At 57.5% G+C, this 56,709-nt stretch carries 53 protein-coding genes (2 of these 53 cut by a window edge); 17 read left to right on the plus strand and 36 right to left on the minus strand.

Features of this window, described 5'->3' with window-relative positions:
- From RUESEDTHA_RS05135 to RUESEDTHA_RS05175, 9 genes are all read right to left on the minus strand, one after another.
- Positions 1-342, minus strand: the 5' portion of a protein-coding gene (locus RUESEDTHA_RS05135) for a YtoQ family protein (protein WP_180884992.1). The gene continues 108 nt to the left of window position 1, outside the view; the window shows 342 of its 450 coding nt (coding positions 1-342); it begins with the start codon at positions 340-342; its stop codon lies beyond the left edge, outside the window.
- Positions 343-470: 128 nt separating this feature from the next.
- Entirely contained in the window at positions 471-2,867 is a 2,397-nt protein-coding gene (gene pheT, locus RUESEDTHA_RS05140) for a phenylalanine--tRNA ligase subunit beta (RefSeq protein ID WP_180884994.1), read from the minus strand.
- A 78-nt stretch (positions 2,868-2,945) separates the two neighbouring features.
- Positions 2,946-3,749, minus strand: coding sequence for a PHB depolymerase family esterase (locus RUESEDTHA_RS05145; RefSeq protein ID WP_180884996.1), 804 nt, complete (start codon positions 3,747-3,749; stop codon positions 2,946-2,948).
- Between the two features lie 252 nt (positions 3,750-4,001).
- Complete coding sequence (gene pheS, locus RUESEDTHA_RS05150; protein WP_180884998.1) at positions 4,002-5,075, minus strand: phenylalanine--tRNA ligase subunit alpha; 1,074 nt, start codon at positions 5,073-5,075, stop codon at positions 4,002-4,004.
- An 85-nt stretch (positions 5,076-5,160) separates the two neighbouring features.
- A complete protein-coding gene (locus RUESEDTHA_RS05155) occupies positions 5,161-6,228 on the minus strand; it encodes a Hint domain-containing protein (protein WP_180885000.1) in 1,068 nt (355 codons plus the stop codon).
- A gap of 127 nt (positions 6,229-6,355) precedes the next feature.
- Positions 6,356-7,726 carry a glutamate--cysteine ligase gene (locus RUESEDTHA_RS05160; protein WP_180885002.1) on the minus strand — a complete coding sequence of 457 codons (1,371 nt, stop codon included), beginning with the start codon at positions 7,724-7,726 and terminating at the stop codon, positions 6,356-6,358.
- A gap of 64 nt (positions 7,727-7,790) precedes the next feature.
- Entirely contained in the window at positions 7,791-8,318 is a 528-nt protein-coding gene (locus RUESEDTHA_RS05165; protein WP_171211715.1) for a hypothetical protein, read from the minus strand.
- Positions 8,315-9,163 (minus strand): GNAT family N-acetyltransferase, encoded by an 849-nt coding sequence (locus RUESEDTHA_RS05170; protein ID WP_180885004.1) that lies wholly within the window; start codon positions 9,161-9,163, stop codon positions 8,315-8,317. Before RUESEDTHA_RS05170 ends, RUESEDTHA_RS05165 begins: the two co-directional genes overlap by 4 nt.
- Positions 9,160-9,885, minus strand: a complete 726-nt coding sequence (locus RUESEDTHA_RS05175; RefSeq protein ID WP_180885006.1) for a 16S rRNA (uracil(1498)-N(3))-methyltransferase — start codon at positions 9,883-9,885, stop codon at positions 9,160-9,162. The genes RUESEDTHA_RS05170 and RUESEDTHA_RS05175 overlap by 4 nt, the downstream gene beginning before the upstream one ends.
- Before the next feature lie 12 nt (positions 9,886-9,897).
- Between RUESEDTHA_RS05175 and ubiA the strand changes: the two genes are divergently transcribed.
- The 3 genes from ubiA to RUESEDTHA_RS05190 all read left to right on the plus strand — a co-directional run bounded on the left by ubiA (position 9,898) and on the right by RUESEDTHA_RS05190 (position 13,158).
- Positions 9,898-10,860: a 4-hydroxybenzoate octaprenyltransferase gene (gene ubiA, locus RUESEDTHA_RS05180; protein ID WP_180885008.1), complete on the plus strand. Its 963-nt coding sequence runs from the start codon at positions 9,898-9,900 to the stop codon at positions 10,858-10,860.
- A gap of 65 nt (positions 10,861-10,925) precedes the next feature.
- Positions 10,926-12,836, plus strand: coding sequence for an OmpA family protein (locus RUESEDTHA_RS05185; protein ID WP_180885010.1), 1,911 nt, complete (start codon positions 10,926-10,928; stop codon positions 12,834-12,836).
- A gap of 1 nt (position 12,837) precedes the next feature.
- Complete coding sequence (locus RUESEDTHA_RS05190) at positions 12,838-13,158, plus strand: hypothetical protein (protein ID WP_170387322.1); 321 nt, start codon at positions 12,838-12,840, stop codon at positions 13,156-13,158.
- A 1-nt stretch (position 13,159) separates the two neighbouring features.
- Here RUESEDTHA_RS05190 and RUESEDTHA_RS05195 read toward each other — a convergent pair whose 3' ends face one another.
- Genes RUESEDTHA_RS05195 through pgsA form a run of 3 tightly spaced genes read right to left on the minus strand, consistent with a single transcriptional unit; the run spans position 13,160 to position 14,524 of the window.
- Positions 13,160-13,603 (minus strand): molybdenum cofactor biosynthesis protein MoaE, encoded by a 444-nt coding sequence (locus RUESEDTHA_RS05195; RefSeq protein ID WP_180885012.1) that lies wholly within the window; start codon positions 13,601-13,603, stop codon positions 13,160-13,162.
- A gap of 3 nt (positions 13,604-13,606) precedes the next feature.
- Positions 13,607-13,852: a molybdopterin converting factor subunit 1 gene (gene moaD, locus RUESEDTHA_RS05200; RefSeq protein ID WP_142635267.1), complete on the minus strand. Its 246-nt coding sequence runs from the start codon at positions 13,850-13,852 to the stop codon at positions 13,607-13,609.
- A gap of 3 nt (positions 13,853-13,855) precedes the next feature.
- The gene (gene pgsA / locus RUESEDTHA_RS05205) at positions 13,856-14,524 is read right to left on the minus strand and encodes a CDP-diacylglycerol--glycerol-3-phosphate 3-phosphatidyltransferase (RefSeq protein ID WP_171122753.1); all 669 of its coding nucleotides are present in this window, start codon (positions 14,522-14,524) and stop codon (positions 13,856-13,858) included.
- 170 nt (positions 14,525-14,694) lie between these two features.
- Here pgsA and RUESEDTHA_RS05210 point away from each other — a divergent pair, with 170 nt between their 5' ends.
- Positions 14,695-15,579, plus strand: coding sequence for a DMT family transporter (locus RUESEDTHA_RS05210; protein ID WP_180885014.1), 885 nt, complete (start codon positions 14,695-14,697; stop codon positions 15,577-15,579).
- Here the strand turns inward: RUESEDTHA_RS05210 and uvrC are convergent.
- From uvrC to RUESEDTHA_RS05245, 7 genes are all read right to left on the minus strand, one after another.
- Positions 15,576-17,450, minus strand: a complete 1,875-nt coding sequence (gene uvrC / locus RUESEDTHA_RS05215) for an excinuclease ABC subunit UvrC (RefSeq protein ID WP_180885016.1) — start codon at positions 17,448-17,450, stop codon at positions 15,576-15,578. The two genes, RUESEDTHA_RS05210 and uvrC, sit on opposite strands and share 4 nt — an antisense overlap.
- Before the next feature lie 290 nt (positions 17,451-17,740).
- Positions 17,741-18,520 carry an SDR family oxidoreductase gene (locus tag RUESEDTHA_RS05220; protein WP_180885018.1) on the minus strand — a complete coding sequence of 260 codons (780 nt, stop codon included), beginning with the start codon at positions 18,518-18,520 and terminating at the stop codon, positions 17,741-17,743.
- A 21-nt stretch (positions 18,521-18,541) separates the two neighbouring features.
- On the minus strand, positions 18,542-19,504 hold the full coding sequence (locus tag RUESEDTHA_RS05225; protein WP_171122759.1) for a calcium/sodium antiporter: 963 nt from the start codon (positions 19,502-19,504) through the stop codon (positions 18,542-18,544).
- A gap of 168 nt (positions 19,505-19,672) precedes the next feature.
- Positions 19,673-20,470, minus strand: coding sequence for a S49 family peptidase (locus RUESEDTHA_RS05230; RefSeq protein ID WP_171124291.1), 798 nt, complete (start codon positions 20,468-20,470; stop codon positions 19,673-19,675).
- 113 nt (positions 20,471-20,583) lie between these two features.
- Positions 20,584-21,345 (minus strand): ABC transporter permease, encoded by a 762-nt coding sequence (locus tag RUESEDTHA_RS05235; protein ID WP_171124289.1) that lies wholly within the window; start codon positions 21,343-21,345, stop codon positions 20,584-20,586.
- The gene (locus RUESEDTHA_RS05240) at positions 21,342-22,271 is read right to left on the minus strand and encodes an ABC transporter ATP-binding protein (RefSeq protein WP_180885020.1); all 930 of its coding nucleotides are present in this window, start codon (positions 22,269-22,271) and stop codon (positions 21,342-21,344) included. The genes RUESEDTHA_RS05235 and RUESEDTHA_RS05240 overlap by 4 nt, the downstream gene beginning before the upstream one ends.
- 100 nt (positions 22,272-22,371) lie before the next feature.
- Entirely contained in the window at positions 22,372-23,637 is a 1,266-nt protein-coding gene (locus tag RUESEDTHA_RS05245; protein ID WP_180885022.1) for a TAXI family TRAP transporter solute-binding subunit, read from the minus strand.
- Between the two features lie 123 nt (positions 23,638-23,760).
- Here RUESEDTHA_RS05245 and RUESEDTHA_RS05250 point away from each other — a divergent pair, with 123 nt between their 5' ends.
- Positions 23,761-24,849, plus strand: coding sequence for a CaiB/BaiF CoA-transferase family protein (locus RUESEDTHA_RS05250; protein WP_180885024.1), 1,089 nt, complete (start codon positions 23,761-23,763; stop codon positions 24,847-24,849).
- A gap of 82 nt (positions 24,850-24,931) precedes the next feature.
- On the opposite strand, the gene hemE is transcribed toward RUESEDTHA_RS05250, so the two are convergent.
- Complete coding sequence (hemE, locus tag RUESEDTHA_RS05255; protein ID WP_180885026.1) at positions 24,932-25,966, minus strand: uroporphyrinogen decarboxylase; 1,035 nt, start codon at positions 25,964-25,966, stop codon at positions 24,932-24,934.
- A gap of 106 nt (positions 25,967-26,072) precedes the next feature.
- On the opposite strand from hemE, the gene hemC reads away from it, so the two are divergent.
- Entirely contained in the window at positions 26,073-27,032 is a 960-nt protein-coding gene (gene hemC / locus RUESEDTHA_RS05260; RefSeq protein WP_180885028.1) for a hydroxymethylbilane synthase, read from the plus strand.
- A 231-nt stretch (positions 27,033-27,263) separates the two neighbouring features.
- Here the strand turns inward: hemC and RUESEDTHA_RS05265 are convergent, their stop codons facing one another.
- From RUESEDTHA_RS05265 to RUESEDTHA_RS05285, 5 genes are read right to left on the minus strand one after another with little or no spacing between them, the layout of a single operon-like run.
- A complete protein-coding gene (locus RUESEDTHA_RS05265; RefSeq protein ID WP_180885030.1) occupies positions 27,264-28,541 on the minus strand; it encodes an aspartate aminotransferase family protein in 1,278 nt (425 codons plus the stop codon).
- 1 nt (position 28,542) lies between these two features.
- A complete protein-coding gene (locus tag RUESEDTHA_RS05270) occupies positions 28,543-29,646 on the minus strand; it encodes a mandelate racemase/muconate lactonizing enzyme family protein (RefSeq protein ID WP_180885032.1) in 1,104 nt (367 codons plus the stop codon).
- Positions 29,643-30,218 (minus strand): dimethylsulfonioproprionate lyase family protein, encoded by a 576-nt coding sequence (locus RUESEDTHA_RS05275; RefSeq protein WP_180885034.1) that lies wholly within the window; start codon positions 30,216-30,218, stop codon positions 29,643-29,645. The genes RUESEDTHA_RS05270 and RUESEDTHA_RS05275 overlap by 4 nt, the downstream gene beginning before the upstream one ends.
- A complete protein-coding gene (locus tag RUESEDTHA_RS05280; RefSeq protein WP_255431625.1) occupies positions 30,215-31,297 on the minus strand; it encodes an alcohol dehydrogenase family protein in 1,083 nt (360 codons plus the stop codon). Before RUESEDTHA_RS05280 ends, RUESEDTHA_RS05275 begins: the two co-directional genes overlap by 4 nt.
- On the minus strand, positions 31,294-33,750 hold the full coding sequence (locus tag RUESEDTHA_RS05285; RefSeq protein WP_180885036.1) for an FAD-dependent oxidoreductase: 2,457 nt from the start codon (positions 33,748-33,750) through the stop codon (positions 31,294-31,296). Before RUESEDTHA_RS05285 ends, RUESEDTHA_RS05280 begins: the two co-directional genes overlap by 4 nt.
- A 68-nt stretch (positions 33,751-33,818) precedes the next feature.
- Here RUESEDTHA_RS05285 and RUESEDTHA_RS05290 point away from each other — a divergent pair, with 68 nt between their 5' ends.
- The 3 genes from RUESEDTHA_RS05290 to RUESEDTHA_RS05300 are packed head-to-tail and all read left to right on the plus strand — an operon-like array spanning position 33,819 to position 36,218.
- Complete coding sequence (locus tag RUESEDTHA_RS05290) at positions 33,819-34,706, plus strand: MurR/RpiR family transcriptional regulator (protein ID WP_180885038.1); 888 nt, start codon at positions 33,819-33,821, stop codon at positions 34,704-34,706.
- On the plus strand, positions 34,703-35,791 hold the full coding sequence (locus RUESEDTHA_RS05295; RefSeq protein WP_180885040.1) for an aromatic ring-hydroxylating dioxygenase subunit alpha: 1,089 nt from the start codon (positions 34,703-34,705) through the stop codon (positions 35,789-35,791). Before RUESEDTHA_RS05290 ends, RUESEDTHA_RS05295 begins: the two co-directional genes overlap by 4 nt.
- Positions 35,792-35,834: 43 nt before the next feature.
- The gene (locus RUESEDTHA_RS05300; RefSeq protein ID WP_171239953.1) at positions 35,835-36,218 is read left to right on the plus strand and encodes a carboxymuconolactone decarboxylase family protein; all 384 of its coding nucleotides are present in this window, start codon (positions 35,835-35,837) and stop codon (positions 36,216-36,218) included.
- Between the two features lie 39 nt (positions 36,219-36,257).
- Here RUESEDTHA_RS05300 and RUESEDTHA_RS05305 read toward each other — a convergent pair whose 3' ends face one another.
- Positions 36,258-36,854 (minus strand): TetR/AcrR family transcriptional regulator, encoded by a 597-nt coding sequence (locus RUESEDTHA_RS05305; RefSeq protein WP_255431626.1) that lies wholly within the window; start codon positions 36,852-36,854, stop codon positions 36,258-36,260.
- Between the two features lie 140 nt (positions 36,855-36,994).
- On the opposite strand from RUESEDTHA_RS05305, the gene RUESEDTHA_RS05310 reads away from it, so the two are divergent.
- Genes RUESEDTHA_RS05310 through RUESEDTHA_RS05325 form a run of 4 tightly spaced genes read left to right on the plus strand, consistent with a single transcriptional unit; the run spans position 36,995 to position 40,960 of the window.
- The gene (locus RUESEDTHA_RS05310; protein ID WP_180885044.1) at positions 36,995-38,350 is read left to right on the plus strand and encodes an NAD(P)/FAD-dependent oxidoreductase; all 1,356 of its coding nucleotides are present in this window, start codon (positions 36,995-36,997) and stop codon (positions 38,348-38,350) included.
- On the plus strand, positions 38,347-39,249 hold the full coding sequence (locus RUESEDTHA_RS05315; protein ID WP_180885046.1) for a bile acid:sodium symporter family protein: 903 nt from the start codon (positions 38,347-38,349) through the stop codon (positions 39,247-39,249). Before RUESEDTHA_RS05310 ends, RUESEDTHA_RS05315 begins: the two co-directional genes overlap by 4 nt.
- Complete coding sequence (locus RUESEDTHA_RS05320) at positions 39,246-40,184, plus strand: SDR family oxidoreductase (RefSeq protein ID WP_180885048.1); 939 nt, start codon at positions 39,246-39,248, stop codon at positions 40,182-40,184. The genes RUESEDTHA_RS05315 and RUESEDTHA_RS05320 overlap by 4 nt, the downstream gene beginning before the upstream one ends.
- A complete protein-coding gene (locus tag RUESEDTHA_RS05325) occupies positions 40,181-40,960 on the plus strand; it encodes an SDR family oxidoreductase (RefSeq protein ID WP_180885050.1) in 780 nt (259 codons plus the stop codon). The genes RUESEDTHA_RS05320 and RUESEDTHA_RS05325 overlap by 4 nt, the downstream gene beginning before the upstream one ends.
- Positions 40,961-40,976: 16 nt before the next feature.
- On the opposite strand, the gene RUESEDTHA_RS05330 is transcribed toward RUESEDTHA_RS05325, so the two are convergent.
- The 4 genes from RUESEDTHA_RS05330 to RUESEDTHA_RS05345 form a co-directional block, all read right to left on the minus strand.
- On the minus strand, positions 40,977-42,053 hold the full coding sequence (locus tag RUESEDTHA_RS05330) for an AI-2E family transporter (RefSeq protein WP_180885052.1): 1,077 nt from the start codon (positions 42,051-42,053) through the stop codon (positions 40,977-40,979).
- Between the two features lie 224 nt (positions 42,054-42,277).
- Positions 42,278-43,036: a bifunctional 2-polyprenyl-6-hydroxyphenol methylase/3-demethylubiquinol 3-O-methyltransferase UbiG gene (locus RUESEDTHA_RS05335; protein WP_180885054.1), complete on the minus strand. Its 759-nt coding sequence runs from the start codon at positions 43,034-43,036 to the stop codon at positions 42,278-42,280.
- 630 nt (positions 43,037-43,666) lie between these two features.
- Entirely contained in the window at positions 43,667-46,810 is a 3,144-nt protein-coding gene (locus tag RUESEDTHA_RS05340; protein ID WP_180885056.1) for an efflux RND transporter permease subunit, read from the minus strand.
- Positions 46,811-46,822: 12 nt separating this feature from the next.
- Positions 46,823-47,797, minus strand: coding sequence for an efflux RND transporter periplasmic adaptor subunit (locus RUESEDTHA_RS05345; protein WP_180885058.1), 975 nt, complete (start codon positions 47,795-47,797; stop codon positions 46,823-46,825).
- Positions 47,798-48,070: 273 nt separating this feature from the next.
- Here RUESEDTHA_RS05345 and RUESEDTHA_RS05350 point away from each other — a divergent pair, with 273 nt between their 5' ends.
- Both RUESEDTHA_RS05350 and RUESEDTHA_RS05355 read left to right on the plus strand, forming a co-directional pair.
- Entirely contained in the window at positions 48,071-48,700 is a 630-nt protein-coding gene (locus RUESEDTHA_RS05350; protein WP_180885060.1) for a TetR/AcrR family transcriptional regulator, read from the plus strand.
- A gap of 521 nt (positions 48,701-49,221) precedes the next feature.
- Complete coding sequence (locus tag RUESEDTHA_RS05355) at positions 49,222-49,710, plus strand: CHAP domain-containing protein (protein ID WP_180885922.1); 489 nt, start codon at positions 49,222-49,224, stop codon at positions 49,708-49,710.
- 973 nt (positions 49,711-50,683) lie between these two features.
- Here RUESEDTHA_RS05355 and RUESEDTHA_RS05360 read toward each other — a convergent pair.
- The 6 genes from RUESEDTHA_RS05360 to RUESEDTHA_RS05385 are packed head-to-tail and all read right to left on the minus strand — an operon-like array spanning position 50,684 to position 55,883.
- A complete protein-coding gene (locus RUESEDTHA_RS05360; RefSeq protein WP_170462145.1) occupies positions 50,684-51,622 on the minus strand; it encodes an HAD-IIA family hydrolase in 939 nt (312 codons plus the stop codon).
- The gene (phnE, locus tag RUESEDTHA_RS05365; protein WP_180885062.1) at positions 51,586-52,401 is read right to left on the minus strand and encodes a phosphonate ABC transporter, permease protein PhnE; all 816 of its coding nucleotides are present in this window, start codon (positions 52,399-52,401) and stop codon (positions 51,586-51,588) included. The genes RUESEDTHA_RS05360 and phnE (RUESEDTHA_RS05365) overlap by 37 nt, the downstream gene beginning before the upstream one ends.
- Positions 52,401-53,216: a phosphonate ABC transporter, permease protein PhnE gene (phnE, locus tag RUESEDTHA_RS05370; protein WP_170789601.1), complete on the minus strand. Its 816-nt coding sequence runs from the start codon at positions 53,214-53,216 to the stop codon at positions 52,401-52,403. Before phnE (RUESEDTHA_RS05370) ends, phnE (RUESEDTHA_RS05365) begins: the two co-directional genes overlap by 1 nt.
- Positions 53,213-54,007, minus strand: a complete 795-nt coding sequence (gene phnC / locus RUESEDTHA_RS05375; RefSeq protein WP_180885064.1) for a phosphonate ABC transporter ATP-binding protein — start codon at positions 54,005-54,007, stop codon at positions 53,213-53,215. Before phnC ends, phnE (RUESEDTHA_RS05370) begins: the two co-directional genes overlap by 4 nt.
- Positions 54,008-54,067: 60 nt before the next feature.
- Positions 54,068-55,042 (minus strand): phosphate/phosphite/phosphonate ABC transporter substrate-binding protein, encoded by a 975-nt coding sequence (gene phnD / locus RUESEDTHA_RS05380; protein ID WP_180885066.1) that lies wholly within the window; start codon positions 55,040-55,042, stop codon positions 54,068-54,070.
- A gap of 58 nt (positions 55,043-55,100) precedes the next feature.
- Complete coding sequence (locus tag RUESEDTHA_RS05385) at positions 55,101-55,883, minus strand: DeoR/GlpR family DNA-binding transcription regulator (protein ID WP_255431627.1); 783 nt, start codon at positions 55,881-55,883, stop codon at positions 55,101-55,103.
- A gap of 271 nt (positions 55,884-56,154) precedes the next feature.
- On the opposite strand from RUESEDTHA_RS05385, the gene RUESEDTHA_RS05390 reads away from it, so the two are divergent.
- Positions 56,155-56,619, plus strand: coding sequence for an NUDIX hydrolase (locus RUESEDTHA_RS05390; RefSeq protein ID WP_180885070.1), 465 nt, complete (start codon positions 56,155-56,157; stop codon positions 56,617-56,619).
- Between the two features lie 57 nt (positions 56,620-56,676).
- Positions 56,677-56,709, plus strand: partial view of an ABC transporter substrate-binding protein gene (locus tag RUESEDTHA_RS05395; RefSeq protein ID WP_180885072.1) — the 5' portion only. 993 nt of this gene lie beyond the right edge of the window; the window shows 33 of its 1,026 coding nt (coding positions 1-33); its start codon is at positions 56,677-56,679; its stop codon lies beyond the right edge, outside the window.

Here is a 56,709-nt window from a genome sequence, read left to right on the forward strand (position 1 = left end):
GTGATCGGGACCGTGCAATACGATCAGGGACTTGCCCAGAGCCGCAGCATACCCTGCATCGAATGCGGCGTTCCACTGTTTGTACTTCTCGCCAAACCGCACCACGACAACGTCAGCATCGGCGATACCCTTGCGCGTGCGAATGGCGTTAACCATCGCGCCCTTATGGTCATGCCAGTATTTGTTCGGCTCGGCACCCAGAATGGCCACCCCGCAATCGTCGCTGGCATCGTGGTCCGTTACGGGGCTGTTGAACGTAATATCCAACCCTTGTGCGCCTTCGATGATCTGCTCACGCCAGTCGGTGTGAATCTCTCCGGACAGGTAAACGCTCAGGCTCATGGAACTCTCCTTACTGGTTGGCGCGACCCTAGTGCGAATTCTCTGGCAACCCAAGGGGTCGCAACGTCATAGGTTCGGCAAAAAAAGCGCGCCAAAAGGCGCGCCCTGAACTTCGATTGCCAACAGACTTAACCGCGCAGCGTTCCACCGGTCGCCTTGGTGACCTTGGCGATGATCTTCTGGGCGGCCGCCTCAATATCTTCTTCCTTGAGCGTCTTGTCTGTCGGTTGAAGGCGCACGGTGATGGCGAGGGACTTCTTACCCTCGCCGACGCTGCCACCGATGAATTCGTCAAAGACGCGGACATCCTCGATCAGCGCCTTGTCCGCACCTGCGGCTGCATTGACCAAGGTCAGCGCCTCGACGCTTTCGTCCACGACAAAGGCAAAATCCCGCTCGACCGCTTGCAGATCACGCAGTTCCAATGCGGCTCGGGTCGCGCCGGATTTGCGGGGCAGAGGCACCTCATCCGGCCATATGGTAAAGGCCATCGCCGGGCCCTTGATATCCATCGCCTGCAGGATACGCGGGTGCAGTTCACCAAACACGCCCAACACCTTTTTCGGACCCAAACAGATTCTACCGTGACGGCCCGGATGCCACCATGCATCGCCATCGCGCAGAATCTGAACCTTGGCGGGCGCACCAATGGCTGCAAGCACAGCCTCGGCATCTGCTTTCACGTCGAACAAGTCGACGGGGCGTGACGCACCATGCACGTCCTTTGGCCCATCGCGACCGACCAGCAAACCGGAAATCTGCGTTTTCTGATCCCCCGGCTCGCCATCATGGAAGACGGGGCCAACCTCGAACAGGGCCACATCTGCATATCCGCGCGCCTGATTGCGCGCCGCAGCCTGCAACAGTCCTGGCAGAAGATCGGGGCGCATATGGCTCATCTCAGACGAGATCGGGTTTTCCAACTGCGTCGTCTCATCACCGCCACCGAACAACGCAGCCGACGCCTGATCAATGAACGTGTATGACACGCACTCATTATACCCCAAGGCCGCGCAAGTACGACGCGCCATGGATTGACGGCGCTGTGTGGGCGTCATCACCGGTTTGGGGATACCATCCTTGATACGCGGCAGCGGCTTGCCTTTCAGCTTGGTCAGGGACGCAATCCGCGCGACCTCTTCCACCAGATCGGCTTCACCCATGATATCCGGGCGCCAACTAGGAACATGGGCCATCTCGCCCTCAAGGCGGAACCCCAGACGGGTCAGGGTCTGGCGCTGCTCGCTTTCGGGAATATCCATCCCGACCAGCGACTGCACCCGTGCCGCATCCAGCTTGTAGGCACGCGCATGGTTCGGTGCTTTGCCGGCTTCGACAACGGACGAAACCTCGCCCCCGCAGATATCCAGAATCATCTGCGTTGCCTGCTCCAGCCCTTCGCGGGTGTAGTCGGGATCAACGCCACGCTCGAACCGATACCGCGCGTCCGAGTTGATCTTGAGCGCACGGCCAGTCAGCGCAATCTGCACATGATCCCAGAACGCGCTTTCGAGGAAGACATTCACGGTCTCTTCGGTACAACCGGTTTCCTCGCCACCCATGATGCCAGCGATAGATTCCGCGCCCTTGTCGTCCGAAATCACCATCATGCCGGGTTGCAGCGTGTATTCTTTTTCGTCCAGCGCCACCAGCTTCTCGCCGCCCTTGGCGCGGTGAACGCGCAGGTTGCCCTGCACCTTGTCCGCATCAAACACATGCAGCGGGCGGTTCTGGTCAAAGGTCATGTAGTTGGTGATATCCACCAGAGCCGAAATCGGACGCAACCCAATCGCCTTCAACTGATCCTGCAACCATTGCGGGCTGGGTCCGTTCCTGACCCCGCGGATCACCCGTCCGGTGAAGTGCGGCGCGCCGTCCAGCGTGTCTTCGTCAATCGTCACCTTGATCGGGCTTTCAAAATCGCCGGGTACAGGCGCATAGTCACGCTGCTTCAGCGTCCCCACGCCCCGTGCGGCCAGATCGCGCGCAATCCCCGCCACGCCCAGCGCATCGGGGCGGTTCGGCGTGATCGCGATCTCGATCATCGGATCGACCTTCGAAGGTTCATTCTCGGCCAGCCAATCAACGAACTTGTCACCCACCTCGCCCGAGGGCAGCTCGATAATGCCGTCATGTTCGTCCGACAGCTCCAGCTCACGTTCCGAGGCCATCATGCCATAGCTTTCGACACCCCGGATTTTGCCGACGCTGATGGTGATATCCAGACCGGGGATGTACATGCCCGGCTTGCAGACAACGACCGTGATCCCTTCGCGGGCATTGGGCGCGCCGCAGATGATCTGCAAATCGCCCTCATCGGTTTCCACGGTGCATACACGCAGCTTATCCGCGTCGGGGTGCTTCTCGGCATGTTTCACATGGCCCAGCGTAAAACCAGCCAGCCGGTCCGCCGGGTTCACGATCTCTTCGACCTCAAGGCCAAGGTCGGTCAGCGCCTCGGCGATCTCATCAACCGACGCATCCGTATCGAGGTGGTCTTTCAGCCAGGACAGAGTGAATTTCATTGCAGCGGGCTTTCTTGGGCAATCATCCGTTTGGCACAGGCAATGGCAAAGATTGCGCCAAGGTGCAAGCGCTGCGCGCTACGGATAGGTGGGGGTGCGGCCCAAAAGCTCGTCCAATTGCCAGCCGATCCAGCCATGCGGTATGAAATGCCCGCCCGGATGCGTGTCCAACACCACCTGCCCTTGCGCACAATCGGCCCATTCCGTGCGGCTGAGCGTCAGGAACGGCTTTACGCTCCAATCCCCGCGCGGGGTCGCGCCGTTGCAATTGTACTTCTCGCGCCACAGCGCCACCGGATAGGTCGTGTCGCCATCGGGGCCAAGGGGGAAATCCATCACCGTATCATCCAAGCCATGCACATGCCGCACCTCACGCGGAGCCTCAGGGCAGGTTTCCGTCTGACGGATCGAGCCGGCAACAGCCAGCAGCGCCGCCATGTCATTGCCCGACTGACACACAAAGCGCCACGCCATCGCACCGCCATAAGAATACCCCGAGACATAGATGCGGTCCGGATCAACTGGATAGCGATTGGCCACATCCTCTAGGACCCTATCGGCAAAGGGGACATCCCCGGTATCCGCCGACCAGAAATTCCAGCTTTTGCCCAAGCCGTTCGGGGCCACCAGCAACACGCCCCGCAGTTTCGTGGCCCCCGCGATCCGTTCATGGTTCACCACTACGGTGCCCTGCCGCGACCACCCGTGAAAATGCAGCAGAACTGGCAGGGGGCTTTCCCCATCCCATCCATCCGGCTCCAGCACGTGATACGAACGGTCCCCGACCTCACAGGCGGTATCGCCATGGCAATCGGATTTCCAAGGCCCCATGGCGAGTGCCGGGGTTGCGGTCATCAAGAGGAAAAGCAGTCGATAGATCATAGGCCAGAACCTAGTCACCTGACACGCAGTGTCACATAAAATATTGGTGTAGGCCGGGCTTCAGCCCGGCACCCGACGCAAGGCGGGCTAAAGCCCGGCCTAGAATCAACGCAGCGCCAAGCCGCACAATTCCACTTTCTCTTCTTTGTCCCGCGCTGCACTTGCACAATTCGCGATTTTTCTTCCTGTCGCAGCCTCACTTACATGCTGAAACGAACGTAAGCGGGCCAAATACAGTCCCAGAGGGTACATCTACCTACTCAAACCACCATGCAGGTTCGGCATATCCAGCGCAGCAAACCCGTAGTGTCTCAGCCAGCGCAGGTCGGAATCAAAGAACGCCCGCAGGTCAGGAATGCCGTATTTCAGCATCGCCAGACGGTCGATGCCGATCCCAAACGCAAAGCCCTGATAGACCTCGGGGTCGATGCCACCGGCGGCGATCACCTTGGGGTGAACCATGCCGGAACCCAAAATCTCCATCCAGTCGTCGCCCTCACCGATCTTAAGCTGGCCGTTGTCCCACGAGCAGCGGATATCAACCTCAGCCGAGGGCTCGGTGAAGGGGAAGTGCGAGGCGCGGAAGCGCAGTTCGACATCGTCGACTTCGAAGAACGCCTTCACGAACTCCTCCAGAACCCATTTCAGGTTCGCCATCGAGATGTCTTTGTCGATGGCCAGCCCCTCGACCTGATGGAACATCGGCGTGTGGGTCTGGTCATAGTCGGCGCGATACACACCGCCCGGACAGATGACGCGGATCGGCGCGCCTTGCAGCTCCATCGACCTGATCTGCACCGGAGACGTATGGGTGCGCAGAACATGCGGCGGGCGGTCGTCGCCTTCGGCGCGGCGCATATAGAACGTGTCCATCTCGGCCCGCGCGGGGTGGTGGCCGGGGATGTTCAGGGCGTCGAAGTTGTGCCAATCGGTCTCGATCCGCGGCCCTTCGGCCACCGAGAAACCCAATTCGGCAAAGATCGCAGTCAGTTCCTCGGTCGCCTGACTGACCGGGTGGATCGACCCCTGACGGCGCGCGCGGGTCGGCAGGGTCACGTCCAGCCATTCAGTGCGCAGGCGTTCGTCCAGTGCGGCATCGGCCAAAGCCGCCTTTTTCGCGGACAGGGCCGAGTTGATCTCGTCCTTCAGGGCGTTCAGCGCGGGGCCTGCAACTTGGCGTTCCTCGGGCGTCATTTTGCCCAGCTCGCGCATCTTCAGCGCGACCTCCCCTTTTTTGCCCACGGCCGCAACGCGGATCGCCTCAAGCGCGTTTTCGTCGCCCGCACCGGCGATCTGCCCCAGATATTTTGCCTTAAGATCGTCCATGACGCTTCCTGAACCTGGCCCCTGACTGATGTTCAGGACCTGCTATCACAGCGACGCGCGAAAGCAAGAGGGGGCCGGTGCGCTTTCAAATCGACCGCAGCGTGATTGCCTCGGCCTTGCGCTTTACCGTGCGCGAGGTCGGACCATAACTGTCAGGATGGTTGCGCAATTCGGGAAACAGAGCGAACAACTCGTCCGCCGTGTCAGCGCCAAGCCCCTTAAGCCCTTCACCCCCTGGAAAAAAACTCTCAGAAATCAGGCCGGAGGTTGAGACAAGCTGATGGCGATCAAACATCAGATGCACATAGCGCACGATATCGCAGGGCGCAGAAGCGATCGTTTTGCCATTGGCCAAAGCGCTGGCGGCGATCAGAACGTCGTCCTCGCCAAACAGCAATTGCGCCTGCCAGCCAGAGATCAGCAAACGGTGTTGGGGTGAGACAAGGATGTCACGCTGCGCGCCCAAGGTGCCGGCCTGAATCCGAACAGGGGCAAACCGGTCGGTGCCCCTAACCGTCCGTCCCCCGACCCACCGCACCGGGCACGCGCCGTCGTCAACGGTCAAAACCAGATCGCCCGGCTTCAGCGTTTCAACCCTTCGCGGGCCGCCCGGTGTATCCACAAGAGATCCTGCCACAAAACAGGCCGCACCGCTGTCACCCGGCGAAAGAGGCGCGTTAACCTGCGTATCGGGGTCAGGTTGATTAAACTGAATAGACGTCGTCGTCTGATTCGGACTTGTCACAACCGGCAGATTTTCCGAGGTCGCACCAGCAGCGACCCCATCCAAAGCCAGAATATTCTGCGTCCCGCCACCGATATCATAAAAGTCAATCACTTCGTTCGTCGCGGTGTTGGTAAGCGCATATGCCTCAAAATTGTTCGGACCACCGCCATTGGGATCGGTAAGCAGGATCGGGAAATCGTCCGCCGAGATCACAAAAACCTGCTCGCCATTTTCGAGATCGGTAAAGACCTGAACAGACGGGTCATCAAGCGGGATTTCTATGCCGACCGTACCGTTGGCCTGATAAAAGGACACCGTGAAATCCGACGGGTCCTCGGACGGGCTGAGCGAGACTTCCAAAAACTCGGCCACGCCTGTTTGCGCGGCATAAGCGTTCGAATAATGTAGTTCACTGATACGAGCCATATGTCCACCGACACACAAAGGTTTGTCGGGACTATACCCTCAAAACCGAAAACCGAACCTTAATACACATGAGATTTGGACCGGGGATCACCCATTTGCAACAATCCGGCGATGGGCCTGACGGCAATCAATAGCTGTATTCGGGATAAATCCGTGTCAGATCGCCATTCCAGTCGCCATTGTAGCGATCCAGCAACTCATCCGCGGGAACTTTGCCTGTCTCGATGCTGTCCTTCAGAGCATTCAGAAAATGGGTCTCATCCGGAACCAACCCGCCAGCGCCGGGCAAGGCGCGGGATTTCAGGCCAGACTCGGCAATCGAAACAACTTCGCGCGCAAGATCGTACATATTGATGTTTCCGACCCGTGCCTGCAGGCCATCTTTGGCGGCCTCGACGCGTAAGGATTCGCGCGTTTCAGCGTCCCATCCTTTGACCAGATCCCATGCAGCATCCAGAGCGCCCTGATCATAGGTCAGACCGACCCAGAAGGCAGGCAGTGCACACAGGCGACGCCAAGGGCCGCCATCTGCGCCGCGCATCTCCATGAACTTCTTGATCCGCGCTTCGGGGAAGGCGGTCGTCAGGTGATCGGCCCAATCCGACAGGGTTGGCGTTTCACCCGGCAACGCGGGTAGTTTACCCTGCAGGAAGTCGCGGAAGGACATGCCCAGCGCGTTTATGTATTCGCCGTCGCGATAGACAAAATACATCGGCACATCGAGCGCGTATTGCACGTAACGCTCGAACCCGAAGCCTTCTTCGAATACGAAAGGCAGCATACCCGTCCGCGCATCGTCCAAATGCCGCCAGATATAGCTGCGCCAGCTTTTCTGGCCGTTCACCTTGCCCTCGAAGAACGGCGAGTTCGCAAACAGTGCGGTCGCCACCGGTTGCAGCGCAAGCGCCACGCGCAGTTTCTGCACCATGTCGGCCTCGGACCCAAAGTCGATATTGACCTGAACGGTACAAGTCCGGCGCATCATGGCGCGCCCCATGGTGCCAACCTTTTCCATATAGTCGTTCATCAACCGATAGCGGCCCTTGGGCATCAACGGCATCTCGTCATGGGTCCAGATGGGGGCCGCGCCCAGACCGATGAACCCCACGCCGATCTCATCGGCGATATCTTTCACCTCGCGCAGGTGGGTGTTCACCTCATCGCAGGTTTCGTGGATGGTCTCGAGCGGAGCACCCGACAACTCCAGCGCACCACCAGGTTCAAGGCTGACATTCGCGCCATCTTTCTCAAGCCCGATCAAGTGACCCGCTTCGCGCACCTCGGCCCAGCCATGGCGGTCGCGCAGACCTTCCAGTACAGCCACGATCGAGCGTTTGCCTTCAAACGGCAGCGGTTTCAGAGTGTCCTTGCAATAGCCGAACTTCTCATGCTCGGTCCCGATACGCCAATCGGACTTGGGCTTGCAGCCCGATTCCAGATATTCGGCAAGTTGTTCGTGGCGTTCGATCGGCCCGCCGCCGGACTGGGGGATGGACATGAACCGCTCTCCGATCCTGATGTGTCTGTCTTTGGGTCAGTCGTGCGGTGAAATGCCGCCAGTGTCAATGCAGCCGAAGATGTGGCGGGCGCATCGGGTTCCGCTCCCATATAACTACCGGATGCACGCCTCCGCTGTTCAGTTCCGCCAGCATTGCTTCGGTTTTAAGCCCCGGCAAGGCCGAGAAAACGTCGAACAACGCCTCGGCCCCTTCTGCATTCACAGGAATGTGAAGCGCAGGCTGACCCGGCTGATCCAGAACCCAATGCGCGGGGTTCGAGGTCGGGTCCAACGCCAGCCGCTCGATTTCACGCGCAGCGACGATGCCACCATCCAACGGGCCAAGATACGTGATCTGCCCTTCGTCAATAGTAACAACACCGGGTCCGCCTGCCCCGGTTCTGAATCGCGCGCGTTGAATACCGACCACGGTCAACGCTGCGGCGACAATTACCAGCACCCACCCCAACCAGCCAAGCAGGCCCCCGGGACCGCTGATCCAACTGAGACCGACCAATAGAACCACACCGGCCGCCAGCACCTCGCGCCAGCGCCACAGGGTTAGTTTGGCTTCGGGTCGGATGAAACTCATGCCGGGTCCTTTGGGGTCTTGAACAGTATCAGGGAATACTGACCTGCGGGTTTAAATCCGATTGCGATATAAGCACGCGCAGCGGAATCGGAAGCCGCAAATAGAACAGCGCGGGTTACACCCGCTGCCCGAGCCTCAAGCAGGTGCAGCGCGACGGCCAGTTTCGCATAGCCGCATCCGCGCAAGTCAGGCGGGGTGTAAACGCCGCCGATTTGCACTACCTCGGGCAATCGCGCATTGAACCCCGTCATTCCCACAGGCTGACCGGTAATCAGCAAAGCCCGATGAGAATCGCGTTCAACATAGGCGGCAATGTCTTTCTTTGACTGGCTTTGCGCACGATCCAAGTCGAACCCCATCGCTTCGGTCAGATAGCTCTGACGCCAGCCCTCGGTAACTTCGCGATCCACATCACCCAGCGGCACTAGCGTGGTGCCGGACGTGTCGGGCAAGATGATGTCGTTCAGATCCAGTGTGAAGCCCGGCTCATCACTGTTCATGGTCGCAGGCCGATCGTCCCACCCTGCCAGATGCATGAATCGGCGGGCCTGCGTTGCCTCAGCCGCCAGACCGAACAACGCGCGACCCCGGATTAACTGTATCGCATCCGCCAGCTCAGCATCGCTGCAATCAGGGCATTGCGGCAGCACCATACCCTCGTTCGTGATGGCAAGAATGGCCCGCGGTCCATCGCCCAATGCCCAGACATTCACCGCACGCGGGTCACTTCCCCGCAATCCAAAATCACGTAAATTGGCCAGAGGAAACATCGACGTCTGAATGTGTTCCGACAGAAACCGGTCGATCTTTGGCACGTCCTCTTGCCGCGCCTGCTGCCACGTCACGCCCAATCCCCCAACGCCTGCTGCCACATGGTCAGCGCCGCCACCGCAGCCGTATCCGCGCGCAGGATGCGTGGGCCAAGGCTGACCACATGCGCATAGGGCAACCCGGTCAGGCGCTTGCGCTCGCGGTCGGAAAAGCCACCCTCCGGGCCGATCAGAATCGCCCAGGGTTGGCCTTTTTCCTGCGATGCCAGACGCAATGCTGACCCAACCTCGGCCTCGTCGCAGAACATCAGTTGACGACCTTCAGGCCATGTATCCAGCATCCGGTCCAGCCGTTGCAGATCGGCGACTTCGGGCACATAAGTCCCGCCGCATTGCTCGGCGGCCTCGACCGCGTGGGCCTGCAGGCGGTCCTGTCGGATGCGTTCGGAATTGGTAAACTCGGTCTGCACGGGCAGGATGCGCGCGGCACCCATCTCGGTCGCCTTTTCGACAATGAAATCCGTCCGTGCTTTTTTGATCGGCGCAAAAATCAGCCACAGATCAGGCGGCAGCTGCAAAGGTTTCGACTGTTCCAGACAGGTCAGAACCCCGCCGCGCTTACCGGCCTGCGCGACCTGGGCCAGCCACTCTCCGTCTTGGCCGTTGAACAGCGCCACGTGCCCGCCCACGGCCAGACGCATGACGCCAAACAGGTAATGCGCCTGCTCGCGCGTCAAATCAACGGATTGCCCCCGACCCAGAGGGTGCTCTACATACAGTCTGATCTTTGCACTCATGAGACGTTACATATGCAAGGCAACGCCCCAACACCAGACGGCCAGGTCTCCGATGCGGTATCCGGCAACTGGGTCGATACACACGCGCCCGCTTTCGCCCGGCCATACTTGCGCCTGAGCCGTGCAGACCGGCCCATCGGCACATGGCTATTGCTGATCCCCTGCTGGTGGGGTCTGGCGCTGGCGATCCTGAGCGACGGCAATCCGCGCTGGGAAGATCTTTGGATCGCTGTCGCCTGTGCCATCGGTGCGTTCCTGATGCGGGGCGCGGGCTGCACATGGAATGATATCACCGACCGAGAATTCGATGCTCAGGTCGAACGCACCCGGTCGCGGCCCATCCCTTCGGGCCAGGTCAGTGTGCGGCAAGCTGCGTTCTGGATGGTGCTGCAATGCCTTCTGGCATTGATGATTCTGCTGACCTTCAACCGGGCCGCCATTGCCATAGGCGTGCTGTCGCTTCTTCCTGTAACGATCTACCCTTTCGCCAAACGCTTCACATGGTGGCCGCAGGTGTTTCTGGGCCTCGCGTTCAATTGGGGTATCCTTCTGACTTGGGCCGCGCATACGGGAACGGTCAGCGTTCCCGCAATCACGCTGTATCTGGCGGGTATCGCGTGGACGTTGTTCTATGACACGATCTATGCCCATCAGGACGCCGAAGATGACGAGCTGATCGGCATCAAATCCACCGCCCGTCTATTTGGTGAGAACACGGCGAAATGGCTGAAATACTTCCTTGTCGCAACCGTTGCGTTAATGGGCCTTGCGATCATCGATGCAGCAACGACACAGGCGTCGACCCTTGCACTGTTCGTGGCTCTTTTTGGCCCTTGGGCCATGGGATGGCACATGGCGTGGCAGTTGCGCGGATTGGACACGGATGACAACGCCAAGCTGCTGCAATTGTTTCGCGCCAATCGGGACACCGGCCTTATTCCGCTGATCTTCCTTGGCGTCGCATTGCTGGTCTGATTGCACCTCGGCGCAGGCCTCTGTAAGAGTGCTGCTCAATCACCCGAGGAGTCGATTGCCCGCACATGCGCCTGCCCTATTTCATCGCCGTTGCCCTGATTTTCCTCGTGTCAGCCGGAGTATCCCTGCTGGCAGCCAGTTACGCGGTGACAAAGGTCGAAGAGGCATCCGAGTTCGCAGTGCGGCGCGCGCTGGACCTTAAAGGCCATGACTGGGCCGAGGTTGAATCCGACGGCCTGCGGGTCATCCTGACCGGAACCGCACAGGATGAGGCCGCCCGCTTCAACGCGTTAACAGCCGCAGGGACCGAAGTTGATACGTCGCGCGTCATTGACGAGATGCAGGTTGAAGCGACGCGTCAGTTGGCTCCACCACGCTTTTCCGCAGAAATCCTGCGCAACGACAGCGGCATTTCGGTTATTGGCCTCATACCTGCCAGCCAGGACCGGGACGCGTTTGTAGACCGGCTTCGCAATCTGGATGGCGGCAAGGTCTCGGACCTAATGGAAACCGCAGACTATCCAAAGCCGAAAGGCTGGGAAGAAGCGTTAAACTATTCGGTTGAGGCGCTGGCACGTCTGCCGCGCGCCAAAATCTCGGCCAGCCCCGGACTGGTCAAGATCACGGCCATCGCAGACAGCCAGCAGGAAAAAGAGCAACTGGAACAGGACCTGACCCGGGCAGCCCCCCCCAGCCTGCGCATCGGGCTGTCCATTTCGGCCCCAAGACCGGTGATCACGCCTTTCACCCTGCGTTATTTGATTGATGAGTCCGGCGGGACCTTTGATGCGTGCTCGGCGCAAGACGAAGAAGCGCGCGACACGATAATCCAAGCGGCGAAAGGCGCTGGTCTGACGGGGCCGTATTCCTGCACGATCGGGCTGGGTGTGCCATCGCCCCGCTGGCCCGAGGCTGCATCTCTGGGCATACGCGCACTGGCGGAAATTGGTCAGGGTTCAATCACAATTTCGGATGCTGATGTAACGCTGGTCGCCGCCGAAGGCACCAATCCCGCGCTTTTTGACCGGATCGTAGGCGAGCTTGAGGCCGCTCTGCCCGGTGTTTTCGCCTTGCACGCCGTATTGCCGGAACCGACCGAAGACGCACCTGCAGGTCCGACAGAGTTCTCCGCAACGCGCAGCCCCGAAGGTCTGGTGCAGATGCGGGGCCGTTTGGGTGACGAAGCGGCGCGCGACATGGTCGACAGTTTCGCACGGGCGGCTTTTGGGTCTGAACAAGTTTATACCGCCACGCGGATTGCCCCCGATTTACCGTCAGACTGGCCCGTGCGCGTGCTGGCTGGGCTCGAGGCCCTGTCTCACCTTCACAACGGCGCGCTAACGGTAACGCCGGATGATGTCGTCCTGAGCGGCATCAGTCACGATCCCGAGTCCAAGGCCCGCATCGCCGGTTTGCTCTCTGAAAAACTGGGGGACGCGCAGGATTATACCCTGTCCATTACCTACCAAGCCCCTCCCGAGCCCGAAGACACGCTGCCGGACCCCGAAATGTGTGAAGAGCGGATCGCGGAAATTCAGGCAGCAACCAAAATTGCCTTCGAGCCGGGCTCGGCCACGATTGCGTCGGACTCGCGCGATACGGTGAACCAAATTGCGGATATTCTGCGAGAGTGCGGTCCAATCCGGATGGAAATTCAGGGCCATACCGACAGTCAGGGCCGCGAAGAGATGAACCAGCAACTCAGCCAGGCGCGGGCACAGTCCATCCTGAACGAATTGCGCGGCCGCCGGATTCCAACCGGCAGCTATTCGGCCGTCGGCTATGGTGAAACCCAGCCCATCGCAGATAACGATACCGAAGAAGGCCGTGAGGAAAACCGCCGGATCGAGTTCCGGCTGATCCGACCCGAACCTGTCGCCAATTCCGAAACCGGGCTTGAGGCGATGGAAGCCACGACAGGCGACTCGGAAGACGCGCAGCCAGAGGCCGAAGATACCGGCGCAGAGGAACAGTAAGTTGAACAGAATCGAATTCATCATCGCCACCGCCGTTATCCTGTTTGCGGCTTTCTGCATGGGCTGGTTCGCCAACTGGCTTGCGCACCGCTTGTCGCGTGTGCGTCAAAGTGATGTCGCCGATCTGGACCGCATGAGCCAGGAATTGCACGAAGCCGAAGAAACCCGCGATCAGGCGATCACTTACCTGCAACAGCGTGAGGCGGAACTGACCAACCAACTGACGCAGGCAGAGGCAGAATTGTCCGCAGCCATGGATGGCCTGCGCGCTGCACGTCAGGAAGCCGAGGAACTGCGGGGCCGTATCAACAACGCGGACTGACCTACCACCGGGTCAGCGCATCTTCATCCTCGTCCTTGGCGGCCACCCAATCGGCCCCGTCCGACGTGATTTCCTTTTTCCAGAACGGAGCGCGGGATTTCAGATAGTCCATCAGAAATTCTGCGGCGTCGAACGCATCCTTGCGGTGCGGTGCGGCGGTTGCCACCATCATGATCCGATCCCCCGGAGCCAGCCGCCCGTGGCGGTGGATTACAAGGACATCACCCAGTGACCAGCGGCTTTGCGCCTCTTCCGCGATCTTGGTCAGGGCACGTTCGGTCATGCCGGGATAATGTTCGATCTCCATGACATCCAAATCGCCCGCAGCCAGATCACGGACAACGCCGGTAAATGTCACAATCGCCCCGTTTGCGGCATCCTTGGCGGCAAAAGCGTTGGCTTCGGCACCCAGATCAAACGCCTCTTCCTGAACCACGATACGCATGGATCAGCCGCCGGTCATGGGAGGAAAAAACGCGACTTCACGAACCCCGGCAAGCGGCGCGTCAAAGTCCGAAAGCTCCTGATCGAGCGCCACGCGCAGCGCCGAAAGATCAGCAAAGGCCGCGGCATAGCGATCCTCTCGCGCGCTGAGTTCCGCGACCAGATCGGAAACGGTCGCGGCTTCAGTTTCCACCCGCTCTTTCGGCAGGCCGATGCGTTCGCGCACCCAGGCGAAATACAGCACGTCCATCGCTTAGCTCTCCTTCAGATGGGGCATGGCTTTACGTAGGTAGTCGTAGCCCGTGATCAATGTCAGGGTCGCAGCGATCCACAGCAGCCACAATCCGATCCGGCCCGACCAGAACATCCCTTCCAGGTGCCAGCGGATGTTGTTTACATCACCTACCTGTCCCGTAAGAACCTGATCAATGGTCGTAGGATCCATTCCGAACGTGGACATCACAAAGTTATGCTCGAATATCCCCTGCGAAAACAGGATAGCGATCGCAACCATCTGCGCGGTGGTCTTCCACTTGGCCAGCTTGGTCACTTTCAGCGTCCCCGCCACATCCCCCAGGTATTCGCGCAGGCCCGAGACAAACACCTCGCGGAACAGGATCACGGTTGCAGGCAGTACCAGCCACGGCGTCCAGTGCTCGGTGGAATATCCAACAAGGATCATCAGCGCGATCACCACCATTGCCTTGTCAGCAATCGGGTCCAGCATTGCACCAATCTTGGTTTCCTGTTTCCACGCCCGCGCCAGATATCCATCAAACCAGTCGGTGATTGCGGCAGACAGAAACAGGATCAGGGCAAACCAATCCGCATAGGGCCGGGTGAAATACAGAAACATCACGGCCAGACCGGGGGCCGCAAGCAAGCGAAGAACGGTCAGAATATTGGGCAAGTTCCACTTCATGACCCGACCCTACATCGCCGGTTCGGGACATAAAAGGTGGCCCATCGAGAATCTGCCCCGATCACAGGCAGTTGTGGCGCCCGGGGTCAAAGGGTCGCAACCCGGGATGCACGGCTTGGCGCGCGGGGGCTTTGCGGTCAGATTGGCGCGCGGTCCAGACAGAGCAAAACATGACACAGCATATTCAAACCGACCCCCGATCCAACCTGATCGGCAGCGCGTGGATGATCGCCGCGATGGCGCTGTTCGCGCTAGAAGATGCGCTGATCAAGGCGGCCTCGGCTGCGATCCCGATCTGGCAGGTGCTGGTGCTGTTTGGCGCAGGCGGTGCGGTGATCTATGCGGCGGTGGCCCTGCTGCGTGGCACGCGGCTGTTTCAGGCCGATGTGCTGTCGCGCCCCATGAAAGTACGAGTGGTGTTCGAAATTCTGGGGCGCCTGTTCTATGTGCTGGCCATCGCACTAACGCCACTATCATCGGCCACGGTGATCTTACAGGCTACGCCTCTGGTCGTTGTCGCAGGAGCCGCGCTGGTCTTTGGCGAAACCGTCGGCTGGCGGCGGTGGAGCGCCATTCTGGTGGGCCTTATCGGCGTCGTCATCATCATCCAACCGACCGGGGACAGCTTTTCGGCCCTGTCCATCCTTGCGGTGCTTGGGATGCTGGGGTTCGCGGGCCGCGATCTGGCCAGCCGCGCCGCGCCGGCGTCACTGGGGACCGAGGTGCTGGGGTTCTACGGTTTCCTCTGCATCATCGTCGCCGGGCTGGCCTATCGGTTTTGGGAGGGGACACCGATGCAGCCCCTGACCGCCCATGTCGGCCTGCATATGACCGGCGCAATCGTGATGGGCGTCATGGCCTATGCCTCGCTGATGAAGGCGATGCGCACAGGCGAAGTCTCATCCGTCACGCCCTTCCGCTATTCGCGGCTGCTGTTCGGGATCGGGCTGGGCGTGGTGATGTTTGGCGAGGAACTGGATCAGACCATGTGGATCGGGTCAGCGCTGATCGTGGCCTCGGGGCTCTATATCCTGTGGCGCGGGCGGCGGACCTAGCCCTTGTCATGGAAGAAATCATAGACCTTCTGCGCCAGCCCGGCTGAGATCCCCTCAACTGCTTTCAAGTCCGCTAGATTGGCCCGGCTGACCGCCTTGGCGCTGCCGAAGTGGGTGAGCAAAGCGCGTTTGCGCGCCGCCCCCACGCCGGGAATTTCGTCCAGAGGCGTCGCCCCAACCGCCTTGGCCCGTTTGGCGCGATGGGTGCCGATGGCGAACCTGTGCGCCTCGTCCCGCAGACGCTGGATGAAATACAGCACGGGATCATTGCGTTTCAAAGCAAAGGCGCGCTGGCCGGTACGGTGGAATTCCTCTTTGCCGTGGTCGCGGTCCACGCCCTTGGCGACTCCAACCATGGGGATGTCTTCGACGCCATGTTCGACCATAATTTCATGCACCGCGCTGACCTGCCCCGCCCCGCCGTCGATCAACAGCAGGTCCGGCCAATGGCCCTTGTCGCGGTCGGGGTCTTCTTTCAACAGGCGGGTAAAGCGGCGGGTTAGGACCTCTTTCATCATGCCGAAGTCGTCGCCGGGGGTCAGGTCATCCCCGCGAATGTTGAACTTGCGATAAGCGTTTTTCATGAACCCTTCGGGACCCGCCACGATCATGCCGCCCACCGCGTTGGTGCCCTGAATATGGCTGTTGTCGTAGACCTCGATCCGGCCCGGAGGCCCTTCCAGATCAAACGCCTCGGCCACGCCACGCAACAGCTTGGCCTGCGTGGCGCTTTCCGACATGCGCCGCGCAAGCGACTCTCGTGCGTTGCGCAGGGCCCCAGCGATCAGCTCCTGTTTCTCACCGCGCTGGGGCACGAGGATTTCCACCTTGCGCCCGGCTTTCTCGGCCAGCGCTTGTTTCATCAGGTCAGCGTTCTCGATCCCGTCCGACAGGATCAGTTGACGCGGTGGCTCCTTGTTGTCGTAGAACTGGCCGAGGAACGCCTCCATCACCTCAGCCGGGGACACATCCGCGCCGACCCGAGGGTAGAAATCCTTGTTCCCCCAGTTCTGGTTCGCGCGGATAAAAAACACCTGCACACAGGCCTGCCCGCTCTCCATATAGAGGCCAATCACATCCGCCTCGGCCACGCCGCGCGGGTTGATGCCCTGGCTGGTCTGCACCTGCGTCAGCGCCCGGATACGATCTCGCAGGCCGGCGGCACGCTCGAACTCCATCGCCTCAGAGGCGGTCATCATCTGTTCGGCCAACTCCTCCTGCACTTTAGTCGATCGGCCCGAGAGGAAGCGTTCGGCATCCTTGACGCTTTCGCGGTAATCCGCTTCCGAGATCAGCCCGACGCATGGCCCCGAACACCGCTTGATCTGATACAGTAGACAGGGCCGCGTGCGGCTGTCGAACATGGAATCCGAGCAGTTCCGCAGAAGGAACGCTTTTTGCAGCTGGTTCAGCGTCCTATTCACTGCGCCCGCACTGGCAAACGGGCCGAAATACGCGCCCTTTTCCTTCTTCGCCCCACGATGCTTTTTGATCTGCGGAAAGCCATGATCCTTGGCGACCAGAATATTCGGAAAACTCTTATCGTCGCGCAGCAGTACGTTGTATTTGGGCTTGAGCTGCTTGATCAGGTTCTGCTCCAGCAGCAGCGCCTCGGTCTCGGTTCGCGTGGTCAGGAACATCATCGAGGCGGTTGCGGCGATCATCTTCTCGATCCGCCCCGAATGGCCGGGCCGCGTATAGTTCGACACCCGCGCCTTCAGGTTCCGCGCCTTGCCCACGTACAGAACCCGGCTGTCCGCATCCAACATCCTGTAAACGCCCGGAGAACTGTCCAGCGTTTTCACATAACGCTGTATACATTTGTATCCAGTGGCTTGGCCGTCGGGGTTCGATTCGTTCTGGGTGGTCATGAGTCCGAAATATGATTCCCTGACCATGGCTGCAATCTTAAGCGTCTCAATTCAAGAGAAAACAAATCCACGGTTTCTGTGGATAACTATGAAGATAAGTTTCCGAGGGTCTCGATTTTCCCTTGATTCATTAAGGATTCCTTGATTTGCACAAAAAATAGGCGCTATATTAACTTCTTGTTTTTAAATGTAATTTTTTCATACACATGGCAAGTGTATGAAAAAAAAGACAATTTTGTAACGTGCAAGTAACGGAAATGCGAGCGGTGCAAAACTTGAGGCAAAGATGCCTATTCAACCCCCAAAACATCCGGAGTTTGCCACCCAAGATGCTGCCCGCCATCGACGCATATTAACTGCCCGGTCACGGCGTGTGCGTCCAGAAAATATCCCAGCGCAGCGGTGATATCAGACGGGTTCGCGCCGCGTTCAAGCACGGTATTAGCGCGCTGCGCCTTGAAGTGATCTTCGCTTTGCCTGTGGCCCTGCATCGTCGGGCCGGGGCCAATCGCGTTGACGCGGATCGCGGGGGTTAGGGCCTGCGCTGCCGTGCGGGTCAGCGCCCAAAGACCCATCTTGGCAATAGTGTAGGACATGAACTCGGGCGTCAGTTTGCGGACACGCATATCAACCATGTTGACGATCAGGCCAACTGCCACGGGCTCTCCCGCATCGTCGGTATCCGGTTCCAGATCCTGCTCTGCCATTGCCTGTGTCAGAACGAAGGGCGCGCGCAGATTGCTGTCCAGATGCCGATCCCAGCTATCACGGGTCGCCGTATGGATGTTGTCATATTCAAAGATCGAGGCGTTGTTAACCAAACAGGTAATTGGCCCACCCAAAGCCTCAGCCGCGCGCGGCAAAAGCGTCTGGACCTGCGCCTCGTCCAGCAGGTCGGCCTGCAACGCGACGGCCTTGCGACCCATGGCCTGAACCTCGGATACAACTTCGGCGGCAGAATCAGCAGAAGTCGCGTAATGCACAGCAACATCATACCCGCGTTGGGCCAGATATAAGGCCATGGCTCGGCCAAGGCGGATTCCTGCACCGGTTACCAACGCTCGGGTCATACGTGTTCCCTCTTACTCAAGTCACGCCAACAAAGAGATGACGTAGACCGCATAGAGCAGAGTCAACAACAGACCCCACCCACGCGTGATGTCTTTTTTGAAGAACACGAACGGGATCAGCAACAGCGACGCGCCCAGCATGACCCATAGATCGAACCGCAGGAATTCCTGATCAACCGGAATAGGCCCGACCAGTGTGGCGATGCCCACGATGGCAAGCAGGTTGAACATGTTCGAGCCAATCACATTGCCCAACGCAACGTCCGCCTGACGGCGCAGAGCGGCCATGACAGTTGTTGCCAATTCCGGCAGCGAGGTCCCGACAGCCACCAGTGTCAGGCCGATCACGGTTTCGCTGACGCCATAGGTGCGTGCAATGACGGTTGCATTATCCACCAGCAGGTGCGCGCCCATCGGCAATCCGATCAGACCCAGAACCAGGTAGATCGAGATCTTCCAATAAGGCATATCCGGGTCGGCTTCTTCCAGCCCGTCAAGCTCTTCATCGTCGGCGCAGGCTTCACCGCAAGCCTTGCGGTGCGCGTGAGCCTCGCGGAACGCATTCCACAGAACAAGACCAAGCGCGGCCAGCAGGATTGCCCCGCTGTACAGATTGAATATGCCACAGAAGGCCAGTCCGATAAAAAGAACCGAGGCCAGCAGCATGAAGACATAGTTCTTGCGGCTGTCGCATTCACTGGTGTGCAGCGTCGCCAAAAGCGCAGGCAGACCCAGCACCAAAAGGATGTTGGCCGTGTTCGACCCCACCACGTTCCCCAGCGCGATCCCCGGCGCATTTTCCTTGATGGCGCTGATCGCAATCAGCAGTTCGGGGGCCGAAGTGCCAAAGGCCACGATTGTCAGACTGACAATCAGCGCGGGCACGCCCAGACGCAGGCTCAGGTTTACTGCACCACGCACCAGCGCATCACCCGCCAACAGCAGGATCAGCAGCCCGAGGCCGGAAAGCAGCCATGCCGTCATGTACGGCCTCCTTTTTCGCAGGCGCAGGGGCCTTTGCCGATCCTGAACCGCCCGCAGCGCGGGCATCTTGAAGACTGCAACCTCTGCTGTCCCGGAAAGCGCAGTTTCCCGAACATGGCCAGGACACCCATAGCAATCAGAAAAAGGGTTACGATCTTGATAATCACGTTACAAACCGAAACGCGCGTAAGCCGCGCGCTCCTCAAGGCCAGCAATCGCATCCTGGGCCAGTGACGCCCCGAACCGAGACCACAGCGGCTTACGAAGGCCATATCGGCGGAACTTTACCTTGTCGCCGAAACGCTCCTGCATCTTTGGCTTAAGATGGGCGATACCGTCGATCAGCCCCAATTCCCGCGCGCGCCGGGCCAACCAGACCTCGCCGGTGAACAGGTCCTCGTTCTCATCCAGCTTTGCGCCCCGGCGGTTTTTTACATGGGTGATGAAATTGTCGTGAATATCGGCCAGCAATCTTTCGAGCCGCGCGACATCCTCTTTCTTTTCCGGAGAGAACGGGTCCAGCATGGACTTTGACTGCCCGGCCGTGTGGACACGACGTTCAATTCCCTGACGTTTCAGCAACACATGCGCCCCGAACCCGGACGAGATCACCCCGATCGAGCCAAGAACCGAACTGTCGTCTGCATAGATTTCATCGGCCGCCGCCGCCAGCCAGTACCCGCCCGAGGCTGCAACATCCTCGACAAACGCAATGACCGGCACATTCAGTTCCTCGGACAAGCGCCGTATGCGGGCGCCAATCAACGAGCTTTGAACAGGTGATCCTCCGGGCGAATTGATCTCAAGCGCCACCGCCGAGGGTTTTCCCTTGCGAAAGGCTTTCTCAAGTACCGGGGCAAGCGAAGTATCGGACATCGACGCGCGGCCGGCCATTCCGATGGCACCGGACAATCGCACGACAGCGACGCTGGGTTGTTTTTTGAGAAACGGCAGGCTGAGTTTCATGGATGCCGATGTAGAGTGCAGCCAACCGGTAAACAAGGGACCGCTACGGCCTAAAACGCGACGTGAACCAAATTCCCACACATGACGGGCAAAAATGCAACGCCACGGATCGCCTAGCTGCGAATGCGCCAGCCTGTTTTGAAAATCCACCCGATGATGCCCAAACAGATGCCGGTGAACACCAAAATTGCCAAAAGGCTGAAGCCAATGGGAACATCGGCAAGCCCGTAGAACGACCAGCGGAACCCGGAAATCAGATAAACCACCGGATTGAACAGAGTGATTGTCTGCCACACCGGCGGCAGCATCGAAATCGAATAGAACGTACCACCCAGAAAGATCAGTGGCGTCACCACCAATTGTGGGACCAGTGACATCTGTTCAAAATTGCTGGCCCAGATACCGATTATAAACCCAAGCAGCGAAAAGCTGAGGCAAGTCAGAACCAGAAACCACACCATCGCAAAAGGATGTTCGATCCTTAAATCCACAAAGAAAGTGGCGGTAATCAGGATCACCACCCCCACGAACAGTGCCTTTGTCGCGGCGGCTCCGACATAGCCGATCACAATCTCGATAAAATTCACAGGGGCGGAAAGCAGTTCGTATATCGTGCCTAGGAACTTGGGAAAATAAATGCCAAAGGACGCGTTCGAGATCGACAGCATCACCACCGACAGCATGATAAGCCCCGGTACGATGAACGCACCATAAGATACGCCCTCGATCTCTTGGATACGGCTGCCGATGGCAGTTCCGAAAACCACGAAATACAACGAAGTGGACAGGACCGGAGACAGAAAGCTTTGCGCCAGTGTTCGAAAGAACCGAGCCATTTCGAACCGGTAGATGGCGGCGACGGCGGACCAGTTCATGCGGGGGCTCCGGACACTAGATTGACAAAAATTTCCTCAAGGCTCGATTGACGGGTCTGCACATCACGCAACACCAACCCCGCCTGCGCCACGTCGTTCAGCAAGGTGGTGATGCCTGTCCGGTCGGCGTGGATATCATAGGTATAGATCAGCACATCGCCATTCCCGTTCAAAGTCAGGTTATGCTCGGACAGGGCTTTGGGAATGGATTGAATGGGTTCTGTCAGCATGACCTCGATCTGCTTCTTGCCCATCTGGGCCATCAGTGTGTTCTTGTCCTGAACCAGCAGCAATTCACCCTTGTCGATGACCCCGACGCGGTCAGCGATGGCCTCTGCCTCTTCGATGTAATGTGTGGTCAGGATAATGGTGACGCCCGCCTGTTTGAGCTCGGCCACGATCTCCCACATGTCTTTGCGCAGCTCGACATCGACTCCGGCTGTGGGTTCGTCCAGAAACAACACGCGCGGTTCATGCGCCAGCGCCTTGGCGATCAGTACGCGGCGCTTCATGCCGCCTGACAATTCCTTGATCGCGTTCTTGCGCTTGTCCCACAAGGACAGCTTGCGCAGGATTTCCTCGATCCGAGTATTGTCAGCACCATACCCGAACAACCCGCGCGAAAACCGCACCGTATTCCAAACTTTCTCGAATGGCTCCAACGCAATCTCTTGCGGAACCAGCCCAATCATTCGACGGGCGGCCCGAAAATCGGTCTGGATATCATGCCCGCCCACCGTCACCGACCCGGAAGTCGGGGTCGTGATCCCGCAAACGGTTGAAATCAGGGTCGTCTTGCCCGCTCCGTTTGGCCCCAGCAGCGCAAGAATCTCACCTTCTTCAATATCCAATGAGACGCCCTTCAGCGCCTCGAAACCGTCGGCATAGGATTTGCGCAAGTCCCTGATGGACAGAATTGGTGTCATTCACTTTCCCCGTTCTGGCGGGGACATTACCCCGGCGAACCGACACAGAACAGGCCCATTCCGCACAGGGTCCTGCGCATTTTTGTACGCGCCACCAGCCTCAAGCGGGCCCGGCATTTCGCAATTCGGCTATTCGCTTCTGGATCAACTCAACGTGCAGCCGGGCGTCGTATTGCCCCTGCCGGTAAGCAGCCGGCAACCGCAGCGCAGCCAGACGCTCATCCAGTTCACTCAAATGCGCCTGCATCATATCCAACTCAGCGTCGCTTGGGTCATTGGCCAATTCCAACTCGATATCGCGGATTTCGGGGTAATGTTGCCAAACACGCCAGCGCATCGCGTAAGCATAGGCAAAGGGCAGCAGCCGCATCAACGGAACCACGATAAAAAAGAACGGCAACAACAACAGCAATACCCGGTTGATCTGCGCGGCAATCCAATAAGGCAGCCAGTTATGCCAGGTGGACGGGCCATCAAGGATCAATTGGCGCGCGGTATTGCTGACATTCAAGCCGGTACCGTCAATGTTCGGGAAAACGCCAGGGTCCGAGATAATGCCCCTTGCCTGGTGCAACTCGATCGCTGCCATTGTCAGACGGTTGACCAAAGCCGGATGCAGATCGGGTCGCACGACCAACCGTGCCTCGATCGCGACCAACTCAACAGCGCGTGGCGGCAGCACAGGGTCCAAAGACATTCCCCCCGCCGGCACCGATACCACCGTCGCATAGGTCAGGCGTCTGGAAATTGCCTGTACATGGGCCAGGTCCAACACCCGCAGCCCCGGAGATTCATAGGCCGCCTTGAGATAGGGCGCTTCTATCGGGGCCACATAGACTGCGATATCCAGTTCACCCGCAAGCAGGGCAGCCGCAGCTTCGGCATAAGGTATTGAGAAATGTTCGTTTGCGTCCTCGGCCAACCCCACGGCCCGTTCAAGATCACGAAACGCCGCCGCCGTTCCTGACCCCGGTGCACCGCTGTTGATCCGCAAACCGGACCAAAGGGCAGGATTGCGCGGGATGGCCGCGTCTTTGTTCACCAGAAAAACAACAGGCTCAAAGAATACGGCACCGACAGCTTCGGCCCTGTTGGGGTCAACCTTGATTCCACCTTGCAGAAAAGCCGCATCCACCTCGCCATTATTCAGCAGATCAGCATTCTCTACCGACCCGGCCGTTTCGAGTATTTCAAGCCGGATGCCATCCCGCGCCAATATGTCTGCATAGTCCTGCGCTACGGTTTCATAGGCCCCACCCGCGGGGCCCGCAGCCAAGATGATGGTTCCGGGGGGATGCAGGCGCGACAGAACACCGGCGAGAACCGCCAGCGCTAGAACGCTCCCGAAAAGGATCCACAACCGCATCCGAGCCTCTCTCCAATCCCCGCTGGAAACGCTAGTGGTCACGTAACCATCTTGCAAGCCATCAGAATCCGGCCTTGCAATTCCCGCAAAGCCTCGAAACCCTGCCAAAAAAGGAGGGGCACAATGCTGAATGGTATCCGGATCATCGAAGTCGAGGGCTTGGGCCCCGGCCCGTTCGCGGCCATGATGCTGGCCGACCTGGGCGCAGATGTCATAACCATCCATCGCAAGGGCCAGCCCAGCACCCCCGGAATGCCCGAGAGTTCCGTGCTGGATCGCGGCAAACGGTCCATAGACCTGAACCTCAAGGATGACACCGATCTTGAGATCGCCTTGAGCCTGATTTCGTCAGCCGACGCGCTGATCGAAGGCTTCCGCCCCGGAGTGATGGAAAAGCTCGGCCTCGGCCCCGAAACCTGCCACTCCCTTAACCCCAAACTGGTCTATGGCCGCATGACTGGCTGGGGACAGGACAGCCCACTATCGGACAGGGCAGGCCACGACTTGAACTATATCGCAATGTCAGGCGCGCTCTGGTACGCCTCGGCGGCAGAGCAACCCCCGCAGACGCCGGCAACATTGGTGGGCGACATCGGGGGCGGCGCGATGTACCTTGTCGCAGGCGTTCTGGCGGGCCTTATCAACGCACAGCGCACAGGTCAGGGCACCGTTGTCGACGCCGCTATCTATGACGGCTCGGCGCATATGATGAACCTGCTCATGAGCATGCGCCAAACCGGCAATCTGTCGGAAACACGCGGCCATAGCCTGCTGGACGGCCCTCATTGGAGCCGCACCTATAGTTGCGCCGACGGCGGGTTCATCACGGTGCAATGCCTCGAGCCAAAATTCTACGCTGAGTTCCTCAACAAACTGGGCCTGTCACAGGATCCTGACTTCAATAATCAATATGACCCAAAACTCTGGCCACTGCTCACGGCGCGCCTGACTGAAATCTTCGCTCAACACCCGCGCGATCATTGGACGGCGCTTTTCCATGACACCGACGCCTGCGTTGCACCCGTGCTTAGCCCCGAACAGGCACATTCGCACCCCATGAACAACGCGCGCCAGACATGGCAGAACATCGACGGAACTCTCCAGGCCGCCGCCGCGCCGCGCTTTTCAAACCAAGCATGGCAGCCAAAGCCCAGCCCGTCGCGCGGCGAACACCGCTCGGAAATTCTGGACGAACTCAACCCAAAGCGCTGATCCGCCCCTTCATCTGGCTATAAATATCCCGGGGGATGAATTGGCCGCAGGCCAAGAAGGGGGCCGGCCCCCTTCCACCAGCTTAGCGCGATCGCACAGTATCAATCATCAACTGCACGTTCTCTGGGTCTGCATCTGGCGTGATCCCGTGCCCAAGGTTGAAAATATGCGGCCCCTTGGAAAACGCCTCAACGATCTGGCGCGTTTCATCTACTAAAGCCTGCCCACCCGTCACCATATGGGACGAGGCCAGATTGCCCTGCACACAGCAGTCTACCTGAACATGGGTCGCCGCCCAACCCGGCGCAACCGAGTTATCCAGCGCCACACAATCCACTCCGGTCGCCTTGGCAAACCTGACATAGCCTTCACCGGCCTCACGCGGGAACCCGATCACCGGAATACCGGGATGACGCGCCTTGATGGCTTGGGTGATCACCCGGCAGGGCTCAACGGCGTATTTCTGGAACGCGTCCCCCTTCAATGACCCGGCCCAGCTGTCAAAGATCTTGACCACCTCGGCCCCTGCCTCAATCTGGGCCGAGAGGTATTCGATCGTGGCCAGCGTGATCCGCTCCAGCAACGCCTCGAACAGTACCACATTCCCTTCGCGCAGCGCATGGGCCGGGCCTTGATCCGGCGTGCCGCGCCCGGCGATCATATAGGTGGCCACCGTCCATGGCGCGCCTGCAAAACCGATCAACGTTGTCTCGGACGGCAATTCACGCGATAGGATTTGCACAGTTTCATAGACCGGCGACAAAGTCTCGTGGATCGCATCAACAGGCTTCAATGCGTCAAATTCGGCCTGCTGTGTGATGGTCGACAGGCGCGGCCCTTCGCCGGTCACGAACCACAAATCCGCGCCCAGCGCCTGCGGTACCAGCAGGATATCGGCAAACAAGATCGCCGCATCGAACCCATAGCGGCGAATTGGTTGCAACGTTACCTCGGCCGCCAGTTCGGGGTTATAACACAGCGACAGGAAATCCCCCGCCTGCGCCCGCGTCGCGCGGTATTCAGGCAGGTACCGGCCGGCCTGGCGCATCATCCAGATCGGCGGAACATCCTGCACCTCACCGGCCAGCGCCCGCAGCAGTTTCTTTGTCTCGGCCATGTCTGCCCCCAATCATCAGGTTTGCGCCACGGGTCGGCCCTCAGTGGCAATTTGTCAAGCTCTGCCCCCATTGTCAGGGCAATGTGACGCGACTAAAGCTGTGCGCATGACACTGACCCTGCCCTCCCCCGACTCGCCACTCAAGATCGGTACCCGAGGATCACCTCTGGCGCTGGCACAAGCCTATGAGACACGGCAGCGACTGGGCGCGGCTTTCGACTTGCCGGATGAAGCGTTCGAGATCGTGGTCATCAAGACCACGGGTGACAACCGCGCCATGATCGACGCGGACCGGCCGTTGAAAGAGATCGGCAACAAGGGCCTGTTCACCAAGGAGATCGAAGAAGCGATGCTGCGCGGTGATATCGACATCGCCGTGCATTCCACCAAGGACATGCCGGTGGAACAGCCCGCCGGTCTGGTGCTGGACACCTTCCTGCCACGCGAGGATGTGCGCGACGCCTTCATCTCGCCCAGCTTCAGTTCAATCCACGACCTGCCGCAGTGTGCAACCGTCGGCACCTCGTCCCTGCGCCGACGGGCGCAACTGCTCAACCGTCGCCCCGACCTGAACGTGGTCGAGTTTCGCGGTAATGTGCAAACGCGGCTGAAGAAACTGGCCGACGGCGTGGCCGATTGCACCTTTCTGGCCATGGCCGGTATCCGCCGCCTGAACATGGACGACGTCCCCGCCACCGCCATCACCCCCGAAGATATGCTGCCTGCCATCGCCCAGGGCACTATCGGTATCGAACGCCGCAACGGCGATTCCCGCGCAGCTTGCATGCTCGAGGCGATCCACCACGCGGAAACTGGACAGCGTCTGGCCGCAGAACGCGCGCTGCTGGCTGCGCTGGACGGCTCTTGCGAAACACCGATTGCCGGCCTTGCCGATATACGAGACGGCCAGCTGCGCCTGAGGGGTGAGGTTTTGCGCCCCGATGGGTCCGAGGCCATCTCGGAAGACATCACTGGCGCGGTTGTAGATGGGCCTGAGATGGGCCGCACCATGGCGGAAACGCTGCTGCAGAAGGCGGGTTCAGGGTTCTTTGACTGGAAAAGTTAAGAAAAATCTCGCAATGTGAACTACTTCACTGCTCGCGTTTTGAGACTCTGACAACATACAGATACACCGATTGAGACGTCGGGCTGCTCTCGAAAAAGTCGAAAGTTTGCAAGTCTGTCCATATTTTTAAGTGGTATTCGAGGGGGCGAGGTGCAGCCCCGGACATCCAATCAGTCAGGGCCGCTGTCATCAACTGGCAGCGGTCCGTTTCTTTGCCCAAACTAAATCCGTTTAGGCATTGGCAATCATCTGGACCGCTTTTTCAACCGCGTGCTTAGTCTGTTGCAGGTCCGCTTCCGTCACAGCCAAGGAAGGATAAAGCTTGCCCGGCGACTTGAAGATCCCGCTCGTCCTTAAGCTGTTGTTGTACATCACGTTACGATGCGGATCATCATGCTTGGCGCTGCGGTAATCGCGGCAATCGTTTTCCGTGAAAAAGATATCGAACAACGTCTCGTCGCCGCAAATCCGAAACGGAATCCCGGCTTTGACCAAGGCAGTACCCTGCATCTGTTGCAAGGCTGCACCCGCTGCGCGCAGTTGGTCATAGACGCCGTCGCGCCGAAGAACCTCCATCGTTTTCAGGCCCGCGACCGAGGCCACCGGGTTTCCCGACAAGGTCCCAAGTTGCATCAACCACCCGTCCTCGCCAACCTGAGCCTTGTCGAAGTGTTTCATGATCTCGGCGCTTGCACCCAGCGCGGCCAAAGGGAACCCTCCGCCGATAATTTTGCCCAGCGTGCAAATATCGGGTGTCACACCGTATTTCTCCTGCGCGCCGCCATAGGCCAAACGGAACCCCGTGACGATCTCGTCAAAGATCAGCAGGACATTGTGCTGGTCGCACAGGTCGCGCAGCCCTTGCAGGTACCCGGGCAAGGGCGGGATGATCCGCTGCAAGGGCTCGACCATGATCGCTGCGATGTCGTCATGTTCATTCAGCAGGGCAGCGACGGCCTCAAGATCGTTGAATGGCGCAATCAGCATCTGCTCGGCCACCCCATCAGGTATCCCGGCGCTGTCAGGCACCGCTTGCGGAAAATTGACATGGCGGCTGGGGGCAAGGCTCATCTGCGCCTCGGCGCTCATGCCATGATAGCCGCCTTCAAATTTCAGAATCTTGTCACGCCCGGTATAGGCGCGGGCCAGACGGATAGCGTACATGTCGGCCTCGCCACCCGAGGCGACAAAGCGCACCTGCTCGCAGCAGGGCACCGCATCGACAATAACCTCAGCCAGTTCGATACCCTTGGCGTTATTGGCAAAGAAAGTCATGCCCTTGGGCAGTTGTTCCAGCACCGCCTCCATCACTTCGGGGTGGCCGTGGCCCAGCAGCATCGGGCCGGACCCGATCAGATAGTCGATATATTCCTTGCCGTCCTCATCCCAGACGTGGCTGCCCTCGCCACGTGCGATAATGATGCCGGGGTCGAAATTGCCAAAACCCCCAGCGGGCAAGACCTCATTCGCACGGTCGATCCATTCGGATTGGGTGTTGATCTTGAGCATCTCAGGCGATCTCCAATATCGGGGAACCAAGGATATCCGGGTCGGGCGTCACGCCCAAACCGAGGCCCTCAGGTGGGGCGATGCGGCCGTCTTTGCGGCTGGGCGCATCGGGGCAGAGGCGTGGAGCCACGTAAGAGGACAGATCGCAGGTGTTCATCAGCGATCCCTGCGGGGTCGAGGCCGCGAAATGCAGCGCAGCGGCGGTGACGATATCGGACCCCCATGTGCATTCGGCGCAGATCTCGGCCCCCAGATGTACGGTCAGATCCCGCGCGCGGCGCATGGCAGACAGACCTCCGAACTTGGATAGTTTCAACGCCACCGCATCCATGCAGCCAAGTTCATGCGCTCGCAGCAGCGAGGCCAGATCGTGTGCGTTCTCGTCGATCTTCATCGGCAGGCCGGTGGCTTGCCTGACGGCAGCACAATCTTCCAGCGTTTTGCAGGGCTGTTCCAGCATCACATCCAGTTGCGCCACCGCGCGGCCCGTGCGCGTGGCCTGCAGACGCGATGCGCCGCAGTTCCAGTCACCATAGACGATAGGGCCCGACCCCACGGCCTCGCGCACCTTGATCAGGCGTTCAGCGTCGGCCTGCCAATCGGCTTCGACACCCAATTTGACCTGAAACTGGCGAATGCCTGTCTGATAGGCGACTTGCGCGATGCGGGCCATCTCATCCGGGGCAACGCAGGTGATCGAGTGGTAAAGCGGCATGTCCTTGCGCGTGCGCCCACCCAACAGCGCATAAACCGGCTGGCCCGTGGCTTGGCCAAACAAATCCCACAGCGCCAGATCAACGGCGGACTTGGCGTAGCGATGGCCTGGTAAAAACCCATCAAGCTTGCGCATAGGCGCGTCGGCCCCGAAAGGTGACATCCCGAGGATTTCCGGGGCCATTTCAGTAATCGCGGCGGGAACACCATCGGCATAGGCCGGAAGGTAGTGAGGGATCGGGCAAACCTCACCCCACCCTTGCAGGCCAGTATCTGTGATTAGGCACAGGACATGGGTTTTGACCGTGGCGCAGGTTTTGCCTTCGGCCATGCGGTACGTTTCATGGCTGCTGAGGTCGACAGACCAGAGGATGAGTTTGGTAATCTTCATGCGGCGTCCATCCGGGGCAGATCGTCCAAGCCTTCGCCGCGCCACAACACATAGGTCAGGATCGGGCTGTCGGTGGTGATCATGGCATGGCTCTGCCAACTGGCATGTAGGCGGGTTTGATTGGGGATTAGGTCGGCCTCATTTCCTTGAACGCGAAACCGCGCGCGGCCAGCGGCGATCAGGTACAGTTCTTCGGCCTTGTGGCTGTGCCAATCATAGTTCAGCCCGTCACCCCAATAGGCCACATAGCCGCGCAGTTTCGACGAGTAGAAATGGCCAGCTGGACCGAACAGCTCGTAATATCCGTAGCGATTCAGAAAATCGGCTCCGACTTCGTCTTCGGTATAGGTTTGTTTCCAATTGGCCAGATGTGCGGTTGCGCGGATTGCTTCAGTCAGGGCTAGGGTCGGCCCGGCGTCGGGCCGGATCGCCTGCACCAGGGGAACTGCCGGAATTGCGTTTGGCGGCACATCAGCGGCAAACAAGTCGTCGGGCCAATCTCCGAACGCAGCCAGATCGGGATGCGTGTGATGCAACTGCCGCGCGGCTTCGAGAACATCATCCATGGTCATGGGATCACCACAATGTTTCCGGTGTGTTGTTTTGCGATGAACGCGGCCTGTGCCTCGCGCAGTTCCTCCAGCGGATAGGTCGCGGCAAGGGCCGGTTTGATCTGACCCGCCTCGATATATTTGACAAGGTTCTGCATGACCTCTGGGTCAATCACGGTCGAACCGGTGAAGGTCAGGTCGCGCAAATAGAAGGTGCGCAGGTCGAAATCCACCATCGGACCCGCGATGGCACCGGAACAGGTATAGCGCCCGCCGCGTTCGAGGATGTCGATCAGGATCGGCCAATAGGGGCCGCCCACGACGTCTGCGACCACGGTGATTTTTTCATCCCCCAGCGCCGCACGCAGGTTATCGGGCGCGCGCGGCAGGATTTTGTCCGGGCCAAGTGCGTCAACGTCGGCGTGTTTCGCTTCGGACGCCAGTGCAATGACCCGCGCGCCGCGTCGTTTGGCCAGTTGCACCAATGCGCCTCCGACCCCACCCGAAGCTCCGGGCACCAGAACCGTGTCAGTCTGGGTGACATTGGCGCGGGTCAGCATCCCCTCGGCGGTCGAGTAGGAACAGGAAAACGTTGCCAATTCCGCATCCGACAGATCGGATGTGATCGGCACAGCGTTCACGGCCAGAGTGGTGGCGTATTCGGCAAACCCTCCGTCCCGTTCCGAACCGTAGTAGCCGGTTTTGTCCGTGTTTCCGGGATCAACTGGATCGCGCAACCAGCCATCGGTGATCACGCGCTGACCGATGCGGGCGGGGTCGACGCCTTCGCCCACGGCGACGATATGGCCACAGATATCGGCCCCTTGGATGCGTGGGAAGGTGATCGGGTTGCCGCCCCAGGTAGGGTCTTCTTCGCCCACTTCTTCAAACGCGCCTCCGGTGGTCGCGTCAGTGACGGTCTTGGAATACCAGCCCGACCGCGTATTGACGTCCGTGTTGTTCAGACCGCAGGCGGCGACCTTGATCAGCACTTCATTGGCGAACGGTTCGGGGCGGGGCCAGTCGGGATGCAGCACCATTTGCTCCAGACCACCATGACCCATCGTGACCATGGCTTTCATCGTATCGGGCAGGATCATTGCGCGGCCTCCAGTACAGCGTCGGTGCGTGGCAGAAGGCTTTGCGGATCATAGGCCGGTTCACACAGCACGCGGGCTGCGCGGGGTCGACCGTGGATCACGACTTGCAAGGCTGTCCCGGGTATGGCGGCCTCGGGCTTGATATAGGCAAAGGCCAGAATCTTGCCGACCGTGTGCCCATATGCCACCGATGCGGTTGAACCGACGACGCGACCGTCCAGCATCACCGCCTCACCGCCATGACCGTCGCTCTCGCCTTCCGGCTCAATCTCCAGATAAGCGCAAACCCACGGAAGGTCGGTGTTCAGGGTCTTGTCTTTGCCCAGATACTCCTTGTCGGTGCGCGCAAAGCGCAGCACGTTGGCCTCGGCCAAAGTGACCTCATTGGTCAGCTCGCCCGCGCCTTTGAATCCTTTCTCCATCCGCATCACGTTCATGGCGAAGCTGCCATAGTCCGCGATGCCATGCGGCTCTCCGGCGGCCCAAAGCGCGGTGTAGACATCCAGACAGGCAGCGTTGGGCATATGCAGTTCCCAGCCCAGTTCCCCGGCATAGGACATGCGGAAGGCCCAGACCTTGTGGCCCGTGATCGTGATCTCTTGCGCAGACAGCCAGCGGAACCCAGCATTGGTCAGATCAGAATCAGTGCAGCGCGCCAATACGTCCCGCGATCGGGGGCCGTTCAGCGACAAAGCCGACCAGTCAGCGGACAGAGCGTTGATCTGCACATCCTCATCCACACGCTGTTGCGTCAGGTGGTCCAGCAGGCGTTGTTCAAAAAAGGCGGCACAGACCAGATAAAAGCGATCCTCGGCCATGCGGACAATGGTCGTCTCCAACTCGATCCGGCCCCGGCGGTTGAGCATATGGGTCAGGGTGATGGATCCCACCTTTTGCGGCATCCGGTTGGCGGTCAGCCGATCCAGCAACGCATAGGCGTCCGGTCCTGAAACCTCGACCTTGGTGAAGGCGGTCACATCCATAATGCCGACGCGTTCGCGCACCGCTTTGACCTCGGCTGCGACCATGTCTTCGGCGGGGGTTCGGCGGAAGGAATAGTGATCGCGCTGCTCCACACCGTCCCGCGCGAACCAGCGGGGACGTTCGAAGCCATAGACCTCTTCATGCACCGCTCCTTTGGAGCTCAGCAGATCATACAGGGGCGATGGCTTTATCGGACGCCCCTGGAGCCGGTTGAAATGCGGAAAGGGGATTTCGTGGCGCAGGCAGTAGTCTTCCTCGGCCTTGATCACCTGCCAGTCCTTGGTGGCATAACTGCCGAACCTGCGCGGGTCGAATTCACGCATCGAAATATCGGCGGCCCCATGCACCATCCAGCGCGCTAGCTCACGGGTCAGGCCCGGCCCCCAGCCAATGCCGATCTGGGTGCCGCAGCAGCACCAGTAATTCTGTACACCCGGCGCAGGCCCGATCAGGGGGTTACCGTCCGGCGGATGCGAAATCGCCCCATGCACATCGCGCTGAATGCCCAGTTCGGCAAAGATCGGCATCCGGTTCAGGCTTTCCTCCAGCCACGGCATCACCCGGTCGTAATCGGCGTCGAACAGCCAGTTTTCATATTCCCACGGACAGTGATCATGCCAGACCGAGTTCGGGTTTTCCTTCTCATAAATCCCGATCAGACCGCGATTTTGCTCCATCCGGATATAGCCCGAGACTTTGCGGTCATCGCGGATCACCGGCAGTTCGGTGTCGAGGTTCCGGAACTCGGGCACCGGTTCGGTCACGAAGTAATGGTGCGTCATCGAGGTCATGGGCAATTGCAGCCCCGACCATTCGCCCATCTGGCGGGCATAGGTGCCGCCCGCGTTCACCACATGCTCGCAGGTGATAGTGCCTTGCTGGGTCTCGACCATCCATTCGCCCGTCGCGGCCTGCGCGATGTTGGTGGCGCGGCAATTGCGAAAGATGCGGACGCCTTTCTGGCGCGCACCTGCGGCCATCGCCATGGTCACATTGGTTGGGTCAACATGGCCGTCATCTGGCGTGTGCAGCGCACCCAGAACACCGTCCAAGTTATAAAACGGGTGCAGTTCGGCGACTTTTTCAGGGCCGACCAGTTCGATATTGAACCCCAGCGAACGGCCCACCGACAGCGTGTGGCGCAGCCAGTCCATCTCGTCCTCGGTATAAGCCAGACGGAACGAGCCGCAGCCATGCCATGTCACCGGCTGGCCGGTTTCAGCCTCCAATTGACCGGAATAGAGACCGATATTGTAATCTACGCATTTGCCCAGCCCAAAGCTTGAGGTCGAGTGGGTGATCTGGCCTGCTGCGTGCCATGTGCTGCCGCTGGTCAACTCAGCCTTTTCCAACAGGACGGTATCCTCGCCCCAACCTTCATGCGCCAGATGATAGGCCAGACCGACCCCCATGACTCCGCCTCCGACGATGACCACGCGGGCGTGGGTGGGCAATTTCTTCTCGGACATGACATTTCCTCTTCCCGAGTCGCTTTTCTGCTCGACAGGCTAATTCCACATTTGTACCATCGTCAATCATGAATGACACAAATGTATCAACCACCGTATTGGATCGTCTCAGCGAAGAATGGGACGCCCTGACGCCCGAGGCACAGAAGGCCGCGCGCTATGTGCTGGAAAACCCCACGGATGTCGGGGTTTCGACGGTGCGCGAGATCGCCGAAGCCGCGAGGGTCAAGCCTAACACCTTTGTCCGCATGGCGCGGCAAGTGGGGTTCGAAGGCTATGAGGATTTCCGCGCGCCCTTCCGCGATGCGATTCGGCGCGGTGGTGTATCCTTTCCCGATCGCGCCCGCTGGTTGCAGGATATCGGCAAATCGGGTGAGCTGGGCGGGCTTTACGCCGATATGGTCGGTGCCGCGATCCGCAATATCGAGGACACCTTTGCCGGGATCGACGCCGCCCGTCTGAAGTCGGCGGCCGACGATATCTGGAACTGCCGCCAGATCTTCACACTGGGCGTCGGCGTCAACAACTCGAATGCGCGCAACTTCACCTATCTGGCTTCGACGGGGATGAAGCAGTTCCATGCCATACCGCGCCCCGGCTCAACCCCGGTGGACGATCTGGCCTGGGCGGATGAGCAGGACGTGCTGATCGCCATCACCTGCCACCCCTACCGGACCGAGGTGATCGACGCGATCAAACTGGCCCGGCAACAAGGGATGACTGTCATCGGCATCTCGGACAGCCCCGCCAGCCCGGTGATCCTGAACGCGCAGCACGGCTTTGTCGTGGCTGCCGATACACCGCAATTCTTCCCCTCATCCGTCTCGACCATCGCTTTGCTGGAAACGCTGCTATCTTTCGTGGTGGCTGTGTCCAGCGACGAAATCGTCGACAGGGTCGAAAAGTTTCACCAACGCAGGCACCAACTTGGCCTTTATGCAGAGGAGCCCGAATGAACGCCCCCCTGACCCATTCACTGGACGCGCGATACTATACCGACCCGGCGATTTTCGCAGCCGAGATGCAGGGCCTTCTGGCCCGAACCTGGCAGTTTGCAGGCCATGTGGCGCAGGTGCGGGAACCGGGCGACTATTTCGCCTTCGAGATCGCGGGCCAGAACCTGTTCTGCATTCGGGGCCGCGACGGTGAAATCCGCACGTTCTTCAACGTCTGCCAGCACCGGGCGCATGAGATGGTCAGCGGCGCGGGCAATACCCGCGTCGTCGTCTGCCCTTATCATTCCTGGACCTATGAGCTGTCAGGCCAGTTGCGCGCCGGGCCAAACATCAAATCAGTTCCGGGTTTCGACCGCAGCGCCATTTGCCTGACCTCGGTCCGGACCGAGGTGTTTAACGGTTTCATCTTCGTCAACCTCGACGATCACGCCGCGCCCATGGACGACTGGTACCCCGGCGTGCGCGACGAAATCCGCGCTTTTGTCCCGCATATCGACGATCTTGAACCGCTGGAATGGGTGGAAATCCAAGAAAACTGCAACTGGAAAGTCAGCATCGAGAACTATTCGGAATGCTACCATTGCCCGACCAACCACCCAACCTTTGCCGAAGGCGTCGTCAAGCCCGAGACATATGACATTCAGCCCGATGCAGGCGGCGGCTATGTCCTGCGTCATACGACCGAGTGTCAGAGCCTCGACAGGATGACCTATCCGATCGACATGTCGGTGCCCCATGCAGGCGACTATCAGTCGTGGTTCCTGTGGCCGATGTTTTCGTTCCAATGCTATCCGGGCAACGTGCTGAACACCTATCACTGGCGCGCGCATGATGCCGATAATTGCACCGTCTGGCGCGGCTGGTACACCGAAGGCGGATCCGAAAGCGCCGTAATCCGGCAATTGGCCGTGCAGGATCGCGAGACAACGGTCGAAGAAGATATCCGTCTGGTCGAATCCGTCCACCGCGGCCTGAAATCCCGCGGATACCAACCCGGTCCCTTGGTATTGGATCCCGAGTGTGGAGTAATGTCAGAACACTCAATCGCCCGGTTGCAGCAATGGATGCGCGAAGCCGTGGACTGATGACCTGCACAACAGGTCAAGACCCGAAAAAACAGAGGATAATATGGCAGATATTTTCGACGAAGACCTGTTCCTGAAAGGGTTGGAACAACGCAAAAGCACTCTGGGCGCGGAATATGTCGAGAAGAACCTAGCCGCAGCCGATGACTTCACCCGCCCGTTTCAAGAGGCGATGACCGCATGGTGCTGGGGCTTTGGCTGGGGCGATGACGTGATTGACGCAAAGACGCGCTCGATGATGAACCTGTCGATGATCGGCGCGTTGGGCAAGATGCATGAATGGGAGATCCACTGCAAAGGCGCGGTTAACAACGGTGTAACCCCCGAAGAAATTCGCGCCATTATTCACGTGATCGGCATATACTGCGGCGTCCCACAGGCGTTGGAGTGCTTCCGCGTCGCGCGTAAGGTTCTGGGATACGCCTAGCCAACCTAACGCGCGGCAGGTCCGAGGCCATTCGGGGGATTAGGCGGTCTCGGCGCTTAAACTGCCAGTAATGCCTGCCTCGCAAAAACTCAGCAGATTCTCGATCATATCCTGAGCCTTGGACCCACCCTCGGAACCGGACAGGGCCGAAATACGCCAGTCGGACGTACACAAGGCCAGCATCGCAGACACCGCATAGACCAGCGACGCGGACACGCGGTTTGGATCGGCATCGGGGAACCTTGCGCACAAGGCCTGAACCGCGAAAGACGCGGCGGGATCGAAATGCACCTTTGCCAGCGCCCGCCAGCGCGTATCCGCGGAGACCATCGCCACGATACGCGCATAAGCCAGCCATTGCGGATCACCACCGAACGCGCGCGTGATCAGCGGTTGCATATAGGCCGCGACAAAGTCCCTGACCTGCCAATCCTGGCCCTCCAGCGCCTTGATCGCGATCAGGCGTTCTTCGGATAGAACAGAGGCACGGCGCGCGACGATCCGTTCAAACAACTCTTCTTTCGGGCCACCGTGAAAATTCACGTTCGCCTTCTGAACCTGTGCCCGCTCTGCGATGTCCCGAATCGATGCGCCTTCGAATCCCCGTTCGGAAAAAACCTGCTCGGCGGCGTCCAAGATTCGCTCTCGCGCAGCTACGGATCGCTGCGACGGCGCCCTTTTTCTTTCTTTTACAGCGTGTTGCGACATCTCAAAAATCAGTTTGCCTTATTTAGAACGATCGTTCAAGGTAAATGACGTCGCAGGAGGAGAGACGCATGGAGCAGGTGCAGTTTGGAGCGGGCCAGCCGGTAGAGGTGAAGGCCCGCCCGGAAGATAGTTTTGCGCTTATCGGGGCCGGACCCATGGGTCTTGCGATGGCAAAAACGCTCATCGAGCAGGGCGTGCCGTTTCAAGGATTTGAACTGGCAGATGATGTGGGTGGTCTTTGGAACATTGATGCGCCTCGGTCCACGATGTACGAGACCGCCCACCTCATTTCTTCGAAACGGATGACCGAATTCGCAGATTTCCCGATGCTTGAGGAAACCGCCGAATATCCCTCGCACCGCGAACTAAAGACCTACTTTCAGGACTTCGCCACCGCGTTCGATTTGTATCAGCACTTCCACTTCGGCGCCGAGGTTCTAAGCACCAAGCCGCTGGACAAAGGCGGGTGGGAGGTCCGCTGGCGTGACAATTCCGGCACCGAACAGACACAACAATTCGCGGGCGTTCTGATCGCCAACGGAACCCTGTCAGAACCCAACCTGCCCGAGTTTGAAGGCACGTTCACCGGTGAATTCATCCATGCGTCGCAGTACCGCTATCCAACGCAGTTTGCGGGCAAAAGGGTTCTTGTCATCGGCGCGGGAAACTCGGGCTGTGATATTGCAGTTGATGCGATCCACCATGGCGTTTCGTGCGACATTTCCATGCGTCGCGGGTACTACTTCGTTCCTAAATACGTCTTCGGCAAACCGGCTGACACGATGGGCGGGAAGATTCGCCTTCCAATGTGGCTGAAGCGCAAAGTGGATGGTGCAATTCTAAAATGGTTTGTGGGGAACCCTCAAAAATACGGGTTTCCAAAACCGGATTACGAACTGTACGAGTCCCACCCCATCGTGAATTCGCTTATCCTGTTTCACGCCGGGCATGGCGACCTGAAAGTCCGCCCTGACATTGCACGATTTGATGGCAAGACCGTCCACTTCCGCGATGGCAGTTCGGCCGAGTACGACATGATTCTTGCGGCGACCGGATACAAGTTGCATTACCCGTTCATTGACAGCTCGCTTCTGAACTGGAAAGGCGACGCACCGCATCTTTACCTGAACTGTATGCATCCTGAACGGGATGACGTGTTTGTTCTGGGCATGGTCGAAGCATCCGGGCTGGGCTGGCAGGGCCGGCATGAGCAGGCCGAAATGATCGCTCGGTATATATCCGGGCTGCGGTCCGGAAACACGGCAGCAGAGGCGATCCGCGCCACCAAGGCCGAAGGGTTCGAACGGGCAACGGGCGGCATGAACTATATCGACCTGCCCCGCATGGCCTATTACGTCGACAAGGCAACCTATCGGAGCGAGGTGACGGGCCAGGTCGCAGCTCTTAGGGCGGCAGAAAAATGAACGGGATCGATCAGGTCACACTGAACTTCGACGCGGGCAACCTGAAGCTGTTGAACGCCATCCTTGCCGTCGTCATGTTTTCAATCGCGCTGGACCTAAGGTTTGATGATTTTCGGCGGGTGGCTCGGGGGCCCAAGCCCCTGATCGTCGGACTGACTTCGCAGTTCATCGTTTTACCCGCCCTGACATTCCTGATGATCGTCGCGTTAAAACCCATGCCCTCTGTTGCAATGGGGCTTATTCTTGTTGCGGCTTGTCCCGGTGGGAATATCTCGAATTTCATGACCCATCGTGCAAAGGGCAATGTCGCGCTGTCCGTGTCGATGACAGCTTTCGCAACCGTCGCAGCGATCATCATCACGCCCGCAAATATCGCGTTCTGGGGCAATCTCTATGGCCCGACCCGTGAAATCCTGCAGCGCACGGAAATCGACCCGGTCGCGGTGGCAATCACCGTAGGGTTCATGCTGATCCTGCCGCTGATCCTGGGAATGTTGGTAAACGCGCGCTTTACACGGTTCGCCGATCGCATTCGCCGACCGATGCAGTGGCTGTCGATGGCCATCTTCGTTGCGTTCATTGTCGTCGCATTGGCGGCGAACTGGGACAACTTCCTTCAGGTTGCCGGGGCCATCATCGGGCTGGTCATCCTGCACAATGCGTTGGCCTTTTTGGGCGGCTACTTCACCGCCACCGCGGGCGGCCTGTCCGAGCGCGATCGCCGTTCCGTCACGATCGAGACCGGAATCCAGAACTCGGGGCTGGGGCTGATCCTGATCTTCGCATTCTTCGGTGGATTGGGTGGCATGGCTGTCGCCGCCGCGCTGTGGGGGATTTGGCACGCGATATCGGGCATCGCCCTTGCCGCGTTTTTTGCAAGACGAGAGATTCCGCAATGACCCGGATTCTGATTACAGGTGCAGCCGGAGCCGTTGGCACGGCGCTGCTGCACCGTCTTGGCCCCCGATCTGATCTTGAGATCATCGCGACAGATATTCGGGAACCTTCGAACCTACCCGCAAATGCGCGGTTCAGAAAAATGAACGTGACCGGGAGTGACCCTCAATCCGTTATCCTCGAAGAGCGTCCTCATACGATTGTACATCTTGCTTCGGTCGTAACACCCGGTCCGAATTCGACCCGCGAACTGGAATACAGGGTTGATGTCGAAGGCACGCGCAATGTTCTGGACGCAGCAATCGGTGCTGGCACCCGACGATTGGTGGTAACATCGTCTGGAGCGGCCTATGGATATTACGAAGACAATCCCGTTCCGCTAAAGGAAACGGACGCGATCCGAGGCAATGAAGAGTTTGCCTATTCCTGGCACAAACGTCTGGTCGAACAGATGCTGGCCGAGGCCAGAGACTCTGCGCCGGATCTGCAACAGGTCATCCTGCGCGTTGGCACGGTACTTGGTGCAAATATCGATAACCAAATCACCGCCCTGTTCCACAAACCCCGCCTTTTGGGTCTGAAAGGATCGGACAGCCCATTTGTCTTTATCTGGGACAAGGATCTGGCGGAAATCCTGGTGCGGGCCGCGACTGACAGTCCCGCCGGTATCTTCAACGTATCCGGCAATGGATCGCTGACCATTTCACAGATCGCGTCAGCGATGGGAAAGTCGGTTCGATGGTTACGGCCCGGACTGCTCAAAGTTGCGCTGACATTTGCACGCCCTCTGGGTCTGTCGCGCTATGGTCCTGAACAGGTGCGTTTTCTGCTGTACCGCCCTGTGCTGGATAATTCCGCCCTTAGGACAAGTTTCGGATATGAGCCCGAGCTTTCCAGTGCCGAGGCATTTCAACGCTGGTGGGAGGCCGCGCAATGACACAAACCGCAGTGATAACCGGCGGCGCGGGTGGACTGGGCCGAGCCCTGTCTGCGGCGCTGCGTTCCCAAGGGTGGCACACCGTACTGATTGACCTTCCCGGCCCCGAGTTAGACTCTTATGCCCGCTTGGACGGCGTGACCACATTCGCCTGCGACCTGACCCAACCAGACCAGATCAAAGAGACCTGCACCCAAGTCATTGAATCCTGCGCGTCGATTGACCTGGTGGTTTACAACGCGGGCGTTTCGCAGATCTCTGCCTTCGCCGACTGCGACATGGGCTCACACCGAAATCTGTTCGAGATCAACTATTTCGCTGCGGTCGACTGTGCCAGGCAGTTTTTGCACCCCTTGCGACAGTCAAAAGGAACCCACTTAGCCATATCCTCTGTTGCCGGGTTTGCGCCGCTTTTTCATCGTACTGCCTATGCCGCCAGCAAACACGCGCTGGAAGGGTTCTTCAAATCGCTTGGCGCAGAAGAAATCTCGCATGGCGTAAGTGTCAGCATCGCCGCGCCTTCGTTTGTAGCCACCAACATCGGACGCCCCGATGCGGCACAAAGCGGGTTTGTCAGACCGGGTTCAGCCTCGGACGGCGTTGACTATATGGAGCCTGAGGACGCAGCCCGGGTCATCCTTCGCGGCTATGCCCGAGGCAAGCGTTTTATCCCCGTGGGTCGCGTGGCGCGGCTGGCCAATATCATGAACCGCATTGCGCCAGGTTTTTACTTTTCGCAAATGTTGCGCACGATTGCCAAGGACCATCCGACCTGATCCGGCGCGCCGCGGGTCAGGTATCTATTTTCCCATCACCAGACATTAATATCGCGATAGGTTTTGTGGCGGGGATGTTGGACATCACGATCATAATGCATACGGTTATCGGGACGCTCATCAAGGCCCCGGCGACGCCCCAGATTGCGGTCCAGAACGTTAGCGCCAGAATAACCATGAAGGGCGACAAATTCAGGCTTCGCCCCAAAAGCATGGGTTCAAGAATGTTTCCAACAGAAAACTGGACCGCGCCACACCCGCCCAACACGATCAAAAGCGGGATGACTTCTTCAAATTGAACCAGCGCCACCACTGTCGGCAGCGCCACGCCAATAATCGAACCCACTGTTGGAATGAAATTCAGTATGAAGGCAAGAACGGCCCATGTTTCCGCGAAATCCAACCCCACCGAAGCCATCACCAGATAGCTTCCAAACCCTGTAAGAGCACTGGCGAAGGTCTTGATGCCGACATACCGCTGAACGCTGTCGGATGTTCGATCCAGAATACGCCTTACCTTCTCGGCGGTTTCTTCATCTTTGACCGCCAGCTTGATCTTTGCACGCATCGGACTGCGCTCGATCAACATGAAGGGGACATAGAGTAAAACCAGAAAGAACGCGCTGAGGAAGGCACCGGCTGACCCGATCACACCCTGCGCGAACCCCGACAGGTTGATTTGCTTCAACGCCTTGAGCGCGGCCGCATAGTTGTCTTGACCCACCAACGAAACCACGCGCGCCAGAATACCGGTCAGCTTTTCTTCATATCGCGGAAAAGCTTGCGAGACTTCGCCCGCCTGACTGGACAGGATCGACAGCACAACGCCAACCCCCATTATCACCAGTGCAATGGCCGCAAGTTGCGCAATCCATTTGGGAATTGCCCGCCTTCCAAGCCTGACCCTGCCGATTTGATCCGACGTGGCCGTCAGCAGAACGAACAGAAGAACTGCAAAAGACAGCGGCACCAGAACCGAGGACGCAAGCACCAGCGACGCAACGAAGAAAAACAAAAACGCGACCAGGTGATACCAGAAAGCCAGTCCCCGAAAGTATGACGAGGGCGTGCCGGGTTGCTTGGTCTTATTCATAAACAGGCTCCGTCCACAGGTTGCCAGAACTTTAAGACATTACTTTCGGACGTATTTGGCCTTTTCACGAGACATCTGACAAGTGCCACTCAGTAGCCGGTAAGTTCGGCTGTTTGGCCCCTGCGGTGAACTGCGCTCCGAAAAGTGCCCAGGCGACCGCGACGGCCCGTTATTGAAATTCAGACTTTTGCTGACCAAAACTCGCATTCAGCCACCATGCGACGTCACCCTCTCTTTACGGCAGCGACCGAAAAGAAGGGGCGAAGGCGCGGGAACACGCGTTGCGTTAGACGCATCAAGCGTTTTCCGCGCATACCGCGATAGATGATTTCCTGTGTCTTGAGATCAAAATGCTCAAGAAATTCTATGACATCGCGTGTCGTGTATTCGCGAACATGACCCATGTGGCCCAATGTGCGCAGCTTGCTGAATTCCTCATAGGGATCGGGGCAAACAAACGCGCTTCGGTTCGACAGAACCAGATTTCGAATACCCGCCAAACTCTGCAGGTTTGGGGTCGAAAGGAACAATCGCCCGCCGGGTTTCAGCACGCGGGCCACTTCACTGATTGTGAAGATCGGATCAATACGCAGATGTTCAAAAACCTCGTTGAAAATCACAACATCCGCAACGCCATCGTCAAGTGGCACGGGACCCCTCTCGATATCGCATTTCAATATCTCAAGCGATCCAGTCGCTTCCGTGATCCGGTCGGGTTCAAGATCAAGCCCGATGACTTTAAATCCCGCCGACTGCGCGGCATGCGTCAATAGACAAGGCGCCGACCCGAATTCGACAACCATGGCGCCCTCAGCCGCATTTTCCCGAAGCATCCTCAGGTCGATTGCAAGCCGCTTTCTGTGGTTGCGGGTATATTGCGTGAACCAATCACTGAGCGCCTCTGACGGCCGCAACTTTTCATAGGCTGCATCTATCAGGGAAATATCTGCCTCGGTGAAAGCCGGCTCAATTGATCGCTTCATGTGCTGGTAAACCTCTTGCTGCGGCTATGACCGGATTTTCACATCACGGCCAGCCCGCACAGCCCCCCACTTCCAGAAATCTGATATTCCAACAGCGGGTTGATGGCCACCTGCATTATGACGCGCATATCAAGTATTGGCCGCCGCCGACGTTTGTTGCAGATCGAAACTCTGTCAGCGCTTTATGGGCTGCGCACTTACACTCATAAAAAAGGCGACGAGCCAGCTTCTATCTTGTCTACATTTTTTTGATTTTTGCGCCGGTTGATGGCGGAGACGAAGGCAGTATAACTAATCCGTTAAAGTATTATTAAATATTAGCAATGCGAAATCTTCTATTGAAAGTACCACCAAATATACCACACCGACTCTGATATCAGGCAGAGCTTAAACCGAGATTCAAGCAAAGCAGATGATCCACTTACTATCACAAAGAAGCCACTCATGAAGAGATCAACGTATGCCGCCGATGAGCTCAAAACGGCTATCGCCGCGATAGCCAAGTGCAGTAGATTCTAGAAAAATCAGATAGTGCACAGTCCACTTACGAGACGAAGCAGATTAGTAAGCTTGCTTTGTACAACGCCCGCTTCGACGCGCTGTGGCCCGCCTAAAGACACAATTCAATCCTCACTCCGCCACAAGTGCAACAATATCATTGCGGAGCTCAGAATGGTTTTGATGGGCCGAATTTCTATTGTTGAATGTTCCCCGATACACCAAAGCGAAAACGGGTGGAGTGAAGTAAAAAGATACAACGGTTGACAACAGAACGCCTCCGGCGATTGCCACGGCGAATGGTGGCCAAAACGCACCTCCGCCCAATATCAGAGGCAGGAAGCCGCCGAATGTTGTGACCGTAGTCGAGACAATGTGACGGCTGGAACCAGTAACAACGCGAGCCATGGCCGCCTGATCGCCCTGGCTGGCCTGCCGGTCTTGTTGTAACCCGGTCAAGATAATGATTGCAGCGTTGATCGAAACCCCGATTGAACCAATGACCCCAATTATCGCGTTTATTCCAAATGGGAATTGCATAACTGCCAGCGACAACATTGAGAGGCCTGCGGACAGAACGCAAACGACCAAGGTCACAAGTGTCAAGCGAAACGAGTTAAAGGTTAGCACGATGGTCGCGATGGAAAGAGTTACGATCAAACCCACGGACGCGAGCAGATTACCCACGGTATTGGATCGAGCATCACTGTCGCCGCCTAAAGTCATCTTGTAGCCTTGCGGCAGAACAAACTCCGACGCGTCAAGCGCTGTTAATACGTCCTGCAATGCTTCTTCAGGCAAAACACCGGGCACTATGAACGCCTGTATAGTGTTCTCGCGCGTGCCATCCGTTCGGGTTATGACGCTTTCGGCCGGTTCGATCACTGGCCGGGCTAGTTCTGACAACGGTACACCAGGAAAAACTCCGGTCGCAGAAATTTCAGCAGCGTTCGGCAAAAGGATCGGCATACTGACAATTGCGCTAAGATCTGATCGTACCTCGTCGCCTAAGCGAACGCGTACTGGCAGTTGTTCTGTCCCTTCGATCAGTGATCCGCCGGTAATGCCCACAAGGGCCGAGTCCATCTGGCCAGCTATATCCGCCACGTCCAGCCCCAGCAGACGGGCTTTGACCTCATCAATCTCGAACCGAATTTGTGGGTTGCCTCCGTTCACACTCGCACGCGCCTGGGTTACCAAATCGAGATTGGCCATGACCGAACGAACTTCGTCGCCCAGATCGCGCAAAACCGTGATGTCCTGCCCCTGAATTTTGACTTCAACCGGTGCGGCGACTGGGGGCCCCTGAACAAGATTGCGAACGATGATCTGAGCGTCAGGAAAGTCGACATCTAGACGGTTCTGCAACGCTCCAACAAGGCGGGCAGCGTCGTCGGCCGTGTCGGTCGTGATCATGGCTTGTGCAAACCCAGGCTCGCGTGAACGGTTACCAACGATATTGTAGTAGAATGCCGGGCCAGACTCACCCACAGTCCAGTAAACACTCTTGACGCCGTCATCGGCCAGTAGGATTTCATCAATCTGTCGCGCGGTTGCTTCGGTGGTGGCGATTGAAGTTCCACCCGGCATGTCGACCTCGATATAGAACTGGTTTCGGTCGACGCCCGGAAAGAACTGCGCAGTCAGGGTTGGAAAGGCCGCAAAGCCAAGCACGGGCAAGACCGATGCCAACGCGATAGATCGCACCGGATTAGCAACGGACAATCGAATTGACGCCTCAAACAAGCGGGCAAGCGGGGGGATACTGATACCACGGCTCAGCATTCCTGCGTCAGGTCGATCGGATAGTAACCAGCCGGCAACGGCCGGAGTCACTGTCAACGCCACAACAAAGGACCAGACAAGCATAAGCACAACGGCTATAGCGATAGCACCGACAAAGTCGCCAGCGGGCCCCGGAAGCAAGATCATCGGCGTGAAGGCAAGCGCCGTTGTCACAGTCGACGCCAGCAACGGTGTGGCCAACCGGCGAACAGCGTCTCGCACGGCCGCAAGCCGTTCCATCCCATCCTGCAGACGACGCCGAATTTCATCGGTCATTACGATCGCTGCGTCGACCAGCAGACCGAGTGCAACAATCAGACCCGTTACGGACATTTGATGAATTGGCAATCCAATCATGTTCATTGTTGCCAAAGTTGCCAATGAGACAACCGGCAACACCAAAGCTACAATCGCTGCTGCCCGCACCCCCAAGGTAATGAACAAAACAGCCACGACCAGAGCCACGCCAATTGCCATGTTGATCCCAACCTCTGACAAACGATCCGTCGTGTACTGGCTTTGATCAAACAGCAGTATTTCTTTCATCCCCAAAGGTACCGATGCGGCCCCGGCCTCAAGCTCATCCCGAAGAAAACCAGTCCAGCGGTCGATCTGTACGCCATCCTGCGCCAGAACCCCAACTAGAACGGACGGATTGCCGTTGGCAAACGCGATTGAAGACTGCGGTTCGCGCGCGCCACGGTCCACGCTGGCAATATCTCCGAGCTGCACAACGGCACCTTCCGCGTTTTCACGCAGGACGATGCTCCTAATACGGTCCAGAGTTTCGATTTCACCGCTGATGCCTATGGTCAGGTCGACATCGGACTGCAACTGCCCAGACTGAACCTTTCCATCTGCTTCGGCGATTCTCTGCGAAATTTCTGCGGCGCCAAGCCCAAGCGCAGCGGCCTTGTCCAAATCGACACTTACGAGCACCTCTTCTTCCGGCTGACCGAAATAGTCCACTGCCCGCGTAGCAGGTATCGCGCGTAATCTGTCACCCAACGCTTCGGCATGACGCGAAAGCAAGGTTATCGGAAAGTCAGGCTCTTCGGCCGCGACCGCAATAACAGCAGAATAGGCAGAAATACCCTCGGCATCGAATTCCGGCTGCCCCACTCCACTCGGAAAGTTTTGTCGAGCGTCCTCAACCGCATCCCGAGCCTCGGCCCAAACCTGCTCAATCGTGGCCTCGTCCAGCGTCTCTAGCAATTCCACCGAAACAACCGAAACGCCCGAGCGGGATACAGAGCTGATTTCGTCCACCTCGGCAATTTTCCGAAGCTCTTCTTCGATTTCTGCAGTAACCAACGCTTCGACCCGTTCAGGGTCTGCACCCGGGAACTGCGTCGTAACAGTTGCGAAGAGATTGGTAATCGTTGGGTCTTCCTGCCGCCCCAGTGATAGGAAAGAAGACAGACCTGCAGATACAAGCACCAAAATGATGAGGGCGACGAGCCGGGGATGGCGAAAGGTAAGGGTTTCCATCATATCGCTCCGTCACTCGTCAATGCTGAAGTCGACGCGCTGACCGACGGTAACGCGCTGCGGCCCTTGATCAATCAGGACGGTGCCTTCAGGAAAAACGCCTCGCACAAATACACGGTCATCTTCGGCGTGAAGCACTTCGACCGACGCCAGTCGCACAGTCTTCTGCGCGTCAGCAACCAGCAACGTCCATTGCCCGCGCGTCCCCTCTTTAAGTGAAGTCGTGGGCACCCAGGTTCCTGCGTTCTGGACGGGATCAAGTACATGCACCCGGGCAGTTTGTCCGAAAGCAACATCCGGTTTGTTCCTAAGATCGAAAAGCGCAGTTCGGGTTCGGGTTACCGGATCAATATCGGGTCGCAGAGTTGCAAGGTCAGCCCTATAGCTTTGATCTTCTATTTCGATTTCAACGTCGGATAGCAACGCAGGGTCAACGTCGAGCGGGACACCGATCCGAACCTGCGGCGACACGACCTCGACTATTCCCAAAACCAACTGGCCCGAACGCAAAGTCTCTCCGCCGTCCACGTGCCGAGCGGTTATTTGGCCGGCAAAAGGTGCCTCGATGCTGGATTTCGCGATCCGAACGGTGACGTCACGCAATCCCGCATCCAGTTCACCAATTCTGGAAAGTAATTCATCTTGCTGGGAAACTGCCTCATCGAGGCGAGCCTGACTGGTAAAGCCTTGCTCGATGAGTTTAGCGTTTCGCTCGACGGTTTTCTTTGCGAATGTAAGTTGGGCTGCAATGGCATCGCGTGATGCTGACAGTCTTTCGCGTTCGACCTCCAACAAAGCTACGTCTAGTGTTGCGAGAAGCTGGCCCTTAGCGACCTCGTCACCCTCATCCACCAGGATGTGGTCCAGCGTACCATTCAATTCGAAAGAGATATCCGCTGAACGCTGAGGTTCGACTTGTCCGATGAATACACGGTCGACCGTATAGGCGCTCTCCGACGTGATGATCGTTGCTGAAACCGGGGTCACTGCGGCCGCTTCCGGTGAAGGAACAGCATCTGCCCTACGATTAAGCTCTGAAGCGCCTAGGTAAACTGCAGCAGCTGCGACGACTATAAAACAGACAGTTACCCCGAGACGCACAATACCACGCAGTATTCGCGAAATTAGGTTCGTCTTTGTCGTTTCAATTGGTATTTTTGCAGGACTCGACATTTGGGGACCTCATCAAGTTAGCATCTCTAACATATGTTAGAAGTTCTCACTTTGACAAGGAATACGTGATCTGGCACATGTTGGATCATGAGCAGCACAGAAAAATATCACGCAAGAACCAGCCATTCAGTAAGCAAGAAAGCCTACCATCACGGTGATCTCCGCGCTGCGCTGATCGAGGCAACGAGGCAGTTGGTTGAAGAGAAAGGACCAGACAGGTTCTCCGTTTCTGAGGCCTGCAGACGGGCGGGTGTATCGACTGCGGCACCGTACAAACACTTTAAAGATAAGACAGAAATGCTGGTCGCGACAGTTCTGGAAGGGATGGACCGTCACCGAAGCAAAATGCTAGCAGCGCTTGACGGCATTCCTGAAGGATCTCCCGAGCGCATTACTGCAATCGGTATGGAGTATATTGCTTTCGCCTTAAGTGAGCCCGGGATATTCAGATTAAAATTTGGCGGCTTTACTGACCGCATCGCGGATCCCCGACTGGAAGAAGGCGGTCAGCAAAACTTTTCGATTCTGCTAACTGAGGTTGCAAAATGCCTTGGGGAACCGGGAATCACAGAAGAAGTCCGTCGTCGTGGTTTTTTGTTGTGGAGCTTCGTGCACGGGCTGTCTTTCATTCTGCACGATAGGAAACTTGCGGAAAAAGGCGAAGAGTTTGATCTGCACGCTATTCTTGAGGACGTTTCGGAAAGAATGCTGAATTAATCGTTCTTTACCTAAGAAACGTGACTGCCCGCTGATAGGATACAATCTAGAGAATTGTCATGCAGACTTCGACGCGACTGCCTAGGTTCACAAAAATAGGCATCCAAAACGCGCAGAGAATGTCCGTTTTACAGCCAAGGTACTTTTGCGCCAATGCTAAGTACTGAGATTTGCTGTTCAAACAAAAAACGCTAATGAAAAGCACGTTGGCGCAGCGGTGACTGATGAACTGCGCACAGAACGGTTTCTTCGGGCCCCTAGCTACCGACGCAGCACGGTCAACCGACGGCGACTACGCACGGAAAGCTGACTGCGCAAAGCCTCGCACTCGGCCCGCAGATCAGGAACGTAACCTGGCAAATTCCTGCCGGAGAATAAATTGGGCTCTTTTCACAGACCGAAAGATCGCCTTAAAACTCTAAAACCACTCATACCGGCAATCTAGTTTCTTGCAAAACAGCTACAGCAAAACGAATACCAAATGGCCGCGTCTACCCGGCACTGCCCGTACTGCGTTTGCGATGGGTTTTTTTGTTCTTGTATCTGCCTGTGCGCAGGGCTCAAACGACGCGGATCTCGATCCAGAACGTCAGACCATGGCGTTACTCGAGGTCTCACAAAAACAAGCTCGAGGACAAAGGGTGTGGTGCGTACCCTACGCACGTAACCTCAGTGGCATCGAAATTCGCGGAAACGCCAAAGACTGGTGGGGTAAAGCGCGCAAAAATTTTGAGCGAGGCAATGAACCGGTTGTCGGAGCGGTCATGTCATTTAGAGCAACCCGAGGGATGCCCCTTGGTCACGTGGCTGTCGTATCCGATGTTATCACCGACAGGGAAGTCATCGTGAACCACGCCAACTGGCATCGGAACAAAGTTTCATTGAAAATGGGCGTCAAGGATGTATCCAAAAATAATGATTGGACGTTGGTCCGGGTTGAAAGCTATCCGGGGAGATATGGCAGTTTTTACCCGGTGAACGGTTTCATTTATCCCAAAGTCGGCGGTTAGCCTTCATCAATTATACGTCGCATCTCGCGCGAATCCGACGGATGCGTCACAAGCGGCCGGCGGGCGCGAGCGGGTCAAGGACGGAAAAGACGGCTTACCCGTCTAGCATTGTTTTTGGTGTTGGCTGTATCAACATACCGTTAGACTACGATCATGCTAAGGTCAGCCGCCTTCAAAACCATCATGCTTGCGCTTGTCATCGCGCTCCTCATCATTGGAGTTTGGATCACGATTCAATGACAAGGCCTTCCCTGGAACTGGGCAGAGCTTCAAAACTTCCGTGAGAAAGAAATACCCATCCCTTTGGCGGCCGCTTTCCGGGATGAAGTCGGGTTTGTCTGCATAAACACACCCTACTCTGACCCTACACTGCTACCGAAAGATAGCTCTACGTCGCTAGTTGATCAGCTAGACATCTCTTGGGTGCCGGAGAACGCCATACGGTTCTCACTATTCAACCCAAAAATGAAACTTATTCATGAATACGACCAGCCTTTTGTTACCGACCACCTTGTTTTTTCCAATTCTGGATTGCGCGGCTTTTGCGGGCCGACTGGAGCGCTCGGGCTAAGAGTTCATGGTACACCCGAGCGGCTTTAAATCGAACTGTTGTACCCTGACTAACGGGCATCCGCCTTCGCGATTAGAAAAACAAACCTTGGTGCAAGATCGGCAAGCGGCAGCTTTGTCCGCAACTCGGACACTCAACGAATTATGTTCAATGTCTGCTCTGAGCCCACTTTGACCGATGCTGCTCTATGCCCCAATGACAGCAATGCGCAGAAAGCGGTCTTTGCAAAGTTCGGAGTGCGGCCCAATCCGGACGTGAGTTTAGAGTTACGTTGTTGCGGAGGGTTCTCCAAAGTTGCCGTTCACATGCGATGTTTCGTTCACATGGTGGGCATGTTCGCAACGCAGGTTCACCCGACATTCGAGTAAACAGAAAGACGTATCCAAGCGGAACGCCTTATTATCAAGGCCGGTTTACAACAAAACTCGGTACTATCCCTGCCTTTTTGATCGCTGCTTCAACATCATGCCCTGCGAAAAAACCGAATCCAGAGATGAGTGCGGAAGCTATGCCTGCATCTCGTGCGCCCAGTATGTCGGTGTGCAAGCTGTCGCCAACCATCAGAATCCGGGACTTGTCGATGTGCCCGAGACGTTGGAAAGCAAGATCATAGATATTGGCGAAAGGCTTTCCAAAGAACTGAGGAGCGACGCCTGTCCGGTCTGCTAGCCGGTGCGCGTAAAGACCGGGTTCCTTGGAAAAACCGTACTCGCGCGGAGCGACAATGTCAGGGTTGCCGACCAATACCGGGCGGGGACGCTCCAGCAAAGCGGCCTCCAGCATGGCTTGTCGCGTTTCCGTCCAAACAGCTGACCCAATCATCAAAAAACCGTCGACGGTTTTGTAGGGATTTGGGTCATCCTCCAGATAGGATAGTTTAAGTCCCTCCAGATCCCGAAGACCGGCACTTGGAGTTGCCATCAATCCCCAATGCAACTCACTTTGGCCGTTTAGTTCAGACAACAACGTGGCCCGACTGGTGATCACGTCCTGTGGCGCGAAGTTGTAACCAAGCCTATTGTATTTCTCGATAAGAGTTGTGTGGGGAAACCCTGCTGCATTCGATACGACCAGAACACGTTTGCCGGCGGCTGTCAGCGACCTGACCCGATCCGGTGTTTCTGGGATTGCCGTATCACCAATATTGAGAACTCCGAAGGCATCGAGGAGGAACACGTCAAACTCGTGAGCTATGTCCTCCAGCGTGTCCGCCTGACGATAGCTCACTTCAGTAGGTCTGGTTTGCGGAAGGCGATGTCTTACAGCCTCGTAGGCGTCAAAAGCCTCTTGCGCAGAGAAAGCGGTCAAATGATGGCCCCTCTTACTTTCGCTGAAACCCATTCGCTAATCATAACCGCGACCAGAATTACAATCAGGATCAGACTAACTTGCGGCCAAGCCAGAACGTTGAGCGAAGCCGACAATTGCAACCCGATACCCCCGGCTCCAACCAGCCCGAGTACCGTGGACTCGCGGATGTTGATATCCCAACGGAAGACGGCAATGCCCGCGAAAGCGGGTAGGATTTGCGGTACGATCCCATAGGCCATAACCTGCCAGCGTGAAGCACCGGTTGCCGTGATTGCTTCGACCTGCGTGTGATCAATTTCCTCAATCGCTTCGTAAAGAAGCTTTGCGCAAAACCCGATTGAACGAATGGCGATTGCTATGACACCGGCGAACACTCCGGGACCAATAATCGCAATCAAAAGTAGCGCCCAGATCAACGAGTTGATAGAGCGGGTCGAGACAATGACCAACAGGGCAATCGGTCGGATGAACAACGCCGATGGCGTGGTGTTGCGGGCCGCCAAAAAGGCAACTGGCACTGCCAGGAACAAGGCAATTATGGTTCCCAGGGTGGCAATGTTTAGCGTGTCCCAAATCGGGCGACCCAACTGGGTGATGTAACCCCATTTAGGAGGCGTTGCACGGGTCCAGATATCATTCGCGATGCGGGGCGCGTCCCAGACGAAAAACCAAGTCGTCGACTTTGAGATCAGCTGCCAGCAGTAAACAAAGATCGCCACACCCAACAACCAGCCGAACCAACGGACCAAGCTCTGACCCGTTGTCCGGCGACGCCAGATTTGCGCATCGTCGCGTTCAAGTATCGGCATTACTGAACCCTCGCTCGGATAATTCCCGAAAGGTATTCAAGTGCCATCACGATGCCGATGATGAGAATGAGAATGGCTGCCGCAGTGTCGTATTCATAGCGGTCGAATGCGGTGTTCAAAGTTGCACCAATTCCGCCAGCCCCCACGAGCCCGAGGATCGCGCTTTCTCGGAAGTTGATGTCGATCCGATACATGGAAAGGCCCACAAGTCGCGGCATAACCTGAGGCTGAACTCCGTAGTTGATCCATTGTGGCCAACGTGCTCCGGAGGCCTTAATAGCCTCGGCCTGAACTTTGTCCATAGCTTCGATATCTTCGGCCAGAAGTTTTGAGAGAAACCCGATGGTGGCGAAAGAAAGCGTCAGAAATCCGGCTAGCGGGCCAAAGCCAAAGATAGCCACAAGCAAAATGGCGACGATAATCTCTTGCAATGCCCGACTTATCGCGACAATGCCTCGGCAAATCATGTAGATTGGCAATGGTGCGATATTGCGTGCAGCCCCGAGCCCAATCGGGATCGAAATCAGGATGCCCACGACCGAGGCGGCCACGGTCATCACGATACTCTCCAGAAGGCCACTCCAAATATCTGACCACCGTGAAATGAAGTCTGGGCTGGTGAACGCAAGTACAAACGCCCACCCTCGGTCTAGCCCTTCATAGACACGGCCCCAATCAACTTCGATGGTCTTAAAGGCTGCGACCAGGTAGGCGAAAAAGCCAAGGAGCAATGCCCATCGGAGGAATGGGTTTTTAATAAAGGCAGGCTTACGCCAGCCTTTTCCCAGCATGTCGTCTAACTCGCGATGGCTCATTCTGCAGCCTCGACATCTTCATCTTCGTCCACTTTTTCGATGGTTGCTTCCCAGTCTTCTTCCCCATAGATCTCGGTCAGCTTCTCAGGGGTAAGGCCTGTGGGTAGCCCATCATACACAATTTCGCCAAAGCGGAGTCCCACGACGCGGGGCACAAACATCTGAGCGAGCGCCACATCGTGGATATTAATAATGGCAGCCAATCCACGTTCCTGACATAACTCGGTGATGAGACGCATTATCTGACGGCTGGTCTTTGGGTCCAGCGACGCTGTTGGTTCATCAACCAACAGCAGTTTTGGGTTCTGTATCAAAGCGCGGCAGATGCCGACCCTTTGGCGTTGACCACCCGATAGTTCATCCGCCCGTTTATCCGCCATGTGCAACAGCCCCACCCGATCAAGCAGGCGGAAGGCTTCGTCCACATCAGACTGCGGATACCTCCGTAGAAAGCTGCGCCAGAACCCCAAATAGCCCAGCCTGCCGGACAGTACATTTTCCATCACTGTCAGGCGTTCGACCAAGGCATATTCCTGAAAGATCATGCCCATTTCGCGGCGCGCCTTCCGCAATGCACCCGATCCGAGTTTGGTCAGGTCTACATCATCCAAAAGAACACCGCCGCTTGTAGGTTCAACCAATCGGTTAACACAGCGGATCATGGTCGATTTGCCCGCGCCCGAGGGCCCGATCAACGCAAGAACCTGTCCTTTTGGAACTTCAAGATCAATCGCCTTCAGCGCCTGATCTCCGGTCTTGTATGTTTTCGTCAGCTTTTGAAGACGCAGCATGAAATGCCCCAGATTAGGGAGAACAGCGGGCCCTTTCAGGCCCGCCTGATGAGCCAAAGGTTATTGGCAGGCGTAGGAGACGCCATTTGCTGCGTCAATTTTACGAATGACATCCCAGAATTCCTGATAGGTCATCTCAAGGAATTGGCCTTCGTTTGATTTCGAGAACTCAGCTTCAAGTGTCGTCCCCTCCCAATCGAAGCTGAAGAAGGCATTGCGGATCTTTTCCTGCAACTCGGGCGTCAGGTTGTAAACGGTGCCAAACCCAGTGGTTGGGAAAGTCTGCGACTTATAGATTGTAATGACATCATCCTCATTGATCACGTCACGGGAGATCATCCGCGATTTAACCGAATTCGCAATTGAGGCCGCTAAGTAGTCTTTGTTGGCAACACCTAGGATCGAGTTGTCGTGTTTGCCCGAATAGACAGGCTCAAAGTCGCGTTCGGGCAGAAGATCAAAGTCGCTTTTCAGGATCGCGGAAGGAGCCTTGAATCCCGAGTTCGATGTGGGCGATGTGAAAGCCAGTTGCTTTCCCTTGATGTCTTCAACCTTTTCGATGCCCGAACCCGGATAGGTGATGATTTCCATCTCGTAACCAAAATTACCGTCTTTTGAGGCCATGATCGTGAACGGACGGAACCCAGCGCAGTTTACGGCCAAAGGGTTGGAACCGGTGTTGAATCCCGCAATATGCAGGCGCCCTGAGCGCATCGCCTCGATCTGGGCTGCGTTATTCTGGACTGGAAAAAAGACAACGTCCTTGCCTGTTTCTGCTTTCAAATGGTCGAGAAAGTCTGACCACGCAGTTTTGTAAACGGCGGGATCTTCAACCGGCGTGTAGGCAAAGATCAAGGTGTCTGGATCTATTTGTTCGGAAGGATTTGTGGGGATATCCGCGATCAAATCCCCGTCGGCATCACAAAAACGCTCGTCCAAGTCACCGCGTGGACAATCTTGCGCCGACGCTATTCCACTCATCGACATGAGTGCGATTGCAGATGCCCCAAGCAATAGTTTGATATCGATCTTCATGTTTTCCTCCCAGTCATGTGCGGTGCTTTTTAGCCGCTGTTAATCAGTCATTTCATGTCTATCCGGCGACTAGAACGTCGACCTCGGCGCCCTCAATAGCGTTACGCAATTCTCCTGTTGGTCTTCTGTCTGTGACTATGGAATCCAGGTCGTTAAGGTCTCCTACTTGAGACAGGCCCTTCCGGCCGAATTTCCCGGAATCAACAAGAAGGTGCCGTTTCTCGGCGCGCGTCAGCATCACCCTCTTTACTGCCGCAAAGCCCCGCACTGTTTCTGAAGGACCATCCGTCGAGAACCCGGAGGAACCGATCATGCACCGGTCGACGTTGAAACGGGACAGAAATTCCAGCGTCTCGGTTCCGATAGTCGCAGACTCAGTGGCCAAATATTCCCCTGGGCATAACAGGACTTGTGCAGCCCCATGGCCAAGGGTCATAGCTACGGGAATGGAATTGGTGATTACCGTGCAAGGGGTCCCAATATAAGCCAGTGCACGTGCCATCTCGATGGTGGTCGAGCCGGAATCGATCATGACCGTTTCACCGCTCTGGATCAGTTCAGCCGCTCTGACACCTATCCGTTCGCGCTCGTCAACCTGAGCGTTTTTCCGTTCATCCAAACCCGGATAGTGCCCTTGCGCTGGGGCCGATGCCCCCCCGTGTGCGCGCGCGATCAGACCGTCATTCGACAAAGCATCGAAATCTCTACGTACCGTCTCGTTGGAGACGTTGAACCGCTGGGCCAGTTCGGTGATGCGAACGTGCGGGCGCAGCTTCAGCTCCAACAATATCTGTTGGCGCCGGTCGGATTTCTTTACCCGGCTCTGGTTCTTTTTAGACATTTTGCCGCGCGTTTTTGTTTTGGACATCCGACGACCTGACTAGGCTTCGAAGTCTACTTTTGTGGGCTTTCGGTCATAATGCAATATTTTTTGTTGCATAACCCTCAGAAGGCTGTGAGAATTCGAGCGAACACAAGTACTTCGAAGCGCAAAGCAAAGATGCACAGGCTGATCAAAATCAGAATGCGAGCCAAGGCAAAGCGTTAACCGGCCAACTTGCCATTAAGACAGCTTCCATTTGGGTTTTGATCGTGTGGCATTGAAGGGCAGCATGAGCGACAGCGAAACGGCAGATCAGATTGCGGCGCTTCCGATGCGCTGGGACAAGACTGGCAAGTTGCGCGTTCTTATGGTCACGTCGCGGGATACCGGCCGGTGGGTTATCCCAAAAGGATGGCTAATGGACGGCAAAAAACCATGGCATGCCGCAGAAATAGAAGCGCAGGAAGAAGCGGGCGCGGTTGGTGCCATCTCGAAACGGCCGATCGGCCAATTTTTCTACGATAAGCGTTTTGAAGGCAGAAGCAGCGTTCGCTGCCGCGTCACCTTATATCCGTTGGTCGTTGAAAAGCTGAAGCGACGCTGGAAAGAAGAGGGTGAGCGCACGCGTCACTGGTTTTCACCGGCAAAAGCCGCAAAGCTGGTCGAAGAAAAAGACCTGTCACAGTTGCTGAAAAATCTAACAGACAATCATGAAGTCAAATCGGTTGTGAAGAAGCTTCGAAAGGCTGCTTGAGGAAGAGCATAAGAGAACCGGGACGCCCGGACGCATTAAGCTCAAAGGGAGGAAAAAATGAGGAAATTGACATCCACTGCGGCTGGATCG

It is taken from the genome of Ruegeria sp. THAF57, assembly GCF_903914075.1.
GTDB lineage: Bacteria > Pseudomonadota > Alphaproteobacteria > Rhodobacterales > Rhodobacteraceae > Ruegeria.

What these genes read in the sequence shown, in the direction of transcription:
- RUESEDTHA_RS05250 (WP_180885024.1), top strand. Translation starts at nt 23,761, where the DNA reads ATGCTGAATGGTATCCGGATCATCGAAGTCGAGGGCTTGGGCCCCGGC.
- RUESEDTHA_RS05210 (WP_180885014.1), top strand. Translation starts at nt 14,695, where the DNA reads ATGACACAGCATATTCAAACCGACCCCCGATCCAACCTGATCGGCAGC.
- RUESEDTHA_RS05320 (WP_180885048.1), top strand. Translation starts at nt 39,246, where the DNA reads ATGACCCGGATTCTGATTACAGGTGCAGCCGGAGCCGTTGGCACGGCG.
- RUESEDTHA_RS05220 (WP_180885018.1), bottom strand. Translation starts at nt 18,520, where the DNA reads ATGACCCGAGCGTTGGTAACCGGTGCAGGAATCCGCCTTGGCCGAGCC.
- phnC (WP_180885064.1), bottom strand. Translation starts at nt 54,007, where the DNA reads ATGCTGCGTCTTCAAAAGCTGACGAAAACATACAAGACCGGAGATCAG.
- RUESEDTHA_RS05290 (WP_180885038.1), top strand. Translation starts at nt 33,819, where the DNA reads ATGAATGACACAAATGTATCAACCACCGTATTGGATCGTCTCAGCGAA.
- RUESEDTHA_RS05390 (WP_180885070.1), top strand. Translation starts at nt 56,155, where the DNA reads ATGAGCGACAGCGAAACGGCAGATCAGATTGCGGCGCTTCCGATGCGC.
- RUESEDTHA_RS05385 (WP_255431627.1), bottom strand. Translation starts at nt 55,883, where the DNA reads ATGTCTAAAAAGAACCAGAGCCGGGTAAAGAAATCCGACCGGCGCCAA.
- ubiA (WP_180885008.1), top strand. Translation starts at nt 9,898, where the DNA reads ATGCAAGGCAACGCCCCAACACCAGACGGCCAGGTCTCCGATGCGGTA.
- RUESEDTHA_RS05235 (WP_171124289.1), bottom strand. Translation starts at nt 21,345, where the DNA reads ATGAACTGGTCCGCCGTCGCCGCCATCTACCGGTTCGAAATGGCTCGG.
- RUESEDTHA_RS05360 (WP_170462145.1), bottom strand. Translation starts at nt 51,622, where the DNA reads ATGGGTTTCAGCGAAAGTAAGAGGGGCCATCATTTGACCGCTTTCTCT.
- RUESEDTHA_RS05265 (WP_180885030.1), bottom strand. Translation starts at nt 28,541, where the DNA reads ATGCTCAAGATCAACACCCAATCCGAATGGATCGACCGTGCGAATGAG.
- RUESEDTHA_RS05270 (WP_180885032.1), bottom strand. Translation starts at nt 29,646, where the DNA reads ATGAAGATTACCAAACTCATCCTCTGGTCTGTCGACCTCAGCAGCCAT.
- phnD (WP_180885066.1), bottom strand. Translation starts at nt 55,042, where the DNA reads ATGAAGATCGATATCAAACTATTGCTTGGGGCATCTGCAATCGCACTC.
- hemE (WP_180885026.1), bottom strand. Translation starts at nt 25,966, where the DNA reads ATGGCCGAGACAAAGAAACTGCTGCGGGCGCTGGCCGGTGAGGTGCAG.
- phnE (WP_180885062.1), bottom strand. Translation starts at nt 52,401, where the DNA reads ATGCCGATACTTGAACGCGACGATGCGCAAATCTGGCGTCGCCGGACA.
- RUESEDTHA_RS05240 (WP_180885020.1), bottom strand. Translation starts at nt 22,271, where the DNA reads ATGACACCAATTCTGTCCATCAGGGACTTGCGCAAATCCTATGCCGAC.
- RUESEDTHA_RS05280 (WP_255431625.1), bottom strand. Translation starts at nt 31,297, where the DNA reads ATGATCCTGCCCGATACGATGAAAGCCATGGTCACGATGGGTCATGGT.
- phnE (WP_170789601.1), bottom strand. Translation starts at nt 53,216, where the DNA reads ATGAGCCATCGCGAGTTAGACGACATGCTGGGAAAAGGCTGGCGTAAG.
- RUESEDTHA_RS05155 (WP_180885000.1), bottom strand. Translation starts at nt 6,228, where the DNA reads ATGGCTCGTATCAGTGAACTACATTATTCGAACGCTTATGCCGCGCAA.
- hemC (WP_180885028.1), top strand. Translation starts at nt 26,073, where the DNA reads ATGACACTGACCCTGCCCTCCCCCGACTCGCCACTCAAGATCGGTACC.
- RUESEDTHA_RS05145 (WP_180884996.1), bottom strand. Translation starts at nt 3,749, where the DNA reads ATGATCTATCGACTGCTTTTCCTCTTGATGACCGCAACCCCGGCACTC.
- RUESEDTHA_RS05325 (WP_180885050.1), top strand. Translation starts at nt 40,181, where the DNA reads ATGACACAAACCGCAGTGATAACCGGCGGCGCGGGTGGACTGGGCCGA.
- RUESEDTHA_RS05335 (WP_180885054.1), bottom strand. Translation starts at nt 43,036, where the DNA reads ATGAAGCGATCAATTGAGCCGGCTTTCACCGAGGCAGATATTTCCCTG.
- RUESEDTHA_RS05310 (WP_180885044.1), top strand. Translation starts at nt 36,995, where the DNA reads ATGGAGCAGGTGCAGTTTGGAGCGGGCCAGCCGGTAGAGGTGAAGGCC.
- RUESEDTHA_RS05275 (WP_180885034.1), bottom strand. Translation starts at nt 30,218, where the DNA reads ATGACCATGGATGATGTTCTCGAAGCCGCGCGGCAGTTGCATCACACG.
- RUESEDTHA_RS05350 (WP_180885060.1), top strand. Translation starts at nt 48,071, where the DNA reads ATGAGCAGCACAGAAAAATATCACGCAAGAACCAGCCATTCAGTAAGC.
- RUESEDTHA_RS05330 (WP_180885052.1), bottom strand. Translation starts at nt 42,053, where the DNA reads ATGAATAAGACCAAGCAACCCGGCACGCCCTCGTCATACTTTCGGGGA.
- RUESEDTHA_RS05175 (WP_180885006.1), bottom strand. Translation starts at nt 9,885, where the DNA reads ATGAGTGCAAAGATCAGACTGTATGTAGAGCACCCTCTGGGTCGGGGG.
- RUESEDTHA_RS05160 (WP_180885002.1), bottom strand. Translation starts at nt 7,726, where the DNA reads ATGTCCATCCCCCAGTCCGGCGGCGGGCCGATCGAACGCCACGAACAA.
- pheS (WP_180884998.1), bottom strand. Translation starts at nt 5,075, where the DNA reads ATGGACGATCTTAAGGCAAAATATCTGGGGCAGATCGCCGGTGCGGGC.
- pheT (WP_180884994.1), bottom strand. Translation starts at nt 2,867, where the DNA reads ATGAAATTCACTCTGTCCTGGCTGAAAGACCACCTCGATACGGATGCG.
- pgsA (WP_171122753.1), bottom strand. Translation starts at nt 14,524, where the DNA reads ATGAAGTGGAACTTGCCCAATATTCTGACCGTTCTTCGCTTGCTTGCG.
- RUESEDTHA_RS05245 (WP_180885022.1), bottom strand. Translation starts at nt 23,637, where the DNA reads ATGCGGTTGTGGATCCTTTTCGGGAGCGTTCTAGCGCTGGCGGTTCTC.
- RUESEDTHA_RS05185 (WP_180885010.1), top strand. Translation starts at nt 10,926, where the DNA reads ATGCGCCTGCCCTATTTCATCGCCGTTGCCCTGATTTTCCTCGTGTCA.
- RUESEDTHA_RS05165 (WP_171211715.1), bottom strand. Translation starts at nt 8,318, where the DNA reads ATGAGTTTCATCCGACCCGAAGCCAAACTAACCCTGTGGCGCTGGCGC.
- RUESEDTHA_RS05285 (WP_180885036.1), bottom strand. Translation starts at nt 33,750, where the DNA reads ATGTCCGAGAAGAAATTGCCCACCCACGCCCGCGTGGTCATCGTCGGA.
- uvrC (WP_180885016.1), bottom strand. Translation starts at nt 17,450, where the DNA reads ATGACCACCCAGAACGAATCGAACCCCGACGGCCAAGCCACTGGATAC.
- RUESEDTHA_RS05230 (WP_171124291.1), bottom strand. Translation starts at nt 20,470, where the DNA reads ATGAAACTCAGCCTGCCGTTTCTCAAAAAACAACCCAGCGTCGCTGTC.
- RUESEDTHA_RS05295 (WP_180885040.1), top strand. Translation starts at nt 34,703, where the DNA reads ATGAACGCCCCCCTGACCCATTCACTGGACGCGCGATACTATACCGAC.
- moaD (WP_142635267.1), bottom strand. Translation starts at nt 13,852, where the DNA reads ATGGACGTGCTGTATTTCGCCTGGGTGCGCGAACGCATCGGCCTGCCG.
- RUESEDTHA_RS05355 (WP_180885922.1), top strand. Translation starts at nt 49,222, where the DNA reads ATGGGTTTTTTTGTTCTTGTATCTGCCTGTGCGCAGGGCTCAAACGAC.
- RUESEDTHA_RS05195 (WP_180885012.1), bottom strand. Translation starts at nt 13,603, where the DNA reads ATGCGTATCGTGGTTCAGGAAGAGGCGTTTGATCTGGGTGCCGAAGCC.
- RUESEDTHA_RS05225 (WP_171122759.1), bottom strand. Translation starts at nt 19,504, where the DNA reads ATGACGGCATGGCTGCTTTCCGGCCTCGGGCTGCTGATCCTGCTGTTG.
- RUESEDTHA_RS05315 (WP_180885046.1), top strand. Translation starts at nt 38,347, where the DNA reads ATGAACGGGATCGATCAGGTCACACTGAACTTCGACGCGGGCAACCTG.
- RUESEDTHA_RS05300 (WP_171239953.1), top strand. Translation starts at nt 35,835, where the DNA reads ATGGCAGATATTTTCGACGAAGACCTGTTCCTGAAAGGGTTGGAACAA.
- RUESEDTHA_RS05340 (WP_180885056.1), bottom strand. Translation starts at nt 46,810, where the DNA reads ATGGAAACCCTTACCTTTCGCCATCCCCGGCTCGTCGCCCTCATCATT.